We start from the raw sequence: 57,459 nt of genomic DNA, 5'->3' as shown, positions 1-57,459 counted from the left end.
GTGTGGTCGGTACCCTGGCCGCACAGGATGGCGGCCAGCACCAGTTGGCCGCGCACGGCCGCGTCGTCTTCGCGCGCGGCGCGCGGCAGGTGCTGCCCCAGCAGCCGCAGTGCGTGCATCAGCGCACCATGTGCCAGAGCGTCCTGCGAGCGCGAGGTCAAGCCTTCGATCGCCATCGACAAGGTGTTGATGCTGGCCGTTGCGACCAGGCTCCGCGGCGCCGACAGGATCATCTCGGGGTCGACGAACACCGATTGCGCGCGCGTCTTGGGATCGAACATCGCCAGCCGCTGTCCGCTGGCCGGATCAAACACGGCGCTGCCGGCCTTGACCGTGGCCGTGGTCGGCGTGGTCGGCAGGACGAACTGCGGCAGCTTGGGCGCAGACAGCTTCGGACTGCGCAGGCTGCCGTCGGGTTCGGTCACGGTGCACAGCTCGGACACCGGTTTGCCCTCGGCCGCCAGGATGCCGGCCGCACGCGCGGTCACGATGGCCGAGCCGCCTCCCACGGCGATGACGGCATCGGCTTCCAGGTGACGCAGCAGCCCGGCTGCGTCTTCCACCGAGGCGACCGGACTGTGCCCGAGCACTTCGTCGTAGACGCCGGCGCAACGTGGGCCCAGCGCCGCGCGGATGCGCTCGAACAGCGGCCCCTTGGCCAGCCAGTCACCACAGACGACCACGGCACGCTGGCTACGGACGCGATCGAGTTCGCGACCCAGGTGCGTCAGGCTGTCAGGCCCATGGAACAGCCGCAGCGGCGGTGTGACGTGTTGAAAGTTCTGCATGGTCATGTCGGTCAGGCCTCGTTGTGCAGTTCAGTGCGGACCTGAGCACTGATGGTCGCCTTGTCCACCTTGCCGGTGTGGTTCGTCGCCAGCGGCTCGCGCTGGATCCGCCAGCGGCTGGGCACTGCGAACGAGGCGATCTGGCCGCGCAATTGCTCCTGCAACTGCTGCTGCGTGAGCTCGGCCTCCGTCACGACGACCGCCATGACTTCTTCGCCCAGGTCGCGATGCGGCACGCCGAACACGACTGTCTCGGCGACGCCGGGAATGGCCATGAGCGCCCGCTCGATCGCCGCCGGCGCGATGTTTTCACCGCCACGGATGATCATGTCCTTGCAACGGCCTGTGATCCAGAGATTGCCCTTTTCGTCGAATCGGCCAAGATCGCCCGTGTGAAGCCAACCCTCTGCATCTATCGGCGATTCGTCGAGTCCGAAGAAACCGGACATCTGCGTGGGAGAACGCAGCAGGATCTCCCCGTCGGGCAGGTCGGGATGGGAAAGAAAGCGGACCTCGACGCAAGGCAGCGGCTTGCCGGCGGAGCCCAGTTCTTCGAGGGCCTCTGAACCCGCCGCGGCGGTGGCCTGCCCGCCGTTCTCCGTCAGGCCGTAGCCCGTTGGAATCCTCGGGCTCACGCTGGGCAACTGGGTACGGATGCGCTGCATCAGTTCGGCATGCACCGGCGCGCCACCGATGCTGATGGACTTCAGGCTGCCCAGTTCCCTGCGCGACACGTCGGGATGGTCCAGCAGCCGCAAGACCATCGTCGGCACGGCATTCCAGCGCTTGATCTTGTTCCGCTCAATGGACGCGAGCACTTCGGCGGGGTCATACCGGCCTTCCGACAGAACCAGCGTGTCGCCAACGACGACCGCCCGCATGAGGGTCTGCATGCCTCCCACATGGAACAGCGGCCCCGTGATCAGGGTCACGTCGCGGGCCGTCTCGTCGATCTGCTGCGGCAACTTGCGCGTGACATGCAAGGTCATCTGCAGGCGCGCCAGCAGCGCACGGTGCGACAGCACCACCGCCTTGGGTCGGCCCGATGTACCCGAAGTGAAGATGATGAGCGCGGTCTCTTCTTCGCTGCGCTCACCGTCCACATCGGTGGCGGCATCGCTCCCGTGCTCGCCCACGCTGTGGATGCCCCAGGGGCCGCGGCGCGAACCCTCAGGCACGCGTGCCGCGCAACGGTCGTCGGCCAGCGTCATTGCAGGCTGCAGGGCCGCCAGGCCGTTGCCGATCTCCACCTCGCTCCACCAGGCATTCGCGAGCACCGGCGCAGCGCCAACCAGAACGCAGGCCCAGAAGTTGACGACCCACTCCGGGCTGTTCCAGCCGAGGATGAAGATGCGGTCGCCCCGGCGAATGCCCAAGTCGGCGAGTTGACGGGCCTTGGCCACCGCGCCCCGGTGCAGGTCCTCGAACGTGAGGATGCGCTCGCCCTGGATGAGGTGAGTCCGTGCGCCCCAGCGGCCGGCGAAGTCGAGCAACTGCTCGACCCGGCGCGGGCGATCCGTGTACATCCGAAACGGAACCCCGCCGATTAATTCGGTCGCGATTTCCTTGCCCCATGGCGTTGTTGTTGTCGATGACATCGATGTCTCCGTGTGGGTGCGACGGGCGCGCACGCTCTGTGCTCTATGCCGGCAGCCAGGACCTGGCTCCCTCATGCGCACGCCCTCTCGCTGCATGTTCAGGATTTCTTGTAGCGATCCAGGATCGCGTTGTTCTGGCCGAGTGCCGGCGCAGGTTGGGCGGGGCACCACTCGCCATCGAACTTGATGGGTATCCGCACACTGCGGATCGAACCGACCTTGCCCGGATACTTCACATCGGTGATCGAGCCCGAACCGCTCGCGGCCTCCATTTCCAGCGCTTCGCCCAGGCTGCGAACCACGCCGCAGGGAATGCCGGCCTTGTCCAGCCGGTTCACGACTTCCTCGGAGGTGAATCCGGCGAACACCTCGCTGAGCACTGCGTCACACACGTCACGGTGAACGACGCGGGAAGCCGCAGTCGCGAATCGCGCGTCTTTCGCAAGGTCGGAGCGGTCCATGGCGTCGACGATCTTCTTCCATGAGCCGTCGCTGAAGGTGGAAAGCAGCACGTTGCCGTCGGACGCCGCGTACTGGCCATAGGGCACCACGCCCGGATGGCGCGACCCCATCCGCTTGGGCGTCTCGCCGGTCACGAAATAGCGGGTGGCGTTGTAGACGGAGAGCGAGAGCAACGAACTCATCATGCTGACTTCGACGAGCCCGCCCTTGCCGGTGCGCGATCGCCGCACAAGTGCGGCAAGGATGCCGTGCGCCGCGAACATCCCGGACGACAGGTCGGCCACCGGAAGGCCCAGCTTGCTCGGCGGACTGTCGCCCTCACCGTTCAGGCTCATCACGCCGGATTCCGCCTGCACGATCAAGTCGAAGGCGGCCCGCCGGCTCTCGGGGCCCGTTCCCCCGAAACCGGAGATCGAGCAATAGACCAGCTTCGGATTGAGCTTGGAGACAACGTCGTACCCGAAGCCAAGGCGTTCGGCGACGCCGGTACGGAAGTTCTGGATGAAGACGTCGCAATCCGCCACCATCGCGTGAACGAGCCTTCTGCCCTCCTCGGACTTCAGGTCAAGCTCCACCGACGCTTTGCTCCGGTTGATGGTGGAGTGATAGAAGCTCACATCGCCCTGGAGCGGCGCAATGTGACGCGTATCGTCGCCGGCCTCGGGCACTTCGACCTTGATGACCTCCGCGCCCATTTCGGCGAGCAAAAGCGTTGCGTAGGGACCGGAAAGGTAGCGTGTCAGGTCGAGAACGCGCACCCCGCGGAGCGGCAGCGACGCGTCGTCCGGTGCCCGAACACCCTCATCGCATGCCGGTTCGGCGGACGCCGCCGAATGGCGCCCTTCGCCTTGCGCACTCGCGAACAAGGTCTCGCTGGATGTGGTCATGGTCATCTCGGTTCTTGCTTCGTTCGTGGAGGGGCTCGTTCACTCAGAGGCAGTCGGGCGCTTCGGTAACGCCACCACCGCCGTTCCGGGCATCACCTGCTGGCCGCGTTGATTCGTGGCCCAGGTCGTGAGCTTCACCACGTGCCGGCCGTCGGCGTCGATTTCCTTTGCGTCGATGCGACCACCCAGGCGCACCACATCGCCCAGATAGACATGGGCGCGGTACTGCCCCGTCAGCGCCTTCAGTTGCCCTGCGTCTCCCATCCAGTTGGTGAGCGAATGGATCTGCCAGCAGGTGCGCTGGATGCCCACGTCGTAGGCGATCTGCGCACCCTGCAACTGCGCGGCGTAGTCGTTGTAGTGCACGGAGTAGACCGGCTCCAGTGCATGCGTTCGGGGATCGCGGAAAGCCCACTTGGGGTGCTTGTGGTAGCGCTTGAGTGAAACTGCGTGTGCAGCCACGCGCGGAATCGGCGCCGCGCCAGCGGCAATGAACGCGATGAAGTCGGTCAGGCCCAACGGCCCCTTTGTGATGACATCGATCTCGTCACCGACCTGCACGTCATCCCAGTAGCGCGGGGTCGCACCCCGCGGCTGCTCCGCAAGGATCTGTTCCTCGATCGCGGCGATTTCCTCGTCCTTCCAGGGATGGGGCACCTCGATCGTGCGGCTCTCGCGGCGCTTCTGCATCTCGCCGCGCTCGAAACGCATGCGCGAGCAGATGAAGGTGGCCTTGAGTTCTCCCTCTTCGTTGCGGTATTCCTGACGCAAGTAGTCCTTGATGCGCCGGCCGCCGAAGTTGCTGTCGGCGATCGGACCGTCAAAGCCGTCAAACGTCACTGTCGCCGTGATCTTTTCGCCCACGCGGATCGGCTCGTTGAAAGTCATCTTGGTCTCAGCGTGGAAGCCGCCCAGGCCGGGCCAGCCGACCTGCACCGATCCCAGACAGGCAAAGATGAAGCTGGGCGGCGCGACCAGCGTGCCATGCGGGCCATCCTTCGCGTAGTCCGCATTCGTCCACAGCGGGTTGTCGTCGCCGATGCCCTCGCAGAACCGCATGACCGCCAGGCGCGTGGCGTATTCGTTGTTCAGGCATGACTCAGTGCGCAATTCGGTGCCGATCAGCGCGCGCATGTCGGCGAGCATCTTGTCGGTGAACTTGCCCAGGGCCAGCTCTTTGGTGATGCCGGTGTCTGGCGCCTCTTGATTGTTCATATATGCGAACTTATGATCGTATTTGCGATGACGAACTGTAGATTCGCCCTCCTGGCATGTCAATGCGGCTTTCGCGCAGGCCGCATGCACAAAAGCCGTTGACAGAGAGAGGGTCGTGTTCGCAAAACACGCACACGACGTCGCGAATAACGCCATGGACGCCCGGGCGGACCGATTCCTAGACTGCACCCCATTCCGACAACGCCATGGCCGCCATGGCTCGGCGTGCGACAGGAGACAAGGAAAGCAGATCACATGAGCCAGTTTCCGCCGCGCCCCGATCGGCGCCTGTTCCTCTCCACAGCGGCGCTCGCCTTCGGCGAAGCCGCTTGGGGCAACTCCTCGTCGGATGCAGCGAGCCCCGACGCGAACGGGGGCGCCTACCGCGGCAACCAGCACCGGCCCACGCGAGATCTGCTGGACTGGCACAGCCGACTTCCGCCAGAGCCGGCACGAGAGCCCGAGCTTCCCATCGTCGATGCGCACCATCACCTGTTCGGCACCGCGGCGGATCGGCTGTACTACCGCCGCGAAGACCTCCAGCAGGACCTCGCCTCGGGGCACCGGGTGCTCGGCACCGTCTACGTCGCGGCCTACGGCGCAGGCTGGCGCACCAGCGGCCCGCCGGCCTTGCGCTCGGTGGGGGAGGTCGAAAGAATCGTGCAATTGAGCGCGGCACCGCTGTCCACCCCGCACGGCACCTGCCAGCTGGCGGCAGGCATCGTCTCTGACGTGGACCTGTCCCTGGGAGACGGCGTTGGCGAATTGCTGGAGGCGCATGTCGCCGCGGGCAGCGAACGATTGCGCGGGGTGCGCTACTACGCGACCTACCACGACGGCAGCCTCGCCAAGTTCATCCCGAACGCGCCGCGCAACATCATGGCCGACAGCAGCTTCCGGCGCGGTTTCGCGATGCTGGAGCGATTCGGCCTCAGCTTCGATGCCTTGGTCTATCACACCCAGCTCAGCGAACTGGCGGCGCTTGCTGACGCGTTTCCGCACACTCCCATCGTGTTGAACCATGCGGGCATCCCGGTCGGCGTGCTGGACTTCGAGCCGAAGCAAACTGCCGTTCGGAAAGATTGGGTGAAGGATTTGCGCGCACTGGCCCAAAGGCCCAACGTCCGCATCAAGGTGGGTGGCATGGGCATGCCGATCTTCGGGTTCGGTTTCGAAGCGGGCGAAAAACCGGCCGAAACACAAGCGCTGGTGCGGGCCTGGCAGCCGTTGATGGAGATATGCATCGAGGCGTTCGGGCCACAGCGATGCATGCTGGAAAGCAATTTCCCGGTCGACAAGCAGTCATGCAGCTACGTCCAGCTCTGGAACGCTTTCAAGCTCGCGACCGGCGCCTTCTCGCCGCAGGAGCGCCAAGCGCTTTTCTACCGGACGACTTGCCGAACCTACGGACTGCCGGAATTGGAGTCGACCTGCGATGCGGCTGTGACCCGGCAGCACCGCAGCTGAGCGGCACGACATCCAGCACGACAGGTGACATCATGATCAAGACATTCCGACCATTCCTGACGGCCGCCCTGCTGGCGACTTCGCAACTGGTCGTCGCACAGGGCGACCGATTCCCCTCCAAACCCATTCAGGTGATCATCACCAGCACGCCGGGCTCGGCCTCGGATGCGATCACCCGTTTCCTTGGCACGGAGGTGACCAAGGCTCTCGGGCAACCGCTCGTCGTTGTCAGCAAAGCCAGCGCGGCGGGCACCATCGGCGCCGAGTTCGTACGCCGCGCCGCGCCGGATGGCCATACCATCTTTCTGGGCGGCAACACCACGATGGCAGCAAACCTGTACCTGGTGAAGAACCTCGCGTATGACCCATTGAAGGACTTCGAACCGGTGACGCTGGTGACCATCAACCCGCTGGTGCTGGTCGTGCGCGCCGACCTGCCGATCAAATCGGTCGCCGACCTCGTGGCCCGGGCCAAGGCCAAGCCGGGGCAGATGAACTACGGCATCGGCAATTCGGGCGGGCGCGTTGCGGCGCAGTTGCTCAAGTCCGGCGCGGGCATGGAGGCGCAGGACATCTCGTTCAACGGCGCATCGCAGGCCATTCTGGAACTGGTGGCGGGCCGGCTCGACTTCATGTTCACCGACCCGATGGTGGCCGACCCGTTCATCAAACAGGGCAAGGTCCGGGCGCTGGCCGTCACCTCGTCCGTGCGTCTGCCGACGATGGGCGAACTGCCGACGATGGTGGAGGCCGGCGTGCCGAACTACGACTATGTGTCCTTCCTGGGCTACTACGTGCCGCGCGGAACGCCCCGATCGATCATCGACACGCTCAACGGCGCGTTCGTGAAAGCCATCGACAGCGCGGAGGGCCAAGCGTTCTTCCGCCGCATGGGGATGATCGCGCGCTCCTCCACGCCGGAAGGGCTGACAACGTTCAACAAGGAACAGATCGCCTCATGGGAACGCTGGGTCAAGCAGGCCGGGCTCGAGCCGCAGTAGATCCGTACACAACAAACACAAACAAGAGACAAGACAGATGACACATGTTTCGACGCAGTCGCACCGCCCTGCACGCCAACGCCTGCCAGGTGTTCTTGCACTGGGAGCCTGCGCTGCACTCCTGACGGCCTGCGCTGGCCATCCGATGGGCGCCGCCAGCACCGGCCACACACTGGACTACACCAGCGAAACGCGCGGGCTTGCGCCGATTCCCCCATCCGAGCGCCATCTGCCGACAGCAATGGCCGAGCCATACTTCAAGGTGTCCGACAAGCCGTTCGCGATGGAAGCGCCCTCCTTCGACCGCGCTGGCAATCTCTTCTTCGTCGACGTGTACGAAGGCCGTGTACTGCGGCTGACGCCGGACCTGAAGCTCACGACCATCTTCACCGACAAGACGCTGCACCCGGCCGGCATCGCCATCCACCAGGACGGGCGGATCTTCGTAGGCGGACTGGGCAACTTTGCGGCGGGCCGGATCATCGCGCTCGCCCCGGACGGCAGCAACCCGCAGACCATCGTGCCGGACGGCGCCGGCTACCTGCCGGACGACCTGGTCTTCGACCAGAAGGGCGGCATCTACTTCACCGACTTCAAGGGCTCTTCGACCCGTCCGAGTGGCGGCGTGCACTATGTCTCGCCCGACGGCAGAACGATCACGCCGCTACTGCCCAACATGGCCATGGCCAATGGCGTGGCGCTGAGCCCCGACGGCAAGGTGCTGTGGGCCACCGAGTTCAGCGCCGGGCGACTTCACCGCGTGGACCTGGACGCACAAGGCGGCATCGCACGCTTCGGCTCGACCATCCCCTACCAGTTCGTCGGCCGCGCGCCCGACTCGATGCGCACCGATGCCGACGGCAACGTCTACGTGTCCATCTACCACCAGGCGCGGCTGCTTGTCTTCAATCCCAATGGCGTGCCGATCGGCCAGATCCTGCTGCCTGGGCGCGAGAACAATCACTTCCTGAAGGTCACGAGCATGGCCTTCCTGCCCGGTACGCGCGACATGGTCATCGTCGCGCGCGACGAACTCGGCGATCGCGGCTCCATGATTTTCAAGGCGCAGGGATTCGCCAAGGGCACACTGCTATTTTCGCACCGCTAGGAACCATCACGAGTCGCGCGCGCAGCACAGGGGCGATGGCGCTGAAAGCCGGCGCGGCCTTTGCAATGTGGTTCGATATCGGATCAGAGCGTCTCGGACCAGCCCCCGCCCAGGGCGCGCGCCAGTTGTGCAGTAGCGCGGCGCTGCCTGGTCTCGATATCGAGCGCTGAGCGGCGTGCCTGCAGATGCGCGGTCTGCGCGGTGACAACCTCGAGATAGCTCGCCGCCCCTTCCTTGTAGCGGTGAGTCGCCAGCTCCACTGCGCGCCGGGAGGCCGCCACGGCTCGCTCCTCGGCGGCCGCGGCCTCGCTGTACTCGGCCAGCAATGCGAGCTGGTCTTCGACCTGCTGGAAAGCGCCGAGCACCACCGCACGATAGCGTTGCCCCGCCTCGTCAAGTACAGCCTCGGCCCTTGCTTGCTCTGCCTTGCGACGCCCACCATCGAACACGGTCGCGGCCAGGTCGGGACCGATGGCCCAGAAAATGTTGGGCGCCTCGACAAAACGACTCAAGGTGCCGCTCTGGAAGCCACCAGCCAAGCCGAGGGTCAGCGACGGGAAGAAGGCCGCGCGGGTCACGCCAACACTGGCATTCGCCGCGGTCACGCGACGCCGCGCCGCCGCGATGTCGGCACGACGCTGCAACAGCATGGAAGGTAGCCCGATGGGCATCGCCGGCAGGGGCGTCGTGGCGAGCGAGGGCGCCAGCACAAAGGTCGATGCATTCGCGCCGACGAGCGCCGCCACCGCGTGCTCCAGCACCGCGCGTTGCGCCTGCAACTGATGCGCCTGTGAGCGGGTGCTGTCCAGCAGTGCCTGCGAGCGCGCCAGATCCAGGCCCGAAGCGATGCCGTCGCGGTGGCGATTGCCGATCAGCTCGGCAGCGCGCGCGTAGTTGGCACTGCTCTCTCGCAGCAACGCTGCCTCGCGGTCCAGGCCGCGCAGCGCAAAAAAGGTATCGGCCAGTTGGGTTTGCAGCACCAGTCGCGCGGCGGCAAGGTCGGCCGCCGCAGCCTGCTCCTGCGCGACGCCGGCCTCCACCTGTTGGCGCACTCGACCCCAAAGGTCCAGGTCGTATTGGAGATCCAGGCCGAGCATCGCACTGTTGTAGTGATCCGGCGAGTTCGCACCAGGCACGCGCAGGGGCCGGCGCTCAGACTGGCGGTTGCGCTCCACGTCCAGCCCAACGCCCAGCGATGGCGATTGGGCCGCGCGCAAGACATTCGTGGCTGCACGCGCTTGCTGGTAGCGCGCCAGCGCGCTGGCCAGATCGGGGCTGTTGTCGATCAACTGCTGTTGCAGCCCGTCAAGCTCCGGGTCCCGGAAAGCGGTCCACCAAGTCTCGATCAGCGGCTGGTTGCCGATGTCGGCCGCAGCCAACCCAGGGCCAGGGCCGCGTGCCTCTTTGAACGCCGGCGCAACGCTCGCTTCGGGCGGCGACATGGGCGCGACCTGCGCGCAACCGGCGCACAGCAGCGAAGCAACGGCAAGCAGGCCGAACTTCATCGCACGGCCTCAGCCTGGGTGCTCACGATGCGCACCCTGTCGCCATTCGCCAACCCGTCCGGCGGGCTCTCGACGAGACGATCACCGCGCTCAATGCCGTCTGCCAACTCAATGACGCTGCCCAGGTCACGGACCACATTCACTGTCTTGAGGCGCACAAGGCCCTCGCCGTCCACGGTTGCGACACGAACGCCATCCTTGCCGAACATCAACGCACTCGGCGGCAGGCCCATGCCGCCAGCGCCCGCCGGCACATCGAAGCGGACAGTGGCAAAACCGCCCGGCAGCAGCTCTCCCGCGGAATTGTCGACTGACAGTTGCACCAGCATCGCGCCCGATCCCGCCTGGATCGCGCGCGCCGTGGACTCCACAGTGGCACTGAACAAGCGCGTAGGCCTCTCGGGGACTGCCAGTTGCGCCCGGCTGCCTTGGCGAATGGCCGCCACCTGGCGCTGCGGCACATTCACGTACACACGCAGGCGCCGAACATCCGACACCACGAAGAGCTCGTTGCCAGCGGCCCCCCCTGCACCAATCAACGCCCCGACATCCGTGTTGCGCGCCGTCACGACGCCATCGAACGGTGCGACGACGCGGGCGTACTTCTTCAACGCTTGCACGCGCTCGACATTGGCCTGCAATGCGTTGACCACCGATTGCTTGGCGCTCAGATCCGCGGCCTTCTCGTCCGCTTCCTGACGCGAGACCGAGTCCGAGGCCAGCAGCGATTGCCAGCGTCGGGCGGTACTCTCAGCCAACCCCGCATTGCTGCGCGCAGTAGCCAGCTCTGCCCGGGCCTGCACGAGCTGCTCGTCGAGTTCGGGCGTATCGATCTCGGCCAGCAGCTGACCGCTCTTGACGAAACCACCGATGTCGGCTGTCCAGCGCCGCAGGTACCCGCTGACGCGGGCATGGATTGGCGCCTGTGACCAGGCTTCCAGTCGGCCGGGCAGCTCGAGCATGTTGCCGTCTAGGACCGAAGGCGAAATCAGCTTGACCGTGGGCACGGCGCGCGCCACGACATCGTCACGCAGTTGCTCGGCCTGCGAGCGCCGGCTCAGCAAGCCGCCCGCGAGCACGGCCACGGCGATCGCCACGACAGTTGCGGCCACGGCGTACCGCCGCCAGGGAGAGGAGTCTTTTTCAGTACGCATGGGAAGAATCTGCAAGGCTGGAAGAAACGGGTGGCTGGGCTGCGCGGCGGGCGTCGCGCGCGTGCGCCATGCTGAAAACCACGGGCACGAAGACCAGCGTGGCGATGGTCGCGGTGATCAGTCCGCCGATCACCGCGCGGCCCAGGGGCGCGTTCTGCTCGCCGCCTTCGCCCATACCCAGGGCCATGGGCAGCATGCCGATGACCATGGCCAGCGCTGTCATGATCACAGGACGGAAGCGAGCCACGCCAGCTTCCAGGGCGGCCACAGTCGCATCACCCAGTTCGGTCAGCCGCTCGCGGGCAAAGCTGACCACCAGCACGCTGTTGGCCGTAGCCACTCCCATGCACATGATGGCGCCCGTCAGGGCCGGCACGGAAAGCGTCGTGCCCGTGGCGAACAGCATCCAGACGATGCCTGCCAGCGCAGCGGGCAGCGCCGACACGATCACCGCCGGGTCGCGCCAGGACTGGAAGTTCACGACGATCAGGAAGTAGATCAGTGCGATTGCCCCAAGCAGGCCGTAAAACAGGCTTGTGAAAGCGCTGTCCATCGTGCGAACCTGCCCGAGCAGGTGGATGGTGGAGCCCTTGGGCAGGTCGGTGACGGCATCCGCCAAGACGCGTCGGATGTCGGCAGCCACGGCACCAAGATCACGGTCTTGCGTGGCGGCGTGGATCTGCACCATGGGCTGCACGTCGTATTGACTGACCATCACGCTGCCCGCACTGCGCTCCAGACGCGCGATGCTGCCGAGCGTCGCGGTGCTCGTGGTGGCACCGTTGCCAATAGGAAGATTTTCCAGTGCCGCGAGCGAATCGAGCTCTTGCTGCGGGGTCTGCATCACGATGGGGTAACTCACGCCGTTGGCTGGATTCAACCAATAAGTGGGTGCGACCTGGCTGCTGCCGGCCAGATTGACCACAAGGCTGCTGGTCACGTCCCGCGTCGTCAAGCCGAGTTGCTGCGCCTGCGTGCGATCGATGTCCACATTGAAGACCGGTGCCTTGTTCGACTGCTGGATGCGCGCGTCGACCACACCGGGCACGCCGCGGATGCGCTTGAGCAGTTGCTGGGCATAGGTGAAATTCGCATCGATGTCTCGCCCGCGGATCTGCAGATCGATAGGCGCCGGTGCGCCGAAGTTCAGGATCTGGCTCACGATGTCGGCCGGCGGAAACCAGAAACCGGTATCTGGAAACTCGCGCGGCAGCGTCTCGCGCAGACGACGCATGTAGTCGGCCGTCGGCCGGTGACCCTTGCGCAACGCGATCTGGAAGTCGCCGTCGTGCGAACCCGAGACACCCGTGTTGTTGTAGGTCAGGTTGATGTTGCTTGGCGGCAGTCCGATGTTGTCGACCAGTGTCTCGATCTCCTCGGCCGGAATGACCCGGCGTATCGCCTGCTCGATGCCCGCGAACCGGGCTGCCGTCTCCTCGATCCGCGTGCCGACAGGCACCCGTGCATGCATGAGGATCTGGCCAGAATCGACGGCGGGGAAGAAGTTGCTTCCGACAAAGGGCAGCAAAGCGAAGGACAGCACTACCGCCGCGCCAAAGCCAAGCAGGAAGACCTTGCGACGGTCGAGTGCGCGTTGCAGCACGTTGCGGTAGCCCGTGCGCACGCGTTCGAAACGTACCTCGAAGCTGCGCTGGAAGTGCACCAATGGATTTCGTGATGGCAGCGACGAAGACTCATCCTCGTCGCCCTTCCCACTCGCATGGCGGCGCAGCAGGTACTTTGCCATCGTCGGCACCAGTGTGCGTGAAAGGATGAACGAACAGGCCATCGCGAACATCACGGCCGAAGCCATCGGCACGAACAAGAAGCGCGAAATGCCGTCAAGGAAGAACATTGGCACCAGCACGATGCAAATGCAGAGGAGCGACACGAAGGCGGGGCCGACGATCTGCTGCGCACCGTCGAGGATCGCGGTCTCGACATCCTTGCCCTGCTCCAGATGCGAATTGATGTTTTCGATGGTCACTGTGGCATCGTCCACCAGGATACCGATCGCCAGCGCCAGACCGCCGAGCGTCATGAGATTGAGGGTCTGCCCCGTGAGCGCCAGCGCGATGATGGCACCCAGAATCGACAACGGGATCGACACTGCGATGACCACCGTCGGACGCCAACTGCCAAGGAACAACAGGATCATCAGGCTGGTCAGAACCGCGGCAATAGCGCCTTCGAGCGCCACGCCCGTGATGGCGGCGCGCACGAACACCGACTGGTCATTGATGGGCAGCACCTTCAGCGTCTCGGGCAACGAAGCCTGCATCTCGGCCAGCTTCTGCCGCACGCCATCGACGATAGCCAGCGTAGAGGCCGATCCGTTCTTCAGCACCGTCATCAGCACAGAGCGGCCACCGTCCACATGGACGATGTTGGTCTGGGGTGCATTGCCGTCGCGCACGTTCGCCACATCGCCCAGGTAGATCGTGCTGCCACCCACCACTTTGACGGGCAAGCGACCGATCGCATCGATAGCCGACGGGGCGCTGTTGAGCTGAAGCGTGTACTCCATGCTGCCCAGCTTCTGCGTGCCGATGGGGGTCAGCACATTCTGCGCGGCGAGCGCAGCGGCCACGTCCTGTGCGGACAGGCCGCGCGCCTGCAGTGCCGCGGGGTCGAGGTCGATCTGCACCTGGCGCTGCTTGCCACCGTACGGCAACGGGCTGGCGGCACCCGGCACCGTGACGATCGGCGTACGCACCGTGTTCATGCCGAGATCGAACAGGGCCTGTTCCGACAAGCCTTGCCCCGACAACGCGAGTTGAAGGATCGGCACCGTCGCAGCGTTGTAGTTCAGGATGACCGGCGGCGTCATGCCGGCCGGCATCTGACGCAGTGCCACCTGCGAAGCCGCCGTTACCTGCGCATTGGCGGTTGCGATGTCGACGCCGGGCTGGAAGAAGATCTTGACGACGCTGACCCCGGGATAAGTACCCGCCTCAAGATGTTCGACATCGTTGACCGCCGTGGTCAGGATGCGCTGGAACACCGTGGAGACGCGGCCCGCCATCTGGTCGGGCGGCAGCCCCGTGTATTGCCAGGCAACGGCGATCACCGGTATGCGGATCTCCGGAAAAATGTCGGTGGCCGTGCGCCGCGCGACCAGCGGACCGACGATCAGCAGCAGCAGCGCCATCACCGCGAAGGTATATGGCCGCCGTAGTGCGACACGGACGACGCTCATCAGCATGACAGAACTCCGACGGAACAGGGCATCAGAAAGAGCGATCGAATGGGCATGTCTTGAGCGCGTTTCCAGGCGGAAGCGCGTGTCAGGATCGGCGAAGCGCCGGATTGGGAAGATGTGCCGAAGCACTGCGACCGCGGGACTCTAGGTCGAAGAGGCGAATGAAACTAGGCCCCTTCGTCTTGTTTGATTAACAAGCCTCATTTGCCACTCACCCCCGAGGCATTTGCCGCGCGCTCCATCCATGCAAATAAGGACCCTGAAAAACAGACCGACTTGACTGGGACGTCCTCTGGACGAAGATTCGCAATCACCGTTTTTTTGGCGAAAGCCTTCGTGCTCTATTCACATCTTGCGATAAACCTTAAATTCTGTACTCGTGACACGTCAATAAACCGCGCCGAGATCCAACGATGCCCGAGGGCTGAAGGCGTTGATACATGGAGGCGCTGGCGCTCTCGTCGGGCGCGTGATGCATCTGGTCGGCAAACGTTCAGATGAAGGAATGAAGCACGACAAGCGTGACCGATGTAATTGGCGCCGGATCGATCGGTCAGGCCATCGCGCGGCGAGTGAGTGCACGAAAACACGTTCTGCTGACGATCAGCGGCAGCCGAACGCCGACGCAAAGGTCCTGAGTGAAGCCGGGTTCGAGGTCGCGACCGCGACGGTGGACGTGTCCTCGCGTGAGTCGGTCCATGCCCTCGTGAAAGCCGCCGCGACGATAGGCGAAGTTTCCAGCGTCATTCATGCTGCGGGTGTGTCGCCCAGCCAGGCATCGCCTGCAATCATCCTCTTTGTGGATCTGTACGGAACCGCGCTCGTGCCGGAGGAATTCGGTAACGCTATTGCGCGTGGCGGTTCCGGCATCGTTATCGCCTCGATTGTCCGGGCACCGCTTGCCGGCGCTGACGCCCGAAAAGGACAAGGCGCTCGCCACCACACCAGCCGATGATCTGCTCGCCCTGCCGATGCTTCGGCCTGATCAGGTAACCGAATCCCTCAACGCCTACCAAATCTCCAGGCGCGGCAGTCGGGTCGTTCAGTGCCCACGAGGCATCGAGAACGAAGGCCTGATGTCCGGAGTCGCTCGCGACAACGGCATAGCCGCCCTTGATGGCAAGCAGACTCGACAGGTCTCCCGTGACCAACGGGACGACCGATCCGTTGCAGCCTCCGCCGCCGACGTATTGCGGCTTGTTGTTCCAAGCATCCGGGAGGCTTAACTCGAAATTGAGCTTGGAATCAATGCGTGCACTGACCTTGCAATAGACAGGAACCTCGCTGCTGGCCGGCACCACCGACGCACTCACTACGGTGGCTCCGCCGACAGTCTTGCCCCGAAGGGTTTCGCAAGCTTGTTGTGCCATCACTGACGGTGCGGGCGCCGGCGGCGCAGCGCCAGCCGGCTGTGCAACGGACACTGGAATGAACCCGCCACCGCCGTTGCTGCCACCACCGCATCCGGTGAGTGAAAGCAGGACCATCGTGAAGCCGGTTGCTCGGTACACAAACGTCTTTTTATTGCGCATGCACTTGCCCCCTGTTTGACTGCGACTCTCTCCGCCGCGTATTCTTCGCCGGCTTCGCTTGGCAGTTTTTACGCAACGAGACAATGTGAGGCGGCACAAACCCGAGCGCTGTTTGAAGCGAGTCCCTATTTTTTCAGCCCATTGAATGCCAACTTGAGGCATGAGAAAAGCAGATAAGACGCTGAGGGCATTGCTCGACGAGATGCCGGGAACGCGAATGCTTGCGGAGTCGGTTCGCGAGCGAATTGCTTGCGATGCGTGCGACTCGATTCATCAGAGGAACGACTTCTTCGTAGTTCGTGCTGGGGACCCCGTTCATTCTTGGATTGGCGTGGCCGACGGACTGCTCAAGATCACCAATGCGTTCCGCAGCGGCAAGGTTGTCATGTTCACGGGGGTGCCGACCGGAGGCTGGCTTGGCGAGGGGTCAGTCATCAAGACTGAACTTCGCGCTGTCACCATGCGTCCCACACGCGTGGTTCACATTCCGAGAGCCGCGTTCCGATGGCTGCTCGATACCAGCACCTGGTGGGTCTTCGGAACTACCAAGAAAGAGAAGGTTAGGCTGGCAGCATGACAGCCGACGTCCGCGAACCGGCGTTTCCACGTGTCGAGATGTCGCAGCGCATCGGCCATTTGAGCTTTGAAGCAGACCTATACCGGTCCGCTGCCACCGGCGGAGAGTTCAGCCAAGTCGAGTTCTTGCACCAACGTCCTGAACGCCTGGTCCCCGATGATCTCTTGATTGAGCAGTTCGATGGCTTTCCGGCGTGCGGCCGCAATGGCATGTCGCCTCAGCGGGCCGCCTGGAACTTCGCCTAGCGGCACCGAATCATCTCCGTTGAGTTCGACGGCCGCTTGATACTCTTTCTTCAGCAACAGCGCGTGCAAAGAATCGTCATCCTTGATCGACTCAAGAAGCGCCTGATAGATCACTGTGCGACCGCTTCGAATCTCTGCGGAGACCGGGTCTTCGTCGTCTTTCAGTTTCAACAGGCGGATGAGGGGCTTCATCGTCAGCCCCTGGAGCACAAGTGTTCCGAAAACGACGGCAAACGCGCATAGGAGGATGAGGTCACGGTATGGAAATGGAGACCCATTGGGCAGCGTCTCTGGGACCGCGAATGCAGCTGCGAGGGTGACGATGCCGCGCATACCGGCCCAGGAGACAACGAGACCACCGCCCAATGATCTCTTCGGCCGTTGCGAATGCTCGAGCTTCCTACCTTGATACATCACCAGCGCGCTGTAGCCCATCACCCACAGGAAGCGGGTCGCGATGACGACTCCAAGCACCACGGTGGCAACAAAGACAGCATCGACGCGAGCCGCTCCATCGCTCAGGCGCTCCCAGATGGGGCGCAACTGCATGCCGATCAGAACGAACGCCAGAGCGTTCAAGACGAATACGACGGTCTCCCAGACTGCGAATATCGGCACGCGCATACGGGCAGGTATGCTGGGACCACCGCCACGGGCCATGGTCATCGCAAAGGCCACCATCGTCAGAATGCCCGACAGACCGACCTTCTCGGCCAGTATCCAGACGCCGAAAGTGCAGGAGAACTGAAGAATGAGTGACGTGGGAACATGCTTTGGTGCGCTCATCACCGGCTTCAGCACAAAGGCCAGCCCGATTCCAGCGGCAATGCTGCCGAAAACGGTGAGAAGAAATACAGGCAGATAGTCGTTGAAACCCAGAGGCCCTACGATCATCGTCATCAACGCCAGGCGGTAGACGAACAGGGCGCTGGCGTCATTCAAAAGACTCTCACCCTCAAGGATACTTAGCACCCTGTGAGGCAATCCGACCTGCCGCATGACGGCTGTCGCCGCTGCCGCATCCGGCGGCGCTACGATCGCGCCGAGCGCCACCGCGACCGCCCAAGGCATGTCGGGTACGAGCCAACGGCACACAATGGCAACACCGATCACCGTGGTGCCCACGGCCGCAATGACGAGGCTGGTAACGGGGCGCCAGTTCGCGCGAAGGTCTCGAAGCGACGTGTCGTAAGCCGCGTCGAGCAGCACTGGCGCGACGAATAGGGCCAGGGCCAGTTGCGGATCAAGCGTCCACCTGGGGCCGGCGGGCAAGAACGCGAGGCACACACCGCCAACGGCCAGCAGCGTGGGATACGGTACCCCGATCCTTCGGGCCAATTCGGCAAAGGCCGCAGCCGCAAGCAGCAGCAGGATGATCCACTCAAAAATTTCCATGATCTCCCTCGCCAAAGGAATGCAAGGTGCACAGCGCGAGCCACACAGCCTCCTCGCGATCGCCTTTGATGTTCAAAGTTGTCGTCTCGAGGCCCTCCCCTTCCCCTTCATTTGAGCCGAGCAGCCGAGCCTTTGCCCGCCTCAACAAGGGCCGATCTTCGAACCACGAACACAAGCACAAGAAGCAGCGCGATTGCCAGCAGAACAGCGCCGGCAGAGATCGCCATGCCTATTCGGTGAGCAAGCTCGACATTCGTCGCAGCATCAGGGGGAACGCTCACCGTCGCAAACACCACGACCAGCACCGCAAGACCCAACGCGCCTCCGAGTTGGTGCGCCACCCCAACGAGCCCCGAGGCAGAGCCGGCGTCTTCGGGCGCAACTCCGGTAACCCCTGAAATGGTCAGTAGGGCCATTGAAGCGCCCATCCCGGCGCCGACCAGCATCATAGGCAATGCCACCCCGAGAAGAAACGGTGAGCCGGCGTGTATCTGACCGAGCCAGACCATGCCTGTGAGCGAAATCGTCATGACGACAGCCAGCACCGCGTTGTTGCCGAAGCGCCTGGCCAGCCGTGGCGCCGCCAACGCGCCCAAGAAGTTGACAAGCATTGATGGGAAGAAGGCGATGCCGGCCCAGATGGCGCGCATGCCTAGGACCCCTTGCAGGTACTGCGTGACATAGAAGAAGAAGCCCATCGCTGCACCGATAAACAATACTCGAGCAGCATTGGCGCCGGAGCGCTCCCGACTTGCCAACAGGCGCAGCGGCAGGATGGGTTGTGCGGCGCGACTCTCGATCTTGAGAAACAGTGCAAGCAGCACAACACCGGTGCACAGTGGCAGGGCCGTTCCCCGATGTAGCCAGCTTTCCTCAGCGGCATGAATCAAGCCATAGACCACCGCGACGACGCCCAGCGTCGAGAGCACCGCGCCCGCCACATCGAAGCGGCCGGCTCGCCGGGGCGTTTCGACGATGTAGCGCATCGTTCCCCAGATGAGCAGCATTCCGATAGGAACGTTGATGAAAAAGCCGGCTCGCCAGGAGATCAGATCGGCCACGACACCTCCGACGACCAGACCGACGCTTGCGGTAATCCCTCCGACCGCGCCATACCACCCCAGCACGCGGTTGCGCTCAGGTCCCTCGGAGAAACTCGTCGAGAGCAAGGCGAGCGTCGAGGGCGCGAGAATCGCTGCGCCGACTCCCTGGACAGCGCGCGCACCGATCAACCAGGCCGGCGTACCCGCAAGTCCGATGGCCAACGATGCGACCGTGAAAATGGCAAGCCCAGCAACCAATACATAGCGGCGGCCCAACAGATCGCCAGCGCGCGCGCCCAGCAGCATGAGCCCGCCGAAGGCCAACGCGTAGGCGTTTTGCACCCACGACAGCCCTGTCGCCGAGAACCCCAGTCCGTCCCGGATAGACGGCAGGCCGGTGATGACGATCGAGTTGTCTATCACGATCATCGAATAGCTGGCCAGGACGATCGCTACCAGGATGCCTCGATGAGAGGAGGCTTCTCGATCCTGCTCAGCGCACATGAGTCCCGTCCCTGTGAACACCCAGGCTCTGGCGAATTTCCAAGCTGGGAGTAATGGCCAGCAGCGCCACCAGGTCGGCGACGCTTTTGCGAGATACTGATTCACCAGCGGCCTGAAAGGGCTCACCCTTTTGAGTGGTTCCGTATGCGATCTCGTCGCGATCGCTCAACCAGGCAGGACGCAGGACCGTGTAGTCCAAGTCGGAGGCTTCGATGACGGCCGCTGCTTTGCGATAGGGATCGAGAATACTGCCGTACCGCTCACCAGGCACCTCGTCGTAGATTCCCATCGAGCTGATGAAGATAAGACGCTTGATGCGGGCCTTGACCATGGTCTTCACGATCGCCCTGGCGAGTTGCTCCAACGGGCCGGCAAGATTGGCGTAAACGACATCGTGGCCTGGCATCACGACCTCGAGACCTTTAAGGTCGAGCACATCGCCTCCGACGACCTGTACGCGCGGGTTGCCTGAAAACTGTTGCAGTCGTCTGATCTGCCGAGCGAAGAGCGTGAGCTGGACATCAGTTCGCGCAAGGAAGAGGTCGGTCGCCACGCGGGCAATCTGCCCGTTGGCGCCCAGGATCAGAACCCTAGTCATTGGCTGGCACCTTTCAGCTGTGTGCGCTGTCGTCGTTGATCAGCGATCGATGAAGCTCATGTGCGCCTCGGACAGGCGCGGTTGCTTCACAGGTGCCTTGACCAACGCGTCGTCGAGTTCGCGCACGTCTTCAGCTGTCAATCGGAGCGCCGCGGCTGCCAGGTTCTCTTCAAGGCGCGCGATGCTGCGCGTACCTGGGATGGGAACAATCCATGGCTTCTTCGCTAGAAGCCATGCCAACGCAATCTGCGCCAGGGTGGCGTGTTTGCGGTCGGCCACCTTGGTCACCAGCGCCAGGAAAGTGCGATTGGATGCAAGCCCATCCGGTGTGAAGCGCGGGAAAGTGCTTCGCAGATCGGCCGGATCGAATTGGGTGTCGTCTGCCAGTTTTCCGGTCAGATAGCCTTGACCCAGAGGGCTCCAGGGCACGAAGCCGATGCCCAACTCCTCAACGGCCTGCAGCACACCATTGGTCTCGGGATCGCGGCTCCACAATGAATATTCGGTCTGCAGCACACTGACCGGCTGCACCGCGTGCGCGCGGCGCAGCGTTGCCGGCCCTGCCTCGGACAAGCCGAAGTGCCTGACCTTGCCATCGGCCACGAGGTCCTTCACCGCACCGGCGACATCCTCGATCGGCACGCTCGGATCGACGCGATGCTGGTAGAAAAGATCGATGACATCGGTACGCAAGCGCTTGAGTGAGTTTTCAGCAACCTTGCGGATCTGTTCCGGCCGACTGTTCAATCCGACAATCTCGTTGTTCTGGATGTCGAAGCCGAACTTGGTCGCCAAGACAATGTCCTTGCGAAACGGTGCGATCGCCTCACCGACAAGGTCCTCGTTGGTGTAGGGCCCATAGGCTTCGGCTGTATCGAAAAGGGTGACACCCCGATCGTGCGCCGCGCGGATAACGGCAACCTGGTCGGCTCGGCTCAAGGACGTCGGGCCGTAGCCGAAGCTCATGCCCATGCAGCCGTAGCCGAGCGCCGAGACCTCCAAGCCGTTCTTGCCAAGTTTGCGTTTTTCCATGATCAATGCTCCATTGCAAAAAGTCCGCCTTGCGTGCACGCCTCGGCGTAAGGACGAGCCTTTCCTCTGGTGGCCGAGAGGGCATTAGGGGTTCGACTCGGTGTAAAGACGGCGCCTGCAGTACACGGACAGCAGACGTTCAGGCGTTTTCGCTAGCCGCTCATGCCGCGTGCCTGCTGCTCGCGCAATCGCTTGATGTCACGCGCCGGGGGAGCTCCAAAAAAGCGGCTGTACTCCCTGGTGAACTGCGACTGGCTGTCGTATCCGACACGATGCCCTGCTGCCGCAGCATCGATGCTCTCACCGAGCATCATGCGGCGCGCCTCCTGCAGGCGCAGTTGCTTCTGGTATTGCAAAGGGCTCATCGCCGTGATGGCTTTGAAGTGGTGATGCAGGGCCGACACGCTCCAGTGCACCTGGCGCGCGAGCTCCTCCATGCGTAGCGTTTCCGTGTACCGCTTGCGCAGCAATTCGATGACCTGCGTGACACGCTGGCTGTGACTTTCGACCACAGCCAGTTGCGCCAAGCGCCAGCCGTCCGGAGACTTCAGCAACCGGTACACGATCTCGCGGATCACAAGGGGTGCCAGTGCAGGCACGTCTTCCGGGATCTCTAGAAGAGCCAGGAGGCGCAGCAGCGGCTCGAGCAGCGTCGTCGTGAGCTCCCCGGTGTAGATGCCGCGCTCGGCCCTACGCTCCGCTGGCCTGTCGGCGAAGCCGAATTCAAGCGCCAGCGCGGTGATCTCCTTCACGTCGAGATTCAGCCGCATCGCCAGGTGGGGGGACTCCGGCGAAGCATCGACGACCTGACCTGCAACCGGAAGGTTCTGCGCAAAAACGAGGTACTGGCTCGGGTCATACACGTAGACCTCATCGCCCAGCAAGACCCGTTTGCTGCCTTGAGCAATCACGCACAAGGCGGGCTCATACACCGTATGCACGGGATGCAGGATGCGCGACACTTTTCCGACAATCAGACGCGGGATCGCAGTCGTAAATGCCCCCTCGCCGTCGGCAAGTCGGTCGATGCACGCAGCGAGCTCTGCCCTCATCACGGTCACGCGCACCGCCTCAGCCGACAGGCTGTTGTTCTTCGAGGTGTGCGAGGTGGGCGTGAGCATCATTGTTAGCTTAGGTCCATCCAGGTGATCTGTCGCGATTTGACGATGACTTGTGCAGGATCGTGCAAAGATTGGAGGCGATTCCACAAGGAAGACATGTTGCGCGGCGGTCGGCAGTCGGATGGCCAGGTCCGTCCATCCGACTGCCAATCGCCTCAACCGTGGCCCGTCCGTCAGGGGCTCGGGGTGCGCCGCCGACGTCGCGATGCAAGCGCGGCACCTCGTGCGCCAGCCGTTCGAGCTGCACGGCCGCGCTGGATGGCCGTCGCGATGCCTTCCTGCTGAAAAACGGCTTGCTCCATCAACGCGAAGGTCCTCGGCGCACTTCACCAACCGATGGACAGAACATGCCTGTGATTCTCAGATCGAAATAGGTCGAAGGAGTCACGCAGACGCATGATTTTTCATGTGAATCGCAACACCTCCATCGAACACGCCTGCACCATCGAGACCCTGCTAGAGACTGGTCGCATGTTCGGTCACCTTTCGAAAAGGCAGCCACAGCCGTCGCGGCAGCTCAAGCGAGTCGAGTGCCCGATCGCGGGACTGCTCCTCAACGAGCGGTTCGAACGCACAGACCAAAAATCCCCAAATACGAGAACTATTGCGCTACTAAGTTAACAAAAGTTAACTAATACTTGCTGCTGAATGCTCGCAGCAACAGACGGTCGTCCCCGCAGGACTTTGGGGAAGCGTAGATTGGCCGAATCGCGCGCTCATGGCGAGTTAACAAACTCAGCCCATGCCGCAGACCAGTCGGCCAGGGGTTTCCGAAGGAACACTCGATGAAATCTCGCCACTCCGCACAGCGAACAGCAAAGCCACACGGCGATTCGACCCCCTGTGCGACGCGCAGTATCGGCCCGGTTGCAACCTACGGCCTCTATGGGCACAGCGTCCTCCTGGCCATCGCCGCCGGCCTCGCATCGGAGGCCGCCTTGGCGGCTTGCCCCGCCGCTGCAGGCGCGCGATTACAGGCCAACGCGGGGTCGACTTGCGCCGCTGCAGGCAGCTACACCGGCACCGGCGTGACCGGGGGCAGAGGGGCCCTGACTTCGTTGACGGGCGGCGTGATCAACGCCACCGCCGCCGTGACGATGCCCCTTTCTCTGACCGGCGTGGCGGGCGCGTACGCCTCCGATGCGGGCTCGCAGATCAATCTGCAAGGTGATGCCACGATCACCCGGACTGGCACGAGCACTGGAAACCGCGGGCTCCATGCATTGAATGGCGGCGCGATCACCGTCGACGGGCAGCTGTCGATCGATTTGCCCAACGGGTCGGGCAACCATGGCGTGTTGACGGAAGGCACTGGCACCCTCGTTACTCTGAATGGCCCCGTCGACATCACGATGCGCAGCGGCACCGCATTTGCCCCAGGGATCCGCGCCCTCACCGGTTCGGCCGTGATCGCCAATGGCGCTGTGACCATCCATACCGCGGGGGACAACAGATCAGATGCCGTTGCGGCGGCCGATTCGGCCACGGTCACATTGAATGGCGCGCTGGATCTCACGACCAGCGGCGTACAGGCTTCCGCGCTCAAAGTCACCACAGCGGGCCGCATCACCTACAACGGGCAGGCCACCTTCAACATCAGCAGCATCAACGGATCCGGGATCCGGGCGGTCACTGGCGGTGTTGCGACTGCGAATGCATCGTCGAACACGACGATCAACGTGACCGGGGTCAATGGACAAGGCATCTCATCGAGAGATCCCGGCTCTCAGGTGAGCCTGGCGGGCACGATGCTCATCAACGTGGGCGGCGCCACGCAAGCAAACTTCCCGAGCGGCAATCTGGAGTCCTACGCAGCCGGTCTGTTGGCTGACCTGGGTGGCGCGATCACGTCGACCGGTCCCCTTCGGATCAACGCCACCCACGCGACCGGCTACGGCGCGCTGCTGGCCGGCAGCAATTCCACCATCGCGGCCACGGGCGGCGGCACGGTCACATCCGCTGGCGTCGCCATTGGCTTTCTGGCCGGCGCAGATCAGAAAGCGAACTTCGATGGCTTTGCCATCCGCAATACCTCGGGCGATCTGGTCCAGGTCAACGCGGCCACCGGCAGTTCCTCGCTTGCGCTGACCAACAGCACGGCCTCCGCGGTCTCGGGCAGCAAGCTGCTGAATGTCTCGAACGGCAGCACGTTTGCGCTGACTGCCAATCGCAGTACGCTGAGCGGGGACATCGTGACGGACGCTGGCAGCGCCGTCAGCATGAGCTTGCTGAACAGCTCGAGCCTGACCGGCGCCATCGATCCGGTGACCCTGGCCATCGACGGCACCAGTCGGTGGACGATGACCGGCGATTCCGTGCTGAGTGGCCTGACGCTTGCCGGGCGCATCGACTTCCAGGCCCCCGGCACGGCCTTCGTCCCCAAGACCCTGACCGTCAACGGCAACTGGGTCGGCCAGGGCGGCACGGTGCGGCTCAATACGTCGCTCGGAGATTCCGGCTCGCAAACCGATCGGATCGTCATCAATGGCGGCACGGTCAGCGGCAGTACCAACCTGCAGATCAACAACGCTGGCGGACTGGGCGCACTGACGACGGGCAACGGCATCGAAGTGATCTCGGCGCTCAATGGCGCGACCACCACGGCCCAGACCACCAGGAACGCCTTCGCGCTAACTGGCGGCCACATCGACGCGGGCGCCTACGAGTACCGCTTGTATGCCGCCGACGCCAGCGGTGCCGGCGAGAACTGGTATCTGCGATCGACCACCACCGTGACGGCACCAACTGGCACGGGCGGATCAACGGGCAGTACAGGCACAAGCGCCGTACAGGTGCCCGCCTATCGCGCTGAAGTCCCGCTGCTGTCCGCTCTGCCCAGCCAACTGCGTCAGATGAATCTGATCATGATCGGCAACCTGCACCAGCGCATCGGCGACGATGACATCAGGGTGGACGGCGCAGCATCGGCCGGCTCCGATCGCCGCGCCTGGGCCCGCATGCTCTCCACCGACATCGACATCCGGCAGGGCGGGGCGGTATCGCCATCCAGCAAAGGCCACCTCACCGGCTTCCAGGCTGGCACTGACCTGCTGGCGATGCCGAACTGGCGCGCAGGCATCTACGTCGGCCAGCTCGACGGCGATGCCAGCGTGAGAGGCTTCGCCAGTGGCATCCAGAACCTGGCCGTGGGCCGCAATGACCTGCGCAGCCAGTACGTGGGCGTGTACGGCACCTACACCAGCGACAGCGGCTTCTACGCCGATGCGGTGGTGCAGTCGGGCCGCCATCGCTACACGGTCGAGCCCTTGGTGAGCCCGGGCGTGGGCGGCAAGGGCAACAGCCTGCTGGGCTCCATCGAAGTAGGGCAGGCCTTTGCGTTGGGCGGCAGCGGCTGGAGCGTAGAGCCGCAGCTGCAGCTAATCCACCAGCACATGGACCTGAACAACTCCGCCATCGCTGGCGCCATCGCTCAGCCGCAGGCCGACAGCGGCTGGATCGCCCGTGCGGGCGTGCGGGTCAAGGGCCAGATCGACACGGGCATCGGCACGCTTCAGCCGTACGGCCGCTTCAACGTCTACAGGACATCGAGCGGCGCGGACATCGCGCGCTTCGTGAACGGGGCGACGACGACCGATATCTCGGCGCCAACGGGCGGCACGAGCACCGAACTGGCGGGCGGATTCACGCTGGCCCTGGGCCAGACGACCAGCCTTTACGGCGAAGTCGGCAAGCTGTGGGCCTCGGGCGGCGACGCCAAGGTCAAGAGCTCGATCAACGGCTCGCTGGGCATTCGGGTTAAGTGGTGAGACTACGAGGCCGTCGTTTTGATAGCGCTCCCGAAATCCGTGAGCGTTATTCGGCCTCACCGCTCGACTTCAGGCAGCCCGCGGCGGCTTCATCCGCCTTGCCGATGAACCCAGACAATGCCCGGTCCTGTCTTTAACCTGCACAGCTTTGATCCAAAGTCAGATCTACCAGGATTGGTGGACACATACAGGGACAGCGATTGCAGGATTCGGTGCTTACGGCACACCATTCGCCAAGGAGTGAAATTGAAGGTCGAGCTCGGAATCGGCATCGCCGGGGTTCTCATCGGATTGACTCTGATAGGGACTGGGCAACGCATGTGCCGCACGACCTGCTGGGTCGACGACGTATTCAAGATGCTCCTCCCAACTTCCTATGAGTCCTGGACAGGCGGGCTCCCGGCGGTTCTGATCGGAGTCGGCCTCATTGGACACGCGATCTACAAGCACTTCAGAGGCGTTGAGTGATGAGATGGGCTCAGGCCGAATCCTGGCTGTCGGCCCTCGAGTCGCCGGCTTTCGGAACATTTGCGCGTGACAGGACAGAGAAAAAAGCGTGGCGGCTTCATTTCCGAAAAAGCACTGGCTCTGCGATTTCGGCTTTCCTTGCCGTGCTCAGCAATCCCTGCACTGCGGGGGTCCGGCGTCAACCTGACCAGCTTTTTCTTCTGCCCCTGTACATCGCACATCGTGGTCGGCGCACGCTCGTTCTATTGCGCTGTAGCTCTGCCACAAAGCCTTTCACGCGGCTCATCGAGTACGCCAGAAGTGTCGATCAATCTGCTTACGGTTGAGAACCTGCGAGTCTCGGACAGGCGCAACTCTGCATTGGCTCACAATCCCGATTTCTTTCTCTTCTTCCGGGGCAATTCAACAATGGCAAAGACTTATCTTCAGGTTCAGCAGCAGATTGCACAATTGCAGGCACAAGCCGAGTCGCTGCGCAAGAAAGAAGCTGCCGGCGTGCTCGCGCGCATCAAGGAGGCAATCGCGGTCTACGGCTTCACAGCGGAGGACCTGGGCGTTGCCGGGCACAACGCGAGCACCAAGGCAGCCGGTCCCGGGGGCCGCGCAAAGATCTCCAAGGCCAAGACCCGCTCCACGGCCTCCATTCCCAAATACAGGGACGGCAATGGCAATGTTTGGGGCGGGCGCGGACCGCGTCCGGCTTGGTTCAAGGCGGCGCTGGAAAGCGGGAAGACGCCTGCTGAACTTGCGGTCTGAGCCGCCTCGGATCGGTCCGGGATATGACCATTGCACAGAGCCTCGGCCAGGGAGGCTGACAAGGTCTTCGGGACTTATGCAGCCTGCCACTGTCCGAGACGAGCGATCAGCCGGTCGCTCAGCCGACGACGCGGTGCCTTGATCGATACCGTCACCCAGAGCTGCACCGTCAGGAAACTGCGGCCACAGTGCTCAAGACGGTACGGTGGAGGAACCCCAGCCCCGTCTTTCGTAATGCTCGCGGCCTAGGGGGTCGAAGCTTGCGGGGCGAAGGCGCCATCGGCGACTCGTCTATCCTTCGCTCGTCGCGCGTACGGCGCCCGTCATCCTGACGCTGTTCATCGATGGAAACCCGACCGATTCCCCTTGCGCTGAGAGAAAGAGTTCGCTCCCATGTTCCGCACCCTGCTTAAATCCAAGATCCACCGCGTTGCCGTCACCGACTGCGAACTGCACTACGAAGGCTCCTGCGCCATCGACGAAGACCTGCTCGATGCAGCTAACCTGGCCGAGAACGAGCAGGTCCACATCTGGAACATCAACAACGGCGAGCGTTTTGTCACGTACGCGATCCGCGGCGAGCGGGGCACCGGCATCATCTCGGTCAACGGATCGGCCGCACGCCGAGCGTCGGTAGGTGACCTGCTCATCATCGCGGCCTTCGGCCTGGTGCCGGAGGACCAGGTGGCCGGCTACAAGCCCAAACTTGTGTTCGTGAATGGCGCCAACCGCATCAAGCAAGAGCGTGCTCACATTCCAGTGCAGGCGGCTTCCGGCAAGATCGCAATAGCGTAGCGCGGGCGCATTGCGCAGGGCCCGTGCAACCGAGCAAATTCGGTCAACGCCTGCTCACCGCCCTCTTCTCTTTCCGCACGCCCATCCTGTGGATGGTAGGCATGATTGCGGGCCGCTTTGAATGTGGTTCACCACCGGTCTTGGCGAGGTGGAATGCCGCGAGAGACCGGTCGAGTTGGGATCGGCTTTTCTGCGCACTTCCGCATGTGGGTGGGCCGTATTCCGCTGTCGCTTGACCCGTTCGTATCGCGCGCAGAGCGCGCCGCCATCGCGCCCTGCGCATCTGTGCGCGGGAGCGTGTCGGCGCGCTCGGTGGGAAAGTGGATCAAGGAAGGGCCGCAATCGAATGCATTCACGCGATGACTTGGCCGCGCGAGCAATGCCGCCCCAGAGCGCGTGAACGTACACCATCGCCAGGACACGGACACCCCGCGGCGGCAGCTTTACTGGTCGTTTGCGGTACTCGGTTTTGCAGCTGGTGGTGAAGCAATTTGAGCGTAAAGGAGGCGAGCAGCAGGAGCACCGCGAGCTGCAACAAGCGGCGATCGATGCGCCGCCAGCGAGCGGCGTCCTTCGCGATGTCGTTGGCGATTGCCCTCGCATTCTTGTCGGCCTGGCCCGCGTGCTCGAGATCATCGACGAGCCCGGAAATCCAGTCCGAATGCCAGGCGGGTATCAGCAGCAAGATTGCACTTGCGAAGCCCACGATATCGGACCAAACCTCCAACGACGTCCAGTTCATCTCGGCTCGGCCGTGTGGTCGAACTCCGCAATGATGTACGTCTCGTCAGGGGCGCCGCGCTTGCGCAGTTCGACCACGACATCGAATCCCGTGGCCTCGGCAACCTTCTGCAGCATTGCCAGACTCGGCACTGCCTCACGCTCGGATCGGCTGATGTCAGCCTGATCCACGCCGGTGGCGGCATGAAGTTCGACCTGTGTCATTCCTGCTTCGAGACGCATCTGCCTGAGCGCCGCCCCGAACGACAGATGGACTGCCGCATCGTCATATGCCTTGCGCACTTCCGGCTCATCGAGCAGTTCGCGTTCCGATTTGGTCAGTTCTCTCATCTGGACTCCTTTCAAATGCTCTCAGCGGGAGAGCGCATAGCCTCGGTCCGAGGCATCGGGAAGGGTTGGCAACGGATGGATCCGAACACCGCCGCGACAGGCGTCGATCGCGACGACGATCACGTCTGCACCTACCTGGTCGTACACCACCGTGATCCAGTCGAAAAGACGGGGTGGAATATCAAGCACCCAGTAGTCGACGAGGTACAGCGTCGACAGTGAACGCCCGCGCTTGAGCAACTCGGAACTCAGCAACGGCCTTGTCCCATCCGCGATCCAGTTGCCGCGCCGTGCCGAGACCGCCAGGCATTTGCGGAAGTACGGGCCGAGCGGTCGAATCGCATTGAACTCCGCGTCTGCGTCCGGGTGGTAGAAGAAGCCCGTGGACATGGGGTATTATGGGATAAATCCCATATCAGATCCATCAGTCCTTGGAATAGGCCGGCTCAGGAAGGGCTCAGGCGAGGGTGTTTGGACGTGCCTGATGGTCGGCCGGTCCTGCCACGTCGGTTGCATGTTCCGTATCCGTCAGTTCAGGCAGTGTGTGCTCACTGTCCATGAATGAGGTCAGTCGATCACATGCCGGCCACGCCCTGAGCCAAAGCAAAGTCAAGCAGCACCCGATCGGAAGGCTCCTCCGGCCATGTGACCTGCGCCAGCCAGCGGTGGAAGGTCGTGGCCGCAATGCGGCTGGCGGGTCCGTCGCGACGCCACGCCCGGGCGATGGGCGCGGCGATCTGCGCGAGCCGATCGGCCTCGAAGCGCGAGCGCACCTCGGCCTGCATGGCTTCGGGCATTTCCAGATAGAGCGCTTTGGCCTTTTGCATGCGATCGTTCTCCCACAACTCCCGGATGCGGTGCATGCGGTCCTCGCCCCCAAGTGCGGCCTTGGGCCGTCCTTGGGGCGGCGCAGGCAGGGCCGTCGTTGCGGGTGGTTCACTCGCCCCTTTCACGCCGGCATAGCCCTTTTTCAGGGCGTCCTTGAAATACGCTGCGGGTGACTTGAGCGCCGGCAGCGTCTGGCTGCGAAGCCGCTGTTCCACATGTTCGAGCGTGCCGCGCAGCTGTCCTTCGTCAGTCGTTGCATACAGGTCCTGGGCCTCGTCCTGCTTGAGGCCGAGCGCGATCAGCTTGCCGACGAGTTCCAGGTCGAAGACGTTGCGACTCGGGTCGTCGGGCACACCCAGGCGCTGCTGCAGCTTGGGCACTACCCGAAACTGGATTTCCTCGATGCGCCGGCCGCGCTTGTGTTCGATGAGCTCGAGGCTGAAATCCTCGCACAGCGCCTCTATCTCGGCCAGCGCCTTGCTGATCACGTCGCGCTTGAGGAAGCGATAGTCGACCTCTGTGATGTCGCTGCGCCCGGTCAGGACAGCCGCCCACCACAGGACGTCCTCGCGCATCGACAGCCGGCTGGGCGACGTGAGATAGCGAGCGCCGATCTCGTAGAGCACGGCCGCCGGGTAGCTGCGCATCTGGCCGCTGATCTCAAGCAACACGCGCGTGTACTGATGCGGCTTGACGAGCCGTTCGCGGATTTCTTCGGGATAGCGCCAGGTGATGGTGCAGGGCCGCCCCCTGCCCTGCTCCTCGATGGTGACGGTGCCGAGCAGCTGCGACGACACCCAGCGCTTCAGACCGGTGCCGCTGGTGGACCATTCGATGGTGGTCGCCTGCATATCGCGCAGGTGGGACTTGAGCAGTTCGGTGTTGTTGGAGTTGAAGCGTGCGTCGCCGATCAGCTCGCTGAGGGCCAGCTTGTAGACAGGCTCGTCAACACCCTGACGCTGCGAATGATAGAGCAACGCGTTGTAGATGCGCCGCGACAGCAGCGTGAGGCGTCCACGTTTGGGGCGGATCGCGATGGCCTCGTTGGCCTTGGCGACGCTCTGCTCGTCCAGGGCTGGCAAGGGCTTGGGCGGCTGTCGCGGAACTTCGCCCTCTTCCATGGACTTCTTTCAGGGGATCAACGGTTTCACATCATGCCCACGATTTGTGAATCGGTCAATTTACAGATTGGCGGAGAGTGCCTTGAGACATTGAAAATGAAACACTTGGAGAGATTGAAGATTTGGGGATGGGATTTCTCGAACCCTGACAAGGACTTGGAGCGGGTTGTGTGAGTGCGGCTGGGATTTGGCGTGAGAGTCTTTGGGATTGAATGTGAGATTGGATGGGATTCGAGGCGGCTTGACGTGTGCATGGTTGGGATTTGATGTGAGTGGACAAGGGTTGCCGCGCACTGCCTGGACGTTTTGGACGGAAGCCCCTTGCTGAACGCCGCTTCGACAGGGCTTTTGAGACCCCTGCTCCGCCAGATCGGCTGAAATCCCAGCTGCCTGGACGTCTGCGGAGGGCTGCAATCCCAATGGATCTCACCTTGGTCCCCAATCTTTCTCACAGTTCGCACCCCCGAACAGGCGTGGCTCTTTGCGTATCTTGTTCATTCGACGGATTCCCATAGAATGGCCAAATTCTGTCGAATAAAGGCCCTTCTCCATGGCATTGCCCGCTCCCGCCAGCGCTGGAAACCAGGTTTCCACGCTCTCCCCCTCCATTCCTTCCCCTTCCCGTGCGCGTATCGACATGCCACGCATCGCGGCCCTGGCCGTGCGTGCCGGTTCCATGGTCGAGCAGATCCGCAGCCGGCTGCTGGCGCCGGAAGCTCGCAAGGTTTCACCGATCTACTCTACCGCGCATCTGGCGGCTCTGTGCGGCGTCGACAAGGCGCATGTGGCCTACCGCATCACCAAGGAGGATCTGCCGAGCGGGCGGCTGACGCCGGCTGGCGGCAAGCGCAACTTCGAGCTGAGCGAACTGCGCGCGTGGACGCGCACCTACCGCGCCGACAAGATGCGCCCTGCCGGCAAAAAGGCGTTCACCATCGCCGTGGGCAACTTCAAGGGCGGCGTCGCCAAGACGACGACGGCCATGGTGCTGGCGCAGGGGTTGAGTCTGCGTGGCCACCGGGTGCTGGCCATCGACACCGATCCGCAGGGCTCGCTCACGACCTTGCACGGTCTGCTGCCCGAAGCGGAGATCAGCGAGGACATGACCATCGCTCCCCTGTGCGACGGCAGCCAGTCCGACATCCGCTATGCGATCCGCTCGACCTACTGGGACGGACTGGATCTGGTGGCTGCGGCCCCCTTCCTCTTCTCGGCCGAGTTCGCGCTGCCGGCGCGCCAGATGCAGGAGCCGGGTGCGCGCTTCTGGGATGTGCTCAATGCCGGACTGGAGAGCGTGCGCGACCTCTACGACGTGATCGTCATCGACACCCCGCCGTCGCTGTCCTACGTGACCATCAATGCGCTGTGGGCGGCCAACGGGATCATCGTGCCGGTGCCGCCCTCCGGCCTGGACTTCGCATCGTCCGCGCAGTTCTGGTCGTTGCTGGCCGACCTGGGCGGCAACCTCGATGCACAAGGCGGCGATCTGGCCGGCAAGGCATTCGACTTCCTGCACGTGCTGCTCAGCCGGGTCGACCCGAGCGATCCGGCCACGCCGGCGGTCAGGCAATGGATCCAGGCCACCTATGGCGAGTACACGCTGCCGGTGGAGATCCCGAAGACCAGCGTGACCAGCAACAAGGCGGCCGAGTTCGCCACCGTCTACGACGTGCAGAAGTACGAAGGCGCCGCCAAGACCTACAAGCGTGCGGCCGACGCCTACGACTCTTTCGTGGATCTGGTCGAGCAGTCCGTGGTGAGCAGCTGGTCGGACAAGGCACAGGTGCAATGAGAGCTTTGACGCACGAATCGAAGAGGGCGCGGACGCCGTGTGGAAACCAGGTTTCCACCGATCCATTGGCATGCCAGTCGAGACCGAACGCGGCACGCAGGTTCAGGCCGTGCGAAGCCGAACGCCCCGATGACGAGCGTTGTGCCTGCCATCGACGGTTGGCAGGCTCGGGTGTGTGGAAACCAGGTTTCCACACACCGGCTCCGGGTCTGCTGTCTGGAAACCAGGTTTCCAGAGATGCGACTGCGGGCGCTTCCCTCGACCTCGTCCCGCCGATCGCGCACCACGAGATCCGCGTGGAAACCAGGTTTCCACACGCCGGCTCGGGGCACGCTGTCTGGAAACCTGGTTTCCAGACATCTGGCTGCGAGTACTTCCTTTGCCCTCGCCCGACCGATTGCGCACCGTGCAGCATCTGCGTGGAAACCTGGTTTCCACATACCGGCTGCGGCACACCGTCTGTAAACCAGGTTTCCAGACACCCGGCCGCGGGCACTTCCTTTGCCCTCGCCCGGCCGATTCCGCACCGCGCAGCACCTGCGTGGAAACCTGGTTTCCACGCACCGGCTGCGGCACACCGCCTGGAAACCAGGTTTCCAGACACCCGGCCGCGGGCGCTTCCTTTGCCCCGGCCCGGCCGATTCCGCACCGCGCAGCACCTGCGTGGAAACCTGGTTTCCACGCACCGGCTGCGGCACACCGCCTGGAAACCAGGTTTCCAGACACCCGGCCGCGGGCGCTTCCTTTGCCCCGGCCCGGCCGATTCCGCACCGCGCAGCACCTGTGTGGAAACCTGGTTTCCACGCACCGGCTGCGGCACACCGCCTGGAAACCAGGTTTCCGGGCACCCGGCTGCAGGTGCTTTCCTCGGTCCCGTCCCGCCGATTCCCCGCCGCGCAGCATCTGTGTGGAAACCTGGTTTCCACCGCACTGGAGGTTCCAATGGCTAGTACCCGTAAACGTCTCGAAGCTTTGACGGCCGGCCTGTCGATTCCGGAGCCCGCGCCCGCAGCGGCTCCAGTTTCCAATTCGACAGCGCCGGTTCTGACGACGCTACCCGGCGCTGCGGCCGCCGTGGAAACCAGGTTTCCACCGGCGCAGACCAGTCACTTCGCCCCCCGCACCGGTCCCGGACAGATGCTGGCGTTCCGTGGCCAGATGCAAGCCGTGGAAGGTGAACTGACAGCCCTGCGCGAGCGGCTTCATCAGCACGACGGCTCGACGCCTACGCGCAAGCTGGACCCCGCGACCATCCGGGCCTCCCGCTGGGCCAACCGCCATCCGGCCTCGTTCGAGAACGCGGAGTTTGCCGGGCTCAAGGCTGACGTCGAGCAGGCCGGCGGCAATGTGCAACCGATCCTGGTGCGCCCGGTGGCGGATGAGCCCGGACAGTACGAACTGGTCTTCGGTCATCGACGCCACCGGGCCTGCCTGGAGCTGGGTATTCCGGTTCTGGCGGCGATCTGGCTCGACGAACTCGGCGACGCTGAACTGTTCGCGGCCATGGACCGCGAAAACCGCGAGCGGGCCGATCTCTCGCCGTATGAGCAGGGCGTGATGTACCAGCGCGCGCTCGAGGAGCAGCTGTTTCCGACCCAGCGCCAACTGGCCGAAAAACTCGGTGTGAGTCACACCTGGATCCGCAAGGCGCTGACGGTGGCACAGTTGCCGTCGGCCGTGCTCGAGTGTTTCCGCAGCCCGCTGGAAGTGCAGCACCGGCATGCGGAGCAACTGAACGCGGCCCTCGACAAGGATCGACGCAGCGTCCTGAAGCGTGCCGAGAAGGTGCGTGGCCAGAAGCTCGCACCGGCGGCTGTGGTGGCGCGCCTGCTGGGGCTGGAGGCGGCCGCAAAGCCGGAGAAGCTCGCCCTCCTGATCGAGGGCAAGACGGTGGGCTCGTGTCTGCGGGCACCTGACGGAACCGTCACGCTGACCTTGCTGCCGGGCCCCATGTCGGACCTTCCAGCGGACGTCCTGCTGAAGTCCGTGGCCGAGACCCTGCAGAAGGTCAAGCTGCTCGGCTAGCCCGGGCAGGTCCCAACGTCATGTGAGTGCCATTGGGAATTGCTCCTGGAACGGCTGGGGTAGGGCAGGGCAACTGGCGACCAGGTTTCCATGCCCCGAACCTGACTCCGGCCACGGCCTGTTTGCTCCATGCCCAAGTCACACTCGCAGTGGCCTTGGCGTCGATCGGCTGGCCCGGCACGGGCAGGTTCGGGCTCCCTTCCATCCCGGGCCTGCTCGCGGGGCGCCGCGAGCGCAGAAAATCCTCTGCACATTTCAATGTATACGCCCACATCGCTTGGATCGTGCAATTGAGTCCGCTGCCTCAACCGGGGCCTGCTCCGTGTTGAAGTACACAGACTGGACGCAGCAAAGTACCGATCGCGTTCGGGTTTGGAATGCCAGCCCCTGGCGCAAGCGAGTGCCACACGGATAGCGTAGTCCCGCAACATCTGCGCTCCGGCGCAGCCGTGCTCACAAAACTCCAGGGAAATCATCTCCGGCGCTCGCTCCTTCCCAGCAAGACCGACCAGATGGGGTCCAAGGAAGAGTGGGGGGTGTTCTGCCGCTCGAACTGCGCTGGCTCTTACTTGGGGCCGCGCGTGTTCGAAAGTCCCATGCGTTGGTTGGCTCTGGTGCACACGTGCTCTCTCGTCTTGGCGACATGAAAATCTTGCGCGGCGCGTCCAGCGCTGCGAAGGCGGCCTAATGGAGGCTGTTGCGGGCGGGCCGTCGATTGACGCCCAAATCCTGAATGGGAGCGCCCACTTGCCGCCGGAAGCCAAAGCAATGACTCAGCTTCGCTCCACGGGCCGTCGCTATTGGCTGGGCGGTGTTTTGATCAGGCTTGAGAAATCAGAACCAAATCAAAGACTTAAGGCTTTTCTCGATGCCAGTTTCGAGAATTTACCGCTCACGGCATCTGGAATTAGAATTGATGATTATGCGATCCGGTGGCCGAAGGGTGTGCGCCAAGCTCGCACCCTCGGCGCATCAAAAAAGAGGGAAGCGTGATGATTTCTGGATGCTTGCACTTGTCCGACCGATAGCATCGAGGGGGACGTACCGCAATGAAGGCAACAGCGAACAAGATGATCTGGAAGTGGGGATCCGTGTGGTCACGGACGAAGCGATCCGCATCGACGTCGACCGTCCCGCCGGCCGGCATCAAAGAAGAAGGTCCGACGCAATGAGCCGCCACCCCGTCCCGAACTCCGAGGAACTGGCCGGATTGGACGACGAAGAACTCGAGCGCCTGGCTGTGGAATGGCGCGCACTCGCCTCGCGCGGTGCGAAGCAGGCCTATGGCGTGGCGCATGCGCTGGAAGTCGAGTTGCGCCAGCGCATTCGCATCAGCCGGGCGCAGCAGTTGCCGCCACCCGTGAGCGTGCCGCGGCGCTGGTGGAAGTTCTGGCAGGCCGGCCAGGCATCCGGCGCCCCGACCTCCACATGAAAAAGACGCCCCCCCCGCGCAAGCTGCACCGCGGTCACTTCGCCTTCATGCGGGCGCTTGCCCAGGGAGTCGACGAGCGCGCCAGTTGGGACCGCTATCTGCGCTTGGAGGGCGAGCACGTCGACCTGCGCACCGTGCGCCGCACGATCGCCTGGATCCGCGATGCCTTTGCCGCAGCCGCGCGTCGCGAACAGAAACCGGGCACCGCGCGCCTGATCCTGCTCGACCCCGAACGCTTCACCGCCGTGCCGGCGTTGCCGAGCCTGGCCGAATTCGCGCTGGCCCGGGGCATGGAGGATTTCTCGGAGGCCGAACAGATCGAGGCCTACGAGGCCGCGTTCGGGAGAGCCGGCGCCGGCGGAAGAAGCCGGTCGGCAGGCGGTGGCCAGACCTTGCGGCGTGCGCGCGTCATCGAGCGCCAGCTGGAGGCGCTGCGCTGGCTCGAGGGTCTGGTCGCGCAGGACCCGCGCCCGGGCGACAGCGTGGCCGCCTGGCTGCATCCGGTGCTGGCCGAGCGGCTCGAGCGCGCGGGATTTGCGACATTGGCCGCGCTGGTGGAGCGAATCAACGACGCCGGTGCGCGCTGGTGGGTCCATGTGCCCGGCGTGGGTGAACGCAAGGCTGCCCGGGTCCTGGACTGGGTGCATGCGAACGAGCGGGTGCTGGGCTTGCGCATCGGCGTGCATGCGGCCCAGCCGCGCGCGCAGCTGAGCCCATCTGCCTTGGCGCAGGTGGTCCCGGCCGCCACCGCATTGGTGCCCTACGAGAAGTTCGTGCTGCCGGCTGGGCTGGATGGTCGCGCGGGGACTTGCCGCGCACCGCGGGAGGTCTGCCGGCTCGCGGCGGCCAACGACCATGAGGCGATCAACGCGTGGCTGGCCTCGAAGGGCGGTGGCGCTGTGAAGGCGCCCCTGTCGTCCACGCAGCGCTCGTACCGCAAGGAGGCGGAGCGCCTGCTGCTCTGGGCTGTGCTGGAGCGCGGCAAGGCAATGTCCTCGCTCACCGGCGAAGATGCAGGCGCCTACCAGGCTTTCCTGGCCAAGCCACCCGTCGCCTGGTGCGGGCCGCGTCATCACCAGCGCTGGTCGCCGATGTGGCGGCCGCTGGAAGGCGCGTTGACGCCGGTGGCGTTGCGTCAGTCCCTGGTCATTCTTCGAAGCTTGTTCGCCTTCCTGGCGAGCCAGGGCTACGTGACGGGCAACCCCTTTGCAGAATCGGCCTTGCCCCCCGATCCGCAGCGCCCGCTCGGCGCGAACCGCACGCTGAGCTTCGCCCAGTGGGACCACATCGATGCGCTGCTGCGCGTTCACGTGGACACCGACGCCGGGCGGCGCCTGCGCCGAGGCATGCGCTGGCTGTATGCGACAGGACTGCGGCTGGCCGAGATCACCAATGCGCGCTGCGAGCACCTCCAGTTGCGGCATGCGACCGCGGCCGACGGTTCGACCACAAGTGTCTGGCTGCTCTCGGTGACCGGCAAGGGCGGGGGGCGCCGCCAGGTGCCCGTACCCGCCGAACTGGTCGATGAGCTCGGGGATGAGCTGGCACGCCACGGCTTCGATCGGCAGGCGGATGCCGCCGGCAACCGTGGCATCCCCGTGCTGGCGCGCTTTGAGACAGGCGGTGAACACCCTCCCGCCTGGTCGCCTTCGGGGCTCTACCAGGCCATCAAGGCATTCCTCGCGCGCGCTGCCGTCCAGGGCCTCGACGCGGCCGATGCCAAGCAACTCAGAAAGGCCAGCACGCACTGGCTGCGGCATTCCCACGGATCGCATGCCTTGCGGGGCAGGGCAGGGCAGGCACCGCTGCCGCTGCAGGTGGTGCAGAACAATCTGGGCCATGCATTGCCGAGCACGACCTCGATGTACCTCGCGAGGCGCCGGTCCGGCTAGACGAAGGGGTACGCCGTGCGCGAATCCGGCGTCCGCCGTCGCTCAAGGTTGCGCGTGGCCGATCGCGGACGGTACATCCACAGCGGTTTCATGATCGAAGACCAAGGGCTGACGTGCCGGTCCCGGCACGTCAGCCCTTGGCGCAGCCGGACGCCGCAGGTGCTCGACAGTGATCTTGCGTGGCAAGCAAATGCGGGAAGCCTTGGCTTCGCCTGCTCGTGGGCAAGTCGGATCTGCACGGCGGTGACGCGAAGTGGAGTTTTTGCGCACCAAGCAGGAGTTGATTCGGCGCGCCAGCGAAGAAAGACTTGGGCTTCCGATTTCCAATTTCTCACGCCATGTCCTTCGTCTTTTTTCGATCGTTTGCCGCGCGCTTGCTGTGTGTTTTGGGCGCGTTCGCCTGCACTGGCGGCGCCTTCGCACAATCGTCCGGCGCAAACCGCACCGATCTCGCCCCGCCGGGCACTTCAAGCGCCCGTCCCGCGGATGTGAAGTGGCCGACGCGACCGGTGCGCCTTGTCGTCGGCTTCGGCGGCGGCTCATCGCCGGACTTCGTGGCGCGCGCTCTGGCCGCTCCGATGGCGAAGGCGCTGGGTCAGCCCGTGATCGTCGAGAACCACCCCGGCGCCAGCGGCAATATCGCGGCGGACATCGTCGCGAGGTCCACCGACAGGCACACGATCGGCATCCTCATCAACGGCAACATGACGATCGCCAAGATTCTCAATCCAGCGACTCCCTACGACCCGCAGAAGGATCTGTTGCCGCTCAGCATCATCTGCACCGCCCCCCTGGTGCTCGCCACGACGTCGGAGGTCTCGAAGGCTGACGCCCGAGGCTTTCTCGACGCAGCGCGCGCTGCCGCCGGCCGCTGGAGCTACGGTTCGCCCGGCATCGGCACGATCGGCCACCTCGGCATGGAGCTCCTCAAGACCCGCACCGGCATCGGCGCCGAGCACGTGCCCTATCAGGGCAATCCGCAGGTCATCTCCGGCCTGATCGGCGGGCAACTGCAACTGGCGCTCCTTCCGCCGGGCCTCGCCGATGAGCAGGTCAAGGCCGGAAAGTTGCGTGCAATCGGCGTGACCTCGCTGCGCCGCTCCGCGCTCGTACCCGACTACCCGAGCCTGCAGGAAGCGGGACTGAAGGATTTCGAGCTCGAGATCTGGACTGCGGCGGCGGCGCCTGCCAGCCTGCCGGCCCCCATCGTGGAGCGCTTGAACCAGGTGCTCGCCGAAGTCATCCGCTCGCCCGAGGTGCGGCAGAAGCTCTTCCAGCACGGCTACGAGGCCGTCGGCATTTCGGGTGAGGCGCTGACGCGCCGCGTGAAGGCGGACACGGCGACGCTCACGCAGATCATCGCCAGCCAGGGCATCAGGCTCGAATAAGGAGCTCCACATGAATTCAGCACAACAGCGGCGCCCCGACGGGCGCCAGAAAACCATGGCCGAGGCCCGTGACGCAGCCTCAGCCCCGATGAGCGCGGACGCGGGCCCTGTCGACCGCAACGAGGAAGCCCAGTCGACCCTGCAGTCGCTGCGAGACGAACTCGACGACCTGGACAGGACGTTGCTGGAGACCTTGAGGCAAAGGCTTGTCTGCTGCTGCCGTATCGGCCTGCATAAGCGCAACCATGCGATCCCGATGATGCAGCCCCACCGCATCGGCGTGGTACAGGAGCGTGCGGCGGCCTTTGCCGCCGAGCACGGCATGAGTCCGGTGTTCCTGCGCGCCCTCTACGAACTGATCATCACCGAGACCTGCCGGCTGGAGGATGAAATCATTGACGCGCCCGAAACAGCTGCATGAGGCCGCGCATTTCCCGTTCGGACAGGGCCGGTCAAGGCATCACCGGCAACTCGCGCACGCCTCGACCTTTGCCAAGGCGGCCATCGAGATCGACCATCTCCGGCCAGTCTATCTACCGCCAGAGCGAGCACATGCTGATCTTTTCGACGCTGGGCCGCGAGGGCAGCAACCACCACTTCGTTCTCCAGCAGTACCTGGCCGCGCATGGCATCGCGGAAACCGCTCGCATCGTCCTGTTCGACGATTTCCACAGCGGTGCACGTGCGCTGATCGCCGGTGAGGCGGACTACCTGCTTCAATGCGCTGTTCATCCTGCGGCCGCCGAACTCACAGGTAGCTATCGCGCGGCCATGGTGGTGGTCGACGCCTTCATTTCTCCCAGCCGGCCCATGACATTGGTACGGACCACGGGAAGCGGCGAGGGCGCCGGCAGGGTGGGCGTGCAGCCCGCCACGCAGAACTATTCCGACCTTTCCGCCTGGCCGACCGTCGTTCACGAGTCCACGGTGCTCGCGGTCCAGGCCGGCCTGACCGAAGGACGCTACGACGCGGGCATCGTCTTCACATCCTTTGCAGCGGCACACGCAGAGCGTTTCGAGGCGATCGAGTCCATCGGCACCGTCTGCGACGCATGGATTCTCTACGGGCGCCAAGCCGTCGATGAAGGAAGGGCCGTGGTCTGGAAGGGCAGCCCGGTCGCACGACAGTTTCGGGAGTGAGCCAAGTCGTTCGTTGTCCGACGCTTCAAATTGCTGCGCGTGTCATGCGCCCGGCGTGCGTCCAAACCCCAATTTCTCCATTGCCTCATGCGCCTCCACCACCATGGCTGCGACCTCGGCCACGGTCACGCGCAACGCGGTCGCGCGTGAGCGCATGTGCTCGTAGGCCTTGCTCTCCGAGAGGTTTTGCGTCTCGGTCAGCAGGCGCACTGCCTTCTCGATCAGGCGGCGCGATCGGATGGTGTCTTCGAGCTTATTGACTTTGCTCTGCAGCCGTTCCTGGTAGCCGCGCGACGAGCGCGCCAGCACAAGCGTGCTCAGAACGCCCGACGAGCGAAACGGCCGCGTGATGACGCCGTGGGCGCTGGTATCGAGCAAGAGCTTCAGCGTTGTCGGGCTCTCGTAGTCGGACAGGGCGACGAGCGTGGCCTCGACCGCGCTGGCGCTCCAGCTCGCGCTGCCCTGCAGCTCCTGCGAGACCTGAAAGAAGATCACGTCGCAGCCCGTGGGTGGTTCGGCTGGGAAGGGCCAGATCACCTTGAGCCTGCAGCCGATGCGCTTGAGCTGGTCGAGCAGCACGTCCCGGTCTTCGCCAGGCGGATACACCACCGCGACGCAGATGCTGCGAAGGTCGTCGTAGAGGCGGCGCAAGCTGCTCATCGGATCAGCTCAGCCAGAACTCGGAGAAGCCGAAGGTCGACAGATAGGGGTCGGGCTTCACCGGCTCCGAGCCCTGCCACACAATGTCGAACTGCCCGTCGGCGCGGCACACGCCGATTCGCGGGGTCAACATGCAGTGGTTGTTATCGGCATCCACCGACAACGGGCCTTCAGGGGAGTCGAATCGCACGCCGTGAGAGGCCTTCACCAGCTTGCGCGTGTCCAAACTGCCGGTGCGCTCCAGCGTGCGCGCGAACAGGTGCATCTGGCTGTACGCCATTTCCGACCAGGTGCTGGTGGGACGGTCGCCGAAACGCGCGCGCCATCGTTCGACGAAGCGTGCGTTGCTTTCGTTTTGCAGAGAACTGAAATACGTCGCCGCCGTGATGTGCCCCTCGCAGATGCCGGCGCCAGTGAGGCGCACTTCCTCTTCGGCCATCGACAGACTCGCGATCGGCATGCGCGCCGGGTCCAGGCCGTGTTCGCGGTAGATCTGGTAGAAGCGCCTGGCCGACTCGCCCACGACGGTGGAGAACACCACATCGGGCTGTGCGGCCACGATGTCGCGCATCACTTCCTGCAACTCGGGCTCGGAGGCTTCGAGCGGCAGATAGACCTCGTCGAGGATCTCGCCGCCGTGCTGCTCCACCATCTCGCGCATGACGCGGTTCGATTCGCGCGGATAGATGTAGTCGGCACCTACCAGGAAGAACCGCGTGCCCCGGTTCTTCAACAGGTAGGCCGCGAGCTGCACGCTGTTCTGGTTGGGCACCGCCCCGGTGTAGATCACGTTGGGCGAATACTCGAAGCCTTCGTAGAACGAGCAATACCAGAGCAGCGCGTTGCAGCGCTCGATGACGGGCAGCACCGCCTTGCGGCTCGACGAGCGCGAGCAGCCGAACACCACGTTGACTTCATCCTCCAGCAGCAGCCGTGTGGCCAGTCGCCTGTACTCGCCGGAGTCGCCCTTGGGGTCGTAGGCGATGGGCAAAAGCGGGCGATCCAGCACGCCGCCCAGGCCGTTGATTTCCTCGATGGCCAGGACGGTGCCGAAGAAATGCTCCGACTCGGTCACGCCCGTGGCTCCGGAGCGCGAATAGAGCACGCCAATGCGCCAGCCGTCTTCGGCGGGAATGTCTGCGATGTCAGTGGCCATGAGCGTCTTTCATCATCGGTCGAACAGCGCCTGCAGGGACGCTGCATCGAGGTGATCCTGCAATGCCAGCATCAGCAGGATGCGTGCCTTCTGCGGACTCAGGTTATCGGCGAACACCGCCCCCGCAGCCTTGAGCGTACTCCCGCCGCCGACGAAACCGTAGACCGGCAACACGCGGCCATTGGGCACACGGGTCGAGACGACCACCGCCACGCCTTGCCCGATGGCCCATTCGATGGCCTCGAATACCGCGACGTTCACATTGCCGAAGCCCAGTGCCTGCACGACGATGCCGCGTGCGCCCTGCGCCACCGTCGCGCGCAGCAAGGCGCCGCTCGCGCCGCCATACATGGCCACGATCTCCACCAACGGCAGGGTGCCGCCGCGCAGCAGTACGTGCTGGCGCCGAAGCGGCGATCGCGAAAACACCACACGGTCTTCGTCGACCGAGGCGAGTAGGCCGAAGTCACCGGACTTGAACGCCTCGACGTCGCTGGTATGAGTCTTGGTGACCTCGCGCGCGGCGTGGACCTGGTTGTTCATCCCGACCATCACGCCCCGGCCGTGGGCGTCGGGTGCGAGACAGACGCGCGCCGCGTCGCGCAGGTTGCGGGGACCGTCGAAGTCGGGGGAGGAGGCGTTGCGTTGCGCCCCCACCAGCACCACGGGCTTGTCGGTGGCCAGCGTCAGGTCGAGGAACCATGCCGCCTCTTCGAGCGTGTCGGTGCCGTGCGAAACGATCACGCCGGCCACGTCCTCGCGCGCGAGCGCGGCGTCGACGACGCTGCTCAGCGTTGCCCAGTCATCCGGCCCCATGTGATCGGAGGGTTTGTTGCAGAGGTCGATCACCTCCAGCCGTGCGATGTCCGAGAGGCCCGGCACACTGGCCAGGAGATCCTGGCCCGACAGGGCGGGCAGCGGCGCCTTGTGCATCGGATCGACCTTCATCGCGATGGTGCCACCGGTGGCGATGAGCACGCAGAGAGGAAGCGTCATACGCGCAAGTGCCCGAACACATGCTCAGCCGCGCCGACCGCCTTCGCATCGCCCTCGTCGATCAGCTCGCCCTGTTTCAGCACCACGTAGCGGTCAGCCACCTGCAGCGCGAACGGCACGTTCTGCTCGACGATCAGCAGCGTGGTCCCGCGCTGTGCACGCTCGCTCACGAGCGCATTGGCCAGCCGGTCGATCACCGATGGCTGCAGCCCCTCAGTGATCTCGTCCAGCAGGATGACCGAGGGTCGCATCATCAGTGCGCGTGCAAGTAGAAGCATCTTCTGCTCGCCACCGGACAGCGTGCCGGCATACTGCGGCAGCCGGCTCTTGAACACCGGAAACAGCGGATCGATCGCGCCGAATCTCTCGTCGAATTCGGACTCCTTCGCCAGACCCAGCCGCAGGTTGTCGCGAATGCTCAGGTCGGCAAACAACGCATGTTCCTGTGCCGCGTACGCGATGCCTTGCCGCGCGATGCGGTGCGGCGGCATGCGGGTGATGTCCGTGCCGCCCAGGCGGATCTCGCCGGCCTTCTTGGGCAGGTAGCCCATCACCGTCTTCAGCAGCGTGCTCTTGCCCATGCCGTTCTTGCCCAGCAGCGCCACTGCCTCGCCCGCGCCCACGCTCAGCGAAAGCCCACGCAGCACCACCGATTCCCGGTAACCGCTGGTGATGCCGTCCAGCTTCAATGCGGCCTGTGTCATGCGGCCTCCTTCACTGCGTGAGCGCTGCCGGAATAGATGGTCTTCACCAGCGGTGAATCGACCACCTCGCGGAAGCTGCCCTGCATCACGATGGTGCCCTGATGCAGCACAACGATGCGCGTCGCGATTTCCTCGACGAAGTCGAGGTCGTGTTCCACCAGCAGACAGCACAGCCCGTAGCGGTGCGCGAGCGACGACAGGATCTGGCCGACCTGTGTGCGCTCGGTCTTGGTCAGACCTGCGGTGGGTTCGTCGAGCAAGACGATGCGCGGCTCCAGCGCCAGGACCATCGCCAGCTCGAGCGCTTGTTGTTCGCCGTGCGACAGATCGCGCGCCACGACGGACAGCTTGGCATCGAGGCCGGTGGTGCGCACCACGTCCAGGGCATAGGGCGGCAGGTTCGGCGTGCCGCCTTGCCGCATCAACGACGGCCATTCGAGCAGCGTGCCCGCAATGCGCAGGCATTCGGCGACCGTGAGCGATTCGAAGATGTTGGCGTTTTGGAACTTGCGGCCCAGGCCGAAGCGCACGCAGGCCTCGGGCGGGAGCTGGCGGATGTCGTTGCCGCACAGCACCACCGTGCCGGCGCTGCGGTCCGCGCCATCGCTCATGCAGCGCATCAGCGTGGTCTTGCCAGCGCCGTTGGGGCCGATCAGGCCGACCAGTTCACCTGCGCGCGCCTCCAGGTCGATGCCCTGCAGCACCTTGAGCGAACCGAAGCTGCGCGCAACCTGGTGCATCTGCAGCGCGGGTGCCGCACTCTGCGTGTTGTTCCGCGCGTCGAGCGGGCGCTCGGCCAGCACCGGCACCCGCGCTGCGATGCGCCCCAGCCCGAAGGGCTTGAGCAACAGAGGCACCAGGCCTTGCGGCAACAACACGATCACCAGCACAAAGGCCACACCAAGGATCAGCTGCCACGCGAACGGCATGCTGCTGCTCAGGTACGCCGTGGCGACGTTGATGAGCACCGCCCCGATGAGCGGCCCCCACAGCGTGCCGCGTCCGCCCAGCGCCACCAGGATGACCAACTCGGTTCCGAGGGCGAAGCCCGTCAGCTCCGGCGCGACCACCCCGCTGAAGGCACCGTAGCCGAAGCCCGCCAGGCCCGCCACCACGGCCATGACCACGAGCAACGCGATCTTGACCAGTGCGATCGGAATGCCGAGATACGTGCAACGCGATTCGTTGTCGCGGATGGCGGCCAGCACACGGCCCGCATCGCTGCGCACCAGCAGCCAGCCCAGCACACCGAACAGCAACAGCATCGCGCCGGAGACCCAGTACCAGGCCGCCATCGACAGATCGAATGTCTCGTAGCCCGTGAGCCCCGAGCTGGAGCCGGTCCACTCGCCGCCCGAGAGCAGGAGCTGGGTCAGCACGATGGGCAGCACGAGCGAGATGACGGTCGCGAAGAAGGGCGACGCACCGCGATAGAAGGACAACCAGCCCACCAACGCGCCAACGGCCGCACAGGCCAGTACCGCCGCGCCGAAGGCCAGCAGCACCATCGGCACGCTGAAGCCGCCATGCGTGAAGGCCAGACCCGCCGCATAGGCGCCGATGCCGAAGAACGCCGACTGGCCGAATGTGAGATAGCCCGTGTAGCCCCACAGCACATCGACGGTGATGGCCGCAATGGCGAAGAAGAAGGCCTTGATGAGGATGTTGAGCAGGTAGGTGTCGAACACCCATGGCCCGGCAATGAGCAATGCCACGCCCACGGCGCCGAGCACCGCGATGCCCCGGCCCGATTGCAGCTTGCCGCGTACGGAGGAAGAAGGCGATTTCGCCATTGCGATGATCTCAGCCACGTGCAAACCCCTTGGGGCGGATGCGCAAGGTCACCGCGGCCAGCACCGCGATGGTCAGGCCGCCGAGCACGGGATTGGCGTAAGTGCTCACCAGAACCTGGCAGGCGCCGAAGACCAGGCAGGTCGCCAGCAGACTCAGCATCGAATGCCCCGACACCATGACCAGCATGAACGCGCTCACCAGCCAGGGCAACCCCATGTTCGGGTCGACGCTGGACAGCGGCGTGATCATCGTGCCGGCCAACGTGCCGAGGCCGGCACCCAGACTGAAGGTGATGAAGCGCACGCGGCCGGCATGGATGCCCAGGCCGCTGGCCAGTTCCTCGTTCATGATCACCGCGCGCGTGCGGATGCCGAAGCGCGTGCCGTTCAAGAGCGCCGTGAGCAACAGGCAGAGCGCGACCGCGATCGGCACCAGCAGCAGGCGGTAGGCCGAGTAGTCGACGCCGAACACCGACCAGGTGCCCGACAGCGGCGCGTCGACGAACTGCACCTCGCGCCCGAACCCCATCACGATCAGCTGGCCGATGACGATACCCAGGCCCCAGGTGGCGAGGATGGCGTCAAGCGGCCGTTTGTAGAGCGGCTTGACGATCAGCCACTCCACCAGCATGCCGGCGGCCATGCCCGCGACCAGCGCGAGCGGCCAGCTCAGCCAGGGGTCGAGCTTGAGCTGAGTCACGACATAGCTGGCGTAGCCGCCGAGCGTGAGCAATGCGCCGTGCGCGAAGTTGACGATCTTCATGACCCCGAAGATCATCATCAGCCCGGCGGTGACGACGAACAGCATCGCCGCCGTCGTGAGTAGGTCCAGCAAGAGCACCATGGAAAGTTTCAGCCTGCGGTAGCAAATCCGCTTACTTGATGTTGGGGCACTGTGCGCCCGGATCGACGTTCTTGAAAGTCTCCAGGATCAGGATCGATCCGTCGGCTTGCACCTGCCCCAGCCGCATCGACAGCTGCGTGTGACGGCTGCTGTTCATTGCGACGGCACCGCGCGGACCTGTGTACGACACCTCGCCCAGCGCCGAGGTCACCTTGGCCGAGTCCGTCGAACCGGCTTTTTCGACCGCCGCCTTGTACAGGAAGAACGCTTCGTACTGGGGTTCGGAGAGTTCGTTGGGCGTCTTCAGGTCGGCGCCAAACTTCTTCGTCATCGCGGCGATGAATTCCTTGTTCTGTGGCGTTTCGATGCCGGTGAGGTACGAGGCCGACATGTACAGGCCCGTGGCCACGTCGCCCATGGTCTTGGCCGTGCCTTCGTCGATCGCAAGATTTCCATAGGGCAGCGTGAGGCCGGCGCCCTTGAGTTGCTTGGCCAGGGACACATTGGGAGCGCCACCGGCTGTTGCACTGATCAACGCATCGGGCTTCACGGAACGGATCTTGGAAACCACCGAGGTCCAGTCACTGCCGTCGATCGGCAGATATTCCTCGCCAACGACCTTGCCGCCCTTCTTCTCGATGTACTTCTTCGTGAACTCCAGCATGCCGCGGCCGAAGGCGTAGTCGTTGCCCACCAGGAAGAAATTCTTGGCGCCCTTGGCGTTCGCAAAGTAATCGACCATCGGGGAGACTTGTTGCTCGGGCACCCAACCGTTCACGTACATCCAGGGGTTGCACGAACGGCCCTCGTAGAACGAGGTGTAGATGTAGGGCACCTTGCCTTTTGTGACCACCGGCAGGGCGGCATTGCGCGCGGCGCTGGTCTCCATGGCGATGATGGCCTGGACCTTTTTCTGGAAGACCAGCGTGTCGAAAGCCTTCTGCGCGCCCACTGCGCCCGAGGCGTCGTCCACGATCTCCAACTCGACCTTGCGGCCGAGAATGCCGCCGGCCGCGTTGATCTGCTCGACCGCGAGTTGCGACGACTGCACGACGGCAGGCGCCACCACGCTGTTCGCGCCCGACAGGCCGACGGCCACGCCGATGCGGATGGGATCTGCGGCCTGGGCATTCAGCGCCACGGCGAGGGCGGACGCGCCGACCAGGCTGCCGACACACAAGAGGGACGTTAGTTTTTTCATGGTCAAAATCCTCGAAGGGTTCAGGTTGAGAAACAAGGGGATGTCGTGTCGATTCAGTGCCGCGGCAGCGGCCAGCCCGTGCCCAGCATCGGGTCGTAGATGTCATCGCGTCGATCGCGCAGCACGTCGTTGAACACGTTCAGATGGCGCGCCCGGCGCGAGGCCTTGAGGTTGATCCGGGCATAGAGGATTTCCTCGGCATCGTGCGAGGCGGGCCCGGCCAGCGGCCAGCCCTGCGCACCCACGATGAGGCTCTGGCCGACGAAGGGCTGGCCCCGCTCGGTGCCGATCCGGTTCGCGCAGACGATGCTCAGTCCGTTGCTGTGGGCATTGGCCATGGCCAGCGTGGTCGCCATGGCCGGGCGGTCCGCCGGCTGTTCGGACATGGGCACCCAGTTGGTGGGCATGCAGACGATGTCGACGCCCTGCATCGCGAGCAGGCGGTATGTCTCGGGAAACCAGCCGTCGTAGCAGATCACCACGCCCAGACGGCCCAGTTCGGTGTGGAACACCGGCAGCCCCTTGTCGCCGGACTCGAAGAACAAGTGTTCGTCGCCCCAGAGGTGCAGCTTCCGATAGGTGCCGAGCCAACCACCGGGGCCCAGCACGGCAGCGGCGTTGTACAGGCGGTCGCCTTCGCGTTCAGCGATGCCGGCAATCACGTGGACCTTGCACCGCCGCGCCACCTCGGCCCAGGCCTGCGTGCTGGGCCCATCGGGTACGGGCTCGGCCAGCGAGAACGCCTCGGCGCGGCTCGCGAACACGTAGCCGCTGTTGGCAAGCTCGGGCAGCACGACGATCGCGGCGCCTTGTGCGGCCGCCTCTTCGATCAGCCGCACCGACCGCGCGACATTCGCCGTCGTGTGGCCGACGCGCGGCTCCATCTGCACGCTCGCCACGATCAGGTCCGGGAATTCCGGGCTCGCTGAAAGTCCATCCGCCGTTGCCATCTACGCTCCAAAAACAAAAAAGCCCTCGACCACGCTTTCGCGTAAGTCGAGGGCTTTCATAGCCGGTATGTGAAGCAGCGCTGTTGCTGCCCGAATGCAATCCAACCGATTGCTTTCGTGGGGCTGGAGATTATGGAGATGACGGCGTCATGTCAATAGCGCTCCAAAATCATTTATCAGCGTAAACCCTTGAGCCGCTACGAATACTGTCGCCCGCCTGAGCAGGACTCTACGAGCCGTCTCTCTCTGGTGGAACATCGCAACAGGCAGGCTTCAGGGGGAGCTGACGGCTTAAGGTTCATTTGAGGGCCTCGCGCAAAAGGTTGAGCGGAGATTCAGATGGATGTGTCGTGCTGCAGTAACTTTCACTTGCCTCTCGGTCGGGGAGCGCGGTTACCGAAGCAGTTCGAATCGCTCCGGCTTCGGTCTCGCCGAGACCCTGGCATTGCACATCAATCAGAAGCGCGATGCGGGCTGGAGGCCGCTGCATCTCCATATCGCGAAGCCAAACGCCCTCGCGTTCTTCTTTGCGCATGGACGCGTTATTCTCCGCCGCTCAAAACACGTTCAGGGGAGTGACATGGTTGCCAGAATCTCTGGGGCAGTCTCTGTCCAGACTGGAAGCCGGCCTTCATCTACCTGAAGTTCGTGGCGGACATGTTCGTCGCCGCAGAACTCCAACCGGGCGTCGTTCTCCTCACCTATCGGGCCATCCACCTCCAGTCGGATGGCTCTCTGGCCCTACACACTCTGCGTTCTTCGCTGTGGCTCTCGGTCGGCGACCAATGGCAAATCCGCTACCACCGAGGCACTGCTGCCATCGAGATTTGGTAAGGGCGGGACATCAGGCCGGCGCAACGACGTACTGCCTCGAAGTCCCCACCGGGGTGGCCTGCACTTGAGCGCGCGCGATGGTCGTGTAGAGCAGTGTACGGTCCAAGAGTCGCGTCACTGTGCACCGGGCGGTCGCGCTGGGCTGCGTGCGGAGGGGGTCGAAGATGTCATGAATGGCTACGAGATCACGCTGCTGCGCGATGGTCATTTCGATCAAGTCACCCCGTGCACAAGGCACTGGTCTTGCGGAGGAATCTCGATGAAGTCATTCGCCGGAAACTACCCGCTGCGCGAGCAGCAGCAGGTGTTTACCGCGAGCACGGCGGCGGTTTCGGCTACAAACCTGGCTTCCATCCGGCGCTCTTGGCGCGTGCAGCGTCGCAACCCTGCAACCCATGCGCCAATCATGGAGGGCATCCGTTGATCAACTGGTGGAACTTTCCTGCAAACGTTGCCGCCTGTTTCGGCTCACGCCACTGGTGGCAGGCGATCCAGTAGCCTGTCGAGCGTGATCGGATAGTTGCGTACCCGGACGCCGGTCGCGTTGTAGACCGCATTGGCTACCGCGGCCGCGACACCGCACATGCCGAGTTCGCCTACACCCTTGGCCTTCATCGGCGACGAGATCGGGTCCGTCTCATCCAGGAAGACCACCTCCTGATGGGGGATGTCGGCGTGCACTGGCACCTCCTAGCCCGCCAGGTCGTGATTGACGAAGAAGCCATGCCTCTTGTCGAGCGCCAGTTCCTCCATCAACGCCCCTCCGACGCCCATCGTCATGGCACCGATCACTTGGCGGCGGGCGGACTTCGGATTCAGGATGCGCCCCGCGGCGCAAACTGCAAGCATGCGTCGAACGCGTATCTCGCCGGTCGCGGCGTCGACACCGGCCTCCACGAAATGTGCGCCGAAAGTGGACTGCTGGTACTTCTTGTCGAGGTCTTCATATTCGATGCCGTCCTCGGCCGCCAGGCCATCCGTGCCCGCCGCTTCGGCCAGCGGCACTGCACGTGCGCCAGCGCGCACCGTGCCGTCCGAGAACTCCGCGGCACCCGGCGCGATGCCGAGCTTGCTCGACATGGTCTCGCGCAACTTCATGCATGCCGCGAAGACACCCGAGGTCGAGTTGTTCGCTCCCCATTGCCCGCCGGAGCCGACCGAGATCGGACAGGCTGAATCGCCCAGGCGCACGAAGACCCCGTCGAGCGACATCCCCATCGTCTCGGCGGCGGTCTGCGCAATGATGGTGTACGACCCCGTCCCGATATCGGTCATGTCGGTTTCCACCGTGACCATGCCGCGGTTGGGGGTTGCTGTCCACGGGGCCGATCGTCGCCGCGGTGGTGGGCTTCGGGCTGCTGCAGGTAGTCTTCAGCGCCCGGCTAGATCGACTCGATTGCGATTGGGCGCGCGGCATGGCGGCCAGTGCACCGACGAGGTGGTGGGAACTGCCTGATCCTAAGCATTCATGCAGCTCGCTCGGGCTCGGGGGACAGTTCTTCGGCAAGTGCAACTTGTCAATCCTTCAAGTCGAGGCGGACTAGTGCCAGGATCCTGCGCCACTTAGAGTTCATCTCGTCGTGTGTGCCGCCCCGGCGCACGCCTTGCTTCGATGCAGTCTGCAATGCACACCACCGGCTATGCCGCCTACAGTCCCACCGCACCACTGGCCTTGTTCCAGTTCGAACGCCGCAGCCTGCGAGCCAACGACGTGGCGATGGAAATCCTCTACAGCGATGTCTGCCATCCGGACCTGCACACCGCGCCCAATGATTGGGGTTGGAGCTACTACCCCATCGTGCCCGGCCATGAGATCGTCGGTCGCGTTGCCGCGCTCGGCGCCGGGGTCAGCCGCTACAGGGTGGGTGACCATGTGGCCGTTGGCTGCATGGTGGACAGCTGTCCCGCCTGCGACCAGTGCCGCAAAGGCGAGGAGCAACTATGCCGTGCCGGCAACACGAGCACCTATGCCGGGCAGGACCGCATCACCGGCGAGAACACGCAGGGTGGCTGCTCCAAGCACCTGGTGGTGCGCGAAGAGTTCTGCTTGCGCATACCCGAGGGGCTGGACTTGGCGCTTGCGGCGCCGTTGCTGTGTGCAGGCATCACCACTTGGTCGTCGCTAGGCACTTGGAACGTGGGCCCGGGCGGCCGGGTGGGCGTGATCGGCCTGGGCCACATGGCCGTGGGGCTGGGCGTGACCGTGTTGAGCCGTAGCAACGACAAGCAGGTCGATGCACTGGCACTGGGGGCCGCCCGGCTGTTGGTCTCGTCGGACCCGCAGGCGATGGAGAAGGCCACCAGCGACTTCGACCTCATCATCGACATGGTGTCCGTCAAGCACGACTTGACCCCGTACCTTCCGCTGCTAGATGTAGACGGCACACTGGCCATCGTGGGCCAAGTCGGTCCGACGATACAGGAGAGGAACACCGCGCCTCTGCTGCTGGGCCGCCGCCGCATCGCCGATTCGCTCATCGGCGGCATCCATGAGACGCAGGAGATGCTGGGCTTCTGTGCGGAAAAGAACATCCTGCCCGACTGCGAGATGATCCGCATAGACCAGATTAACGAAGCCTTCGAGCGTATGGAGCGGGCCGACGTGCGCTACCGCTTCGTGATCGATAAGGCTTCGCTGCCCGCGCAGGTGGCTTGACCATGGCGTCGCACCTTGCCGCCACCGAGGCCGCGGCCAGCCCTTCGCGTGGGAGCAAATTGCGCCTTCTGCTGATCCTCGGCGCGCTGATGGCCTTCACCTCGCTGTCCACAGACATCTATCTGCCCGCGATGCCGCAGATGCAGCGCGAGCTGCAGGGCAATGCGGAGCTGACCATCACCGGCTTCCTGGTCGGCTTCGCGTTGGCGCAACTGGTCTGGGGGCCGGTGAGCGACCGCATCGGCCGGCGCCGGCCGCTGGTGATCGGTGTGGCGCTGTTCGTCGTGGGCTCGCTCGGCTGCGCGCTGTCGCAGACCATGGGCCAGATGGTGTTCTGGCGCATGTTCCAGGCCTTCGGCGCCTGCACCGGTCCGATGCTGGCGCGTGCCATGGTGCGTGATCTCTATCCCCGCACGCAGGCGGCGCAGACGCTGTCGACGCTGACGGTCATCATGGCCGTCGCGCCCATCGTCGGGCCGCTGCTGGGCGGCCAGATCGTGCGCTTCGGCTCCTGGCACGGCATCTTCTGGCTGCTGGCTGCCGTGGGCGCACTGATGCAGCTGGCGCTGCGCCAGTTGCCCGAGAGCCTGCCGGCGGCGCGGCGCGCCACCACGCCCACCTCCGAAGCGTTCGCCGACTACCGTGCTCTGCTGGGTAACGCGGTCTTCATGCGCTACACGCTGTGCGTGACGCTGTTCTACGTCGGCGCCTATGCCTTCATCGCCGGCTCACCCCACGTGTATATCGAATACTTCCATGTGGACGCTCAGCACTACGGCTGGCTGTTCGGGCTCAACGTCGTGGGCCTGATGGCCGTGAGCATGGTCAACCGCAGGCTGGTCAGTCGTTACAGACTCGACGCGCTGCTGCGCACGGCCACTGCCATCGCGGCGCTGGCGATGCTGGCCGGCCTGGGGCTGGTGGCGTGGCACCTGGGTGGACTGCCAGGCGTCGTCGTGCCGGTGTTCGTGTTCTTCTCGATGAACGGCGTCATCGCCGCCAGCGCGACCGCGGCCGCGCTCGACGACGTGCAACCGGGGCTGGCCGGATCGGCTGCGGCCCTGATCGGATCGCTGCAGTACGGCAGCGGCATTGTCTCGTCGTTGTTGCTGGCGGGGCTGTCCGACGGCACGCCTCGGCCTATGGTCGTGGTCATGGCGCTGTCCGGCACCGCCTGCGCTGCGATGGCGTTTTGGCGTCGCAGGGAGCTGAACTGAAGATGACTGCACGCACGGACGGCTTGCCGCTGGGACCGATAGTCCCATAGTCCCGCCTGTCTGCTCTAGGTGCTCGCACGGCAGCAGGTTCGCGGCGTGGCGGCTGTCTGTGCCTGCCAACCGCCGCACACGCTCAAGCGCTCCACGCGCAGCAGCGCCAGGCCAGTACCCGCCGAAAAAATGCCGGTCAGCGCTTGGCTGACTGGCTTCGGACGGCAGGGCTTTTTGCTAATGTTTCTGGGCCTCAGGCCCGTAGAAGAAGTTGGCCGTCGCACCGCCGTCGATCAGGAAATCGCTGCCGGTGATGAAGCCGCCTTCGGGCCCCAAGATCAGCGCGGCCAGCGCGGCGATCTCGTCCGGTGTACCGGCCCGGCCCGCAGGCATCTTCTTCAGCATGCCTTGGTAGAACGCCGCGCGCTCGCCATAGAGCTCGTCATGCGCCAGCGGGGTCACGATGATGCCGGGGCTGATAGCGTTCACACGCGCGCCGCGCTCGGCCCAGCGGATTGCCTCGCCACGTACCCGCAGCGAGTTGCAGCGCTTGGACATCTGGTAGGCATGCAGCGTGTCCCGCACGCCCTTGACGAAGTCCAGCGCCATCAGCTCCTCAGGGGGGGCCGTGGCCAGCAGCGCATCCTGTTCAGCCGTCAGCGCCGGCATGCGGTAGCCCGACTGGGAAGAGATCACGACGCCCGAGCCGCCCTCGGCCATGACCTTGCCGAACTCTTCGAGCAGCACGGCCGTGCCGTACAGGTCCACCTTGAGGATTGCCTCGATGGGGGCCTGGCTCGGCGAGACGCCGGCCGCCTGTATCAGCGCCTTCACGGGTCCGAGCGACTGGGCCTTGCGGACCACGGCCTGCACCTGGCCGCGGTCCGACACGTCGGCCTGCATGGCCGTGACCTCGAAGCCGGCGTTCTCCAGCACCTTGGCGGCTTCGTCGGCCGAGCTCTGGGTGTGGTTGGCCACCAGGATGTGGCGCCCCTGGCTGACGCGGCGGGCGATGGCCTGGCCGATGCCGCCAGCGCCGACGACGACGGTGAGTTCCTTCATTGCGTTGCTCCTTTATTGAACTGGATCGCTGTGCGCATCACACGCGCAGCAGGGTCTTGATGGCCCGGCGCTCGTCCATGGCCTTGTAGCCCTCGGCCACGTCGGCCAGCGGGATCTGCAGGTCGAACACCTTGCCGGGGTTGATCTTGCGGCGCATGATCAGTTCGATCAGGCGCGGCAGGAAACGTCGCACCGGGGCCGGGCCGCCCAGCATGCCGGTCTGCGAGAAGAACAGCTTCTGCCCGTCGAACTGCACACCGTGCGGCACGCCGACGTAGCCGATCATCGATCCCGGCCGGGCAATGGCCAGCGCCTGCTGCATGGACTCGTTGGTGCCCACGCACTCCAGCACGGCGTCGGCGCCGATCTGGTCCGTCAGCGCCTTGACCTTGGCTACGCCCCCGTCGCCGCGCTCGGCCACGATGTCGGTGGCGCCGTACTCCAACGCCAGCTCCTGGCGAGCCTTGTGCCGGCTCATGGCGATCACGCGCGCCGCGCCGAGCTGCCGGGCGGCCAGCACACCCATGAGACCCACCGCCCCGTCGCCCACGACGACGGCGGTGCAACCGGGCTGCACCTGCGCCGCCACGGCAGCGTACCAGCCGGTGCCGAGCACGTCGGAGGCCGCTAGCAGGCTGGGGATCAGTTCATCGTCGGGTTGCTGGTCCAGTGCGATCAGCGTGCCGTCGGCCAGCGGCACACGGGCGAACTGCGACTGCGCACCGGTCATGAACTCGCGCTGTACACACGAGGACGGAAAACCGAAGCGGCAGTGCGGGCAGGTGTTGTCGGACAGGCAGAAGGAGCCGATGACGAACTGCCCGGGCTTGACCGAGGTGACGGCGCTACCAACCTCGACCACGGTGCCGCAATATTCATGGCCCATGTGCATTGGTGCGTCGACCTGATTCAGCCCGCGGTAGGGCCACAGGTCCGAGCCGCAGACGCAGGTGGCGGCCAGGCGGATGGTCACGTCCGTTGGTTTCTGGATGGTCGGCTCGGGCATCTCCTCAATGCGCACGTCGCCGGGGGCGTAGAGCTTGGTTCCCAACATGTTGATGGCTCCTGGTGAAAGGTCTGGGGGTCAGGCAGTCTGCAGATAGGCATTGCCGTGGTGTGGCGAAGGCCTGGCTGAAAGCATCGATCGCCGCGACAAGGGCGATCCCGTGGGCTGCGCGCCCCCTCATGGGGTCGCACGGGTTGTTTGGAGCAATGTAGGCCGGGGCTTCGTGCCGGGCAAGGTGTGGCACGCTTGCGGCAGTCGAAAGCGCCACTTGCGAATGAGCAGATTGAACATGTGGCGTGGCCGGCCATGCGATTGCCGTCCCCGCGTGCGCTGCCAATCCCTTGTTCCCACGGGAGACCGCTTCCATGAAACAGTCGCTTCCTTTCCTGGTCCTGGCGGCCGCCACCGGTTTCGACGCTGACGCTCAGCGGAGCGCCGTGCCCGACACGCCCGCGGCGTGCATGGCCCGCGAGACCGCCGCCCCAGTTGTTCGCCTACACGCAGGACGTGCTGTTCGGCGATGTGTGGAAACGCAAGGACCTGGCGCCGCGCAACCGTAGCCTGGTCACGCTCTCCGCGCTGGTGACCAACGGCCAGGCGGCGCAGATGACATCGCACATCAACCTCGGACTGGACAATGGCCTGAAGCCGTCCGAGATCGTTGGAGTCCTCACGCACCTGGCCTTCTACAGGTCCTTGAGGTGATCCAGCAACCGTTGCACCAGCAGTCGAAACGCGCCAGGGAGGTCGTTGGCGCCGTCCTTGATCAGTTCAGGAACACGGCTAGCGATGTAGCCGATTCTTTGCGGAATGACGATGCCAAACTCGCCGAGCAGTCCGCATCGTTCTTATTTGTCTTGACGTAGGGCTTTACGAACTGCGGCGCCATCGCCGGTCATGGCGAATCTGCCGCACCCACTTCGCAGCGAAAAGCGATGGCTCCCTTCCGTCACCTTGGATCGGACCCGGCTGCATATCTTGCGGTCGCGGCAATCGCATCATCAACGTGGATGTTCGATTCCGTCAAACCCTGCGGCAGCACGATCACACCGTCCTCATCCGCGACCAGCCGCGCGCCGGGAGTGAATGTGACACCGCCGAAGTGAACCGGCAGGTCTATCTCGCCCCTGCCACCGATGTCCGCCCGGCGCGGGATCGTCCCGAGTGCCTTCACTCCGATGTCCAATGCGTCGATCTCGATGCAATCGCGGATCATGCCGTTGACGATGACGCCGGCCCATCCATTGCGCACCGCCAGGCCGGCCATGACGTCTCCAAACAGCGCACGCCACGGCAAAGCGGCGCCATCGATGACCAGCACCTGTCCGTGTCCGGGCTGGTTGATCAGGACGCGAAGCGCGCTGATCCCGTTCGTGTAGCGCGCCGTGCGGATGGCGCCCGCGAACGCGCGTCTCAGGCCGAATCCCACGAAGGGAAGTTCGCACACCTGCGCGCCATCGCAGGCATCGCAAAGATCAGT

47 protein-coding genes and 4 pseudogenes (2 of these 51 running past the window's edge) are annotated in these 57,459 nt (G+C 64.4%); 20 read left to right on the top strand and 31 right to left on the bottom strand.

Annotated features, from left to right (window positions below):
- From BLW48_RS29490 to BLW48_RS29475, 4 genes are all read right to left on the bottom strand, one after another.
- On the bottom strand, window positions 1-794 hold the 5' portion of the coding sequence (locus tag BLW48_RS29490) for an iron-containing alcohol dehydrogenase family protein (RefSeq protein WP_093179102.1). The gene continues 379 nt to the left of window position 1, outside the view; the window shows 794 of its 1,173 coding nt (coding positions 1-794); it begins with the start codon at window positions 792-794; its stop codon lies beyond the left edge, outside the window.
- A gap of 5 nt (window positions 795-799) precedes the next feature.
- Window positions 800-2,386, bottom strand: a complete 1,587-nt coding sequence (locus tag BLW48_RS29485; RefSeq protein WP_093179100.1) for a class I adenylate-forming enzyme family protein — start codon at window positions 2,384-2,386, stop codon at window positions 800-802.
- Window positions 2,387-2,484: 98 nt separating this feature from the next.
- Window positions 2,485-3,735 (bottom strand): CaiB/BaiF CoA transferase family protein, encoded by a 1,251-nt coding sequence (locus tag BLW48_RS29480; RefSeq protein ID WP_177142455.1) that lies wholly within the window; start codon window positions 3,733-3,735, stop codon window positions 2,485-2,487.
- Window positions 3,736-3,774: 39 nt separating this feature from the next.
- Complete coding sequence (locus tag BLW48_RS29475; RefSeq protein WP_256330993.1) at window positions 3,775-5,106, bottom strand: FAS1-like dehydratase domain-containing protein; 1,332 nt, start codon at window positions 5,104-5,106, stop codon at window positions 3,775-3,777.
- A 99-nt stretch (window positions 5,107-5,205) separates the two neighbouring features.
- On the opposite strand from BLW48_RS29475, the gene BLW48_RS29470 reads away from it, so the two are divergent.
- The 3 genes from BLW48_RS29470 to BLW48_RS29460 are packed head-to-tail and all read left to right on the top strand — an operon-like array spanning window position 5,206 to window position 8,526.
- Window positions 5,206-6,417 (top strand): amidohydrolase family protein, encoded by a 1,212-nt coding sequence (locus BLW48_RS29470; RefSeq protein ID WP_093179095.1) that lies wholly within the window; start codon window positions 5,206-5,208, stop codon window positions 6,415-6,417.
- A gap of 32 nt (window positions 6,418-6,449) precedes the next feature.
- Entirely contained in the window at window positions 6,450-7,418 is a 969-nt protein-coding gene (locus BLW48_RS29465; protein ID WP_177142454.1) for a Bug family tripartite tricarboxylate transporter substrate binding protein, read from the top strand.
- 37 nt (window positions 7,419-7,455) lie between these two features.
- Complete coding sequence (locus BLW48_RS29460) at window positions 7,456-8,526, top strand: SMP-30/gluconolactonase/LRE family protein (protein ID WP_256330992.1); 1,071 nt, start codon at window positions 7,456-7,458, stop codon at window positions 8,524-8,526.
- Between the two features lie 83 nt (window positions 8,527-8,609).
- On the opposite strand, the gene BLW48_RS29455 is transcribed toward BLW48_RS29460, so the two are convergent.
- Genes BLW48_RS29455 through BLW48_RS29445 form a run of 3 tightly spaced genes read right to left on the bottom strand, consistent with a single transcriptional unit; the run spans window position 8,610 to window position 14,387 of the window.
- Complete coding sequence (locus tag BLW48_RS29455; protein WP_093179091.1) at window positions 8,610-10,031, bottom strand: efflux transporter outer membrane subunit; 1,422 nt, start codon at window positions 10,029-10,031, stop codon at window positions 8,610-8,612.
- On the bottom strand, window positions 10,028-11,185 hold the full coding sequence (locus BLW48_RS29450; protein WP_093179089.1) for an efflux RND transporter periplasmic adaptor subunit: 1,158 nt from the start codon (window positions 11,183-11,185) through the stop codon (window positions 10,028-10,030). The genes BLW48_RS29455 and BLW48_RS29450 overlap by 4 nt, the downstream gene beginning before the upstream one ends.
- Entirely contained in the window at window positions 11,175-14,387 is a 3,213-nt protein-coding gene (locus tag BLW48_RS29445; protein ID WP_093179167.1) for an efflux RND transporter permease subunit, read from the bottom strand. Before BLW48_RS29445 ends, BLW48_RS29450 begins: the two co-directional genes overlap by 11 nt.
- 521 nt (window positions 14,388-14,908) lie before the next feature.
- Here BLW48_RS29445 and BLW48_RS29440 point away from each other — a divergent pair.
- A pseudogene (locus BLW48_RS29440) lies at window positions 14,909-15,421 on the top strand (SDR family oxidoreductase); the annotation flags it as partial.
- A gap of 15 nt (window positions 15,422-15,436) precedes the next feature.
- On the opposite strand, the pseudogene BLW48_RS35950 reads toward BLW48_RS29440, so the two are convergent.
- Window positions 15,437-15,757 (bottom strand): annotated as a pseudogene (locus BLW48_RS35950) (tannase/feruloyl esterase family alpha/beta hydrolase); the annotation flags it as partial.
- A gap of 322 nt (window positions 15,758-16,079) precedes the next feature.
- Between BLW48_RS35950 and BLW48_RS29430 the strand changes: the two are divergent.
- Complete coding sequence (locus BLW48_RS29430; RefSeq protein WP_093179088.1) at window positions 16,080-16,496, top strand: cyclic nucleotide-binding domain-containing protein; 417 nt, start codon at window positions 16,080-16,082, stop codon at window positions 16,494-16,496.
- Window positions 16,497-16,573: 77 nt separating this feature from the next.
- Here BLW48_RS29430 and BLW48_RS29425 read toward each other — a convergent pair whose 3' ends face one another.
- The 5 genes from BLW48_RS29425 to BLW48_RS29405 form a co-directional block, all read right to left on the bottom strand.
- Complete coding sequence (locus tag BLW48_RS29425) at window positions 16,574-18,136, bottom strand: cation:proton antiporter (protein WP_093179165.1); 1,563 nt, start codon at window positions 18,134-18,136, stop codon at window positions 16,574-16,576.
- 107 nt (window positions 18,137-18,243) lie between these two features.
- The gene (locus tag BLW48_RS29420; RefSeq protein ID WP_093179086.1) at window positions 18,244-19,683 is read right to left on the bottom strand and encodes an MFS transporter; all 1,440 of its coding nucleotides are present in this window, start codon (window positions 19,681-19,683) and stop codon (window positions 18,244-18,246) included.
- Window positions 19,673-20,281, bottom strand: coding sequence for an NAD(P)H-binding protein (locus BLW48_RS29415; RefSeq protein ID WP_093179085.1), 609 nt, complete (start codon window positions 20,279-20,281; stop codon window positions 19,673-19,675). Before BLW48_RS29415 ends, BLW48_RS29420 begins: the two co-directional genes overlap by 11 nt.
- A 39-nt stretch (window positions 20,282-20,320) precedes the next feature.
- Window positions 20,321-21,313 carry an aldo/keto reductase gene (locus BLW48_RS29410; protein ID WP_093179083.1) on the bottom strand — a complete coding sequence of 331 codons (993 nt, stop codon included), beginning with the start codon at window positions 21,311-21,313 and terminating at the stop codon, window positions 20,321-20,323.
- Between the two features lie 152 nt (window positions 21,314-21,465).
- The gene (locus tag BLW48_RS29405; RefSeq protein ID WP_093179164.1) at window positions 21,466-22,434 is read right to left on the bottom strand and encodes an AraC family transcriptional regulator; all 969 of its coding nucleotides are present in this window, start codon (window positions 22,432-22,434) and stop codon (window positions 21,466-21,468) included.
- A gap of 785 nt (window positions 22,435-23,219) precedes the next feature.
- On the opposite strand from BLW48_RS29405, the gene BLW48_RS29395 reads away from it, so the two are divergent.
- The 3 genes from BLW48_RS29395 (at window position 23,220) to panD (ending at window position 28,220) form a co-directional block, all read left to right on the top strand.
- A complete protein-coding gene (locus BLW48_RS29395) occupies window positions 23,220-26,201 on the top strand; it encodes an autotransporter family protein (RefSeq protein WP_093179081.1) in 2,982 nt (993 codons plus the stop codon).
- A 534-nt stretch (window positions 26,202-26,735) separates the two neighbouring features.
- A complete protein-coding gene (locus tag BLW48_RS35945) occupies window positions 26,736-27,425 on the top strand; it encodes an H-NS histone family protein (RefSeq protein WP_256330991.1) in 690 nt (229 codons plus the stop codon).
- Window positions 27,426-27,818: 393 nt separating this feature from the next.
- Window positions 27,819-28,220, top strand: a complete 402-nt coding sequence (panD, locus tag BLW48_RS29380) for an aspartate 1-decarboxylase (protein ID WP_093179076.1) — start codon at window positions 27,819-27,821, stop codon at window positions 28,218-28,220.
- Between the two features lie 352 nt (window positions 28,221-28,572).
- Here panD and BLW48_RS29375 read toward each other — a convergent pair whose 3' ends face one another.
- From BLW48_RS29375 to BLW48_RS29360, 4 genes are all read right to left on the bottom strand, one after another.
- Entirely contained in the window at window positions 28,573-28,962 is a 390-nt protein-coding gene (locus BLW48_RS29375; RefSeq protein ID WP_093179075.1) for a hypothetical protein, read from the bottom strand.
- Complete coding sequence (locus BLW48_RS29370) at window positions 28,959-29,291, bottom strand: helix-turn-helix domain-containing protein (protein ID WP_093179073.1); 333 nt, start codon at window positions 29,289-29,291, stop codon at window positions 28,959-28,961. The genes BLW48_RS29375 and BLW48_RS29370 overlap by 4 nt, the downstream gene beginning before the upstream one ends.
- A gap of 21 nt (window positions 29,292-29,312) precedes the next feature.
- Complete coding sequence (locus tag BLW48_RS29365) at window positions 29,313-29,681, bottom strand: hypothetical protein (RefSeq protein WP_093179072.1); 369 nt, start codon at window positions 29,679-29,681, stop codon at window positions 29,313-29,315.
- 185 nt (window positions 29,682-29,866) lie between these two features.
- Window positions 29,867-31,240: a replication initiation protein gene (locus BLW48_RS29360; RefSeq protein ID WP_093179070.1), complete on the bottom strand. Its 1,374-nt coding sequence runs from the start codon at window positions 31,238-31,240 to the stop codon at window positions 29,867-29,869.
- A 637-nt stretch (window positions 31,241-31,877) separates the two neighbouring features.
- On the opposite strand from BLW48_RS29360, the gene BLW48_RS29355 reads away from it, so the two are divergent.
- The 8 genes from BLW48_RS29355 to BLW48_RS29325 all read left to right on the top strand — a co-directional run bounded on the left by BLW48_RS29355 (window position 31,878) and on the right by BLW48_RS29325 (window position 40,909).
- Window positions 31,878-33,032 carry an AAA family ATPase gene (locus tag BLW48_RS29355; protein WP_256330990.1) on the top strand — a complete coding sequence of 385 codons (1,155 nt, stop codon included), beginning with the start codon at window positions 31,878-31,880 and terminating at the stop codon, window positions 33,030-33,032.
- A gap of 942 nt (window positions 33,033-33,974) precedes the next feature.
- Entirely contained in the window at window positions 33,975-35,057 is a 1,083-nt protein-coding gene (locus tag BLW48_RS29350; protein ID WP_093179067.1) for a ParB/RepB/Spo0J family partition protein, read from the top strand.
- A gap of 768 nt (window positions 35,058-35,825) precedes the next feature.
- The gene (locus tag BLW48_RS35165) at window positions 35,826-36,050 is read left to right on the top strand and encodes a hypothetical protein (RefSeq protein ID WP_143047819.1); all 225 of its coding nucleotides are present in this window, start codon (window positions 35,826-35,828) and stop codon (window positions 36,048-36,050) included.
- 175 nt (window positions 36,051-36,225) lie between these two features.
- The gene (locus BLW48_RS29345) at window positions 36,226-36,489 is read left to right on the top strand and encodes a hypothetical protein (RefSeq protein WP_093179065.1); all 264 of its coding nucleotides are present in this window, start codon (window positions 36,226-36,228) and stop codon (window positions 36,487-36,489) included.
- The gene (locus tag BLW48_RS29340) at window positions 36,486-38,381 is read left to right on the top strand and encodes a phage integrase family protein (protein ID WP_093179064.1); all 1,896 of its coding nucleotides are present in this window, start codon (window positions 36,486-36,488) and stop codon (window positions 38,379-38,381) included. The genes BLW48_RS29345 and BLW48_RS29340 overlap by 4 nt, the downstream gene beginning before the upstream one ends.
- A gap of 338 nt (window positions 38,382-38,719) precedes the next feature.
- Window positions 38,720-39,769, top strand: coding sequence for a Bug family tripartite tricarboxylate transporter substrate binding protein (locus BLW48_RS29335; protein ID WP_093179062.1), 1,050 nt, complete (start codon window positions 38,720-38,722; stop codon window positions 39,767-39,769).
- A gap of 10 nt (window positions 39,770-39,779) precedes the next feature.
- The gene (locus BLW48_RS29330) at window positions 39,780-40,190 is read left to right on the top strand and encodes a chorismate mutase family protein (RefSeq protein WP_256330989.1); all 411 of its coding nucleotides are present in this window, start codon (window positions 39,780-39,782) and stop codon (window positions 40,188-40,190) included.
- 131 nt (window positions 40,191-40,321) lie between these two features.
- Window positions 40,322-40,909: a hypothetical protein gene (locus tag BLW48_RS29325; protein ID WP_093179061.1), complete on the top strand. Its 588-nt coding sequence runs from the start codon at window positions 40,322-40,324 to the stop codon at window positions 40,907-40,909.
- A gap of 42 nt (window positions 40,910-40,951) precedes the next feature.
- Here the strand turns inward: BLW48_RS29325 and BLW48_RS29320 are convergent, their stop codons facing one another.
- The 9 genes from BLW48_RS29320 to BLW48_RS35160 form a co-directional block, all read right to left on the bottom strand.
- Window positions 40,952-41,569 (bottom strand): ANTAR domain-containing response regulator, encoded by a 618-nt coding sequence (locus BLW48_RS29320; RefSeq protein WP_093179059.1) that lies wholly within the window; start codon window positions 41,567-41,569, stop codon window positions 40,952-40,954.
- A gap of 4 nt (window positions 41,570-41,573) precedes the next feature.
- Window positions 41,574-42,725 carry a transporter substrate-binding domain-containing protein gene (locus BLW48_RS29315; RefSeq protein ID WP_093179058.1) on the bottom strand — a complete coding sequence of 384 codons (1,152 nt, stop codon included), beginning with the start codon at window positions 42,723-42,725 and terminating at the stop codon, window positions 41,574-41,576.
- A 12-nt stretch (window positions 42,726-42,737) separates the two neighbouring features.
- A complete protein-coding gene (locus tag BLW48_RS29310; RefSeq protein ID WP_093179056.1) occupies window positions 42,738-43,721 on the bottom strand; it encodes an asparaginase in 984 nt (327 codons plus the stop codon).
- Window positions 43,718-44,425 carry a branched-chain amino acid ABC transporter ATP-binding protein gene (locus tag BLW48_RS29305; RefSeq protein WP_093179055.1) on the bottom strand — a complete coding sequence of 236 codons (708 nt, stop codon included), beginning with the start codon at window positions 44,423-44,425 and terminating at the stop codon, window positions 43,718-43,720. The genes BLW48_RS29310 and BLW48_RS29305 overlap by 4 nt, the downstream gene beginning before the upstream one ends.
- Window positions 44,422-46,218, bottom strand: a complete 1,797-nt coding sequence (locus BLW48_RS29300; protein WP_093179160.1) for an ABC transporter permease subunit — start codon at window positions 46,216-46,218, stop codon at window positions 44,422-44,424. Before BLW48_RS29300 ends, BLW48_RS29305 begins: the two co-directional genes overlap by 4 nt.
- 10 nt (window positions 46,219-46,228) lie before the next feature.
- On the bottom strand, window positions 46,229-47,062 hold the full coding sequence (locus BLW48_RS29295; protein ID WP_093179053.1) for a branched-chain amino acid ABC transporter permease: 834 nt from the start codon (window positions 47,060-47,062) through the stop codon (window positions 46,229-46,231).
- Between the two features lie 31 nt (window positions 47,063-47,093).
- On the bottom strand, window positions 47,094-48,263 hold the full coding sequence (locus BLW48_RS29290; RefSeq protein WP_093179052.1) for a substrate-binding protein: 1,170 nt from the start codon (window positions 48,261-48,263) through the stop codon (window positions 47,094-47,096).
- Window positions 48,264-48,316: 53 nt separating this feature from the next.
- Window positions 48,317-49,213, bottom strand: a complete 897-nt coding sequence (locus BLW48_RS29285; protein ID WP_093179050.1) for a nitrilase family protein — start codon at window positions 49,211-49,213, stop codon at window positions 48,317-48,319.
- A 298-nt stretch (window positions 49,214-49,511) separates the two neighbouring features.
- Window positions 49,512-49,748: a hypothetical protein gene (locus BLW48_RS35160; RefSeq protein ID WP_143047818.1), complete on the bottom strand. Its 237-nt coding sequence runs from the start codon at window positions 49,746-49,748 to the stop codon at window positions 49,512-49,514.
- A gap of 468 nt (window positions 49,749-50,216) precedes the next feature.
- Between BLW48_RS35160 and BLW48_RS35155 the strand changes: the two genes are divergently transcribed.
- Entirely contained in the window at window positions 50,217-50,471 is a 255-nt protein-coding gene (locus tag BLW48_RS35155) for a hypothetical protein (RefSeq protein WP_143047817.1), read from the top strand.
- Window positions 50,472-50,515: 44 nt separating this feature from the next.
- Here the strand turns inward: BLW48_RS35155 and BLW48_RS29275 are convergent.
- Window positions 50,516-51,346, bottom strand: a pseudogene (locus BLW48_RS29275) (molybdopterin cofactor-binding domain-containing protein); the annotation flags it as partial.
- A gap of 313 nt (window positions 51,347-51,659) precedes the next feature.
- Here BLW48_RS29275 and BLW48_RS29265 point away from each other — a divergent pair.
- Window positions 51,660-52,703, top strand: a complete 1,044-nt coding sequence (locus BLW48_RS29265) for an NAD(P)-dependent alcohol dehydrogenase (RefSeq protein WP_305367594.1) — start codon at window positions 51,660-51,662, stop codon at window positions 52,701-52,703.
- Between the two features lie 2 nt (window positions 52,704-52,705).
- Window positions 52,706-53,920, top strand: coding sequence for a multidrug effflux MFS transporter (locus tag BLW48_RS29260; RefSeq protein ID WP_093179044.1), 1,215 nt, complete (start codon window positions 52,706-52,708; stop codon window positions 53,918-53,920).
- 228 nt (window positions 53,921-54,148) lie between these two features.
- Here BLW48_RS29260 and BLW48_RS29255 read toward each other — a convergent pair whose 3' ends face one another.
- A complete protein-coding gene (locus BLW48_RS29255; protein ID WP_093179043.1) occupies window positions 54,149-54,973 on the bottom strand; it encodes an SDR family oxidoreductase in 825 nt (274 codons plus the stop codon).
- Between the two features lie 37 nt (window positions 54,974-55,010).
- Entirely contained in the window at window positions 55,011-56,027 is a 1,017-nt protein-coding gene (locus BLW48_RS29250; protein WP_093179041.1) for a zinc-dependent alcohol dehydrogenase family protein, read from the bottom strand.
- A 459-nt stretch (window positions 56,028-56,486) separates the two neighbouring features.
- Between BLW48_RS29250 and BLW48_RS35940 the strand changes: the two genes are divergently transcribed.
- Window positions 56,487-56,684, top strand: coding sequence for a carboxymuconolactone decarboxylase family protein (locus BLW48_RS35940; protein ID WP_371127576.1), 198 nt, complete (start codon window positions 56,487-56,489; stop codon window positions 56,682-56,684).
- Here BLW48_RS35940 and BLW48_RS29240 read toward each other — a convergent pair.
- Window positions 56,675-56,868: pseudogene (locus BLW48_RS29240) on the bottom strand (IS110 family transposase); the annotation flags it as partial. The gene BLW48_RS35940 and the pseudogene BLW48_RS29240 sit on opposite strands and share 10 nt — an antisense overlap.
- 60 nt (window positions 56,869-56,928) lie before the next feature.
- On the bottom strand, window positions 56,929-57,459 hold the 3' portion of the coding sequence (gene rraA, locus BLW48_RS29235; RefSeq protein ID WP_093179159.1) for a ribonuclease E activity regulator RraA. Its footprint extends 15 nt past the window's final position; the window shows 531 of its 546 coding nt (coding positions 16-546); its start codon lies beyond the right edge, outside the window; it ends in the stop codon at window positions 56,929-56,931.

Origin of the sequence: Variovorax sp. YR266 (assembly GCF_900107295.1) — a bacterium.
GTDB lineage: Bacteria > Pseudomonadota > Gammaproteobacteria > Burkholderiales > Burkholderiaceae_C > Variovorax.
This window is presented reverse-complemented; position numbering and strand designations above follow the sequence as displayed.

Coding starts and splice junctions, on each gene's coding strand:
- BLW48_RS29485 (WP_093179100.1), bottom strand. CDS start 2,386: ATGTCATCGACAACAACAACGCCATGGGGCAAGGAAATCGCGACCGAA.
- BLW48_RS29480 (WP_177142455.1), bottom strand. CDS start 3,735: ATGACCACATCCAGCGAGACCTTGTTCGCGAGTGCGCAAGGCGAAGGG.
- BLW48_RS29475 (WP_256330993.1), bottom strand. CDS start 5,106: ATGGCGTTATTCGCGACGTCGTGTGCGTGTTTTGCGAACACGACCCTC.
- BLW48_RS29470 (WP_093179095.1), top strand. CDS start 5,206: ATGAGCCAGTTTCCGCCGCGCCCCGATCGGCGCCTGTTCCTCTCCACA.
- BLW48_RS29465 (WP_177142454.1), top strand. CDS start 6,450: ATGATCAAGACATTCCGACCATTCCTGACGGCCGCCCTGCTGGCGACT.
- BLW48_RS29460 (WP_256330992.1), top strand. CDS start 7,456: ATGACACATGTTTCGACGCAGTCGCACCGCCCTGCACGCCAACGCCTG.
- BLW48_RS29455 (WP_093179091.1), bottom strand. CDS start 10,031: ATGAAGTTCGGCCTGCTTGCCGTTGCTTCGCTGCTGTGCGCCGGTTGC.
- BLW48_RS29450 (WP_093179089.1), bottom strand. CDS start 11,185: ATGCGTACTGAAAAAGACTCCTCTCCCTGGCGGCGGTACGCCGTGGCC.
- BLW48_RS29430 (WP_093179088.1), top strand. CDS start 16,080: ATGAGAAAAGCAGATAAGACGCTGAGGGCATTGCTCGACGAGATGCCG.
- BLW48_RS29425 (WP_093179165.1), bottom strand. CDS start 18,136: ATGGAAATTTTTGAGTGGATCATCCTGCTGCTGCTTGCGGCTGCGGCC.
- BLW48_RS29420 (WP_093179086.1), bottom strand. CDS start 19,683: ATGTGCGCTGAGCAGGATCGAGAAGCCTCCTCTCATCGAGGCATCCTG.
- BLW48_RS29415 (WP_093179085.1), bottom strand. CDS start 20,281: ATGACTAGGGTTCTGATCCTGGGCGCCAACGGGCAGATTGCCCGCGTG.
- BLW48_RS29410 (WP_093179083.1), bottom strand. CDS start 21,313: ATGGAAAAACGCAAACTTGGCAAGAACGGCTTGGAGGTCTCGGCGCTC.
- BLW48_RS29405 (WP_093179164.1), bottom strand. CDS start 22,434: ATGCTCACGCCCACCTCGCACACCTCGAAGAACAACAGCCTGTCGGCT.
- BLW48_RS29395 (WP_093179081.1), top strand. CDS start 23,220: ATGAAATCTCGCCACTCCGCACAGCGAACAGCAAAGCCACACGGCGAT.
- panD (WP_093179076.1), top strand. CDS start 27,819: ATGTTCCGCACCCTGCTTAAATCCAAGATCCACCGCGTTGCCGTCACC.
- BLW48_RS29375 (WP_093179075.1), bottom strand. CDS start 28,962: ATGAACTGGACGTCGTTGGAGGTTTGGTCCGATATCGTGGGCTTCGCA.
- BLW48_RS29370 (WP_093179073.1), bottom strand. CDS start 29,291: ATGAGAGAACTGACCAAATCGGAACGCGAACTGCTCGATGAGCCGGAA.
- BLW48_RS29365 (WP_093179072.1), bottom strand. CDS start 29,681: ATGTCCACGGGCTTCTTCTACCACCCGGACGCAGACGCGGAGTTCAAT.
- BLW48_RS29360 (WP_093179070.1), bottom strand. CDS start 31,240: ATGGAAGAGGGCGAAGTTCCGCGACAGCCGCCCAAGCCCTTGCCAGCC.
- BLW48_RS29355 (WP_256330990.1), top strand. CDS start 31,878: ATGCCACGCATCGCGGCCCTGGCCGTGCGTGCCGGTTCCATGGTCGAG.
- BLW48_RS29350 (WP_093179067.1), top strand. CDS start 33,975: ATGGCTAGTACCCGTAAACGTCTCGAAGCTTTGACGGCCGGCCTGTCG.
- BLW48_RS35165 (WP_143047819.1), top strand. CDS start 35,826: ATGACTCAGCTTCGCTCCACGGGCCGTCGCTATTGGCTGGGCGGTGTT.
- BLW48_RS29345 (WP_093179065.1), top strand. CDS start 36,226: ATGAGCCGCCACCCCGTCCCGAACTCCGAGGAACTGGCCGGATTGGAC.
- BLW48_RS29340 (WP_093179064.1), top strand. CDS start 36,486: ATGAAAAAGACGCCCCCCCCGCGCAAGCTGCACCGCGGTCACTTCGCC.
- BLW48_RS29335 (WP_093179062.1), top strand. CDS start 38,720: ATGTCCTTCGTCTTTTTTCGATCGTTTGCCGCGCGCTTGCTGTGTGTT.
- BLW48_RS29330 (WP_256330989.1), top strand. CDS start 39,780: ATGAATTCAGCACAACAGCGGCGCCCCGACGGGCGCCAGAAAACCATG.
- BLW48_RS29325 (WP_093179061.1), top strand. CDS start 40,322: ATGCTGATCTTTTCGACGCTGGGCCGCGAGGGCAGCAACCACCACTTC.
- BLW48_RS29320 (WP_093179059.1), bottom strand. CDS start 41,569: ATGAGCAGCTTGCGCCGCCTCTACGACGACCTTCGCAGCATCTGCGTC.
- BLW48_RS29315 (WP_093179058.1), bottom strand. CDS start 42,725: ATGGCCACTGACATCGCAGACATTCCCGCCGAAGACGGCTGGCGCATT.
- BLW48_RS29310 (WP_093179056.1), bottom strand. CDS start 43,721: ATGACGCTTCCTCTCTGCGTGCTCATCGCCACCGGTGGCACCATCGCG.
- BLW48_RS29305 (WP_093179055.1), bottom strand. CDS start 44,425: ATGACACAGGCCGCATTGAAGCTGGACGGCATCACCAGCGGTTACCGG.
- BLW48_RS29300 (WP_093179160.1), bottom strand. CDS start 46,218: ATGGCGAAATCGCCTTCTTCCTCCGTACGCGGCAAGCTGCAATCGGGC.
- BLW48_RS29295 (WP_093179053.1), bottom strand. CDS start 47,062: ATGGTGCTCTTGCTGGACCTACTCACGACGGCGGCGATGCTGTTCGTC.
- BLW48_RS29290 (WP_093179052.1), bottom strand. CDS start 48,263: ATGAAAAAACTAACGTCCCTCTTGTGTGTCGGCAGCCTGGTCGGCGCG.
- BLW48_RS29285 (WP_093179050.1), bottom strand. CDS start 49,213: ATGGCAACGGCGGATGGACTTTCAGCGAGCCCGGAATTCCCGGACCTG.
- BLW48_RS35160 (WP_143047818.1), bottom strand. CDS start 49,748: ATGCGCAAAGAAGAACGCGAGGGCGTTTGGCTTCGCGATATGGAGATG.
- BLW48_RS35155 (WP_143047817.1), top strand. CDS start 50,217: ATGAATGGCTACGAGATCACGCTGCTGCGCGATGGTCATTTCGATCAA.
- BLW48_RS29265 (WP_305367594.1), top strand. CDS start 51,660: ATGCAGTCTGCAATGCACACCACCGGCTATGCCGCCTACAGTCCCACC.
- BLW48_RS29260 (WP_093179044.1), top strand. CDS start 52,706: ATGGCGTCGCACCTTGCCGCCACCGAGGCCGCGGCCAGCCCTTCGCGT.
- BLW48_RS29255 (WP_093179043.1), bottom strand. CDS start 54,973: ATGAAGGAACTCACCGTCGTCGTCGGCGCTGGCGGCATCGGCCAGGCC.
- BLW48_RS29250 (WP_093179041.1), bottom strand. CDS start 56,027: ATGTTGGGAACCAAGCTCTACGCCCCCGGCGACGTGCGCATTGAGGAG.